General features: G+C 34.1%; 50 protein-coding genes. 9 read left to right on the plus strand and 41 right to left on the minus strand.

All coding sequences use genetic code 11. The features are described 5' to 3' along the window. Positions 1-292: 292 nt before the first annotated feature. The 4 genes from WBG07_RS07430 to WBG07_RS07445 all read right to left on the minus strand — a co-directional run bounded on the left by WBG07_RS07430 (position 293) and on the right by WBG07_RS07445 (position 5,214). Positions 293-1,543 carry a serine hydrolase domain-containing protein gene (locus WBG07_RS07430; RefSeq protein WP_340199996.1) on the minus strand — a complete coding sequence of 417 codons (1,251 nt, stop codon included), beginning with the start codon at positions 1,541-1,543 and terminating at the stop codon, positions 293-295. 30 nt (positions 1,544-1,573) lie between these two features. Then, positions 1,574-1,834 carry a hypothetical protein gene (locus tag WBG07_RS07435; protein ID WP_340199998.1) on the minus strand — a complete coding sequence of 87 codons (261 nt, stop codon included), beginning with the start codon at positions 1,832-1,834 and terminating at the stop codon, positions 1,574-1,576. Between the two features lie 235 nt (positions 1,835-2,069). Continuing rightward, complete coding sequence (locus WBG07_RS07440; protein WP_340200000.1) at positions 2,070-4,943, minus strand: type 2 lanthipeptide synthetase LanM family protein; 2,874 nt, start codon at positions 4,941-4,943, stop codon at positions 2,070-2,072. Between the two features lie 73 nt (positions 4,944-5,016). Next, positions 5,017-5,214, minus strand: a complete 198-nt coding sequence (locus WBG07_RS07445) for a hypothetical protein (RefSeq protein WP_340200002.1) — start codon at positions 5,212-5,214, stop codon at positions 5,017-5,019. 806 nt (positions 5,215-6,020) lie between these two features. On the opposite strand from WBG07_RS07445, the gene WBG07_RS07450 reads away from it, so the two are divergent. After that, positions 6,021-6,602 (plus strand): hypothetical protein, encoded by a 582-nt coding sequence (locus tag WBG07_RS07450; RefSeq protein ID WP_340200004.1) that lies wholly within the window; start codon positions 6,021-6,023, stop codon positions 6,600-6,602. A 304-nt stretch (positions 6,603-6,906) separates the two neighbouring features. On the opposite strand, the gene WBG07_RS07455 is transcribed toward WBG07_RS07450, so the two are convergent. From WBG07_RS07455 to WBG07_RS07585, 27 genes are all read right to left on the minus strand, one after another. Beyond that, entirely contained in the window at positions 6,907-8,571 is a 1,665-nt protein-coding gene (locus tag WBG07_RS07455; protein ID WP_340200006.1) for an alpha/beta fold hydrolase, read from the minus strand. A 277-nt stretch (positions 8,572-8,848) separates the two neighbouring features. Beyond that, entirely contained in the window at positions 8,849-10,597 is a 1,749-nt protein-coding gene (locus WBG07_RS07460; protein WP_340200008.1) for a tetratricopeptide repeat protein, read from the minus strand. Positions 10,598-10,774: 177 nt separating this feature from the next. Then, a complete protein-coding gene (locus tag WBG07_RS07465; protein WP_340200009.1) occupies positions 10,775-11,320 on the minus strand; it encodes a hypothetical protein in 546 nt (181 codons plus the stop codon). Between the two features lie 34 nt (positions 11,321-11,354). Next, the gene (locus WBG07_RS07470) at positions 11,355-11,741 is read right to left on the minus strand and encodes a hypothetical protein (RefSeq protein WP_340200010.1); all 387 of its coding nucleotides are present in this window, start codon (positions 11,739-11,741) and stop codon (positions 11,355-11,357) included. 165 nt (positions 11,742-11,906) lie between these two features. Next, the gene (locus WBG07_RS07475) at positions 11,907-12,491 is read right to left on the minus strand and encodes a hypothetical protein (protein ID WP_340200012.1); all 585 of its coding nucleotides are present in this window, start codon (positions 12,489-12,491) and stop codon (positions 11,907-11,909) included. Between the two features lie 7 nt (positions 12,492-12,498). Then, positions 12,499-13,170 carry a hypothetical protein gene (locus WBG07_RS07480; RefSeq protein ID WP_340200013.1) on the minus strand — a complete coding sequence of 224 codons (672 nt, stop codon included), beginning with the start codon at positions 13,168-13,170 and terminating at the stop codon, positions 12,499-12,501. Between the two features lie 133 nt (positions 13,171-13,303). Next, the gene (locus tag WBG07_RS07485) at positions 13,304-14,074 is read right to left on the minus strand and encodes an N-acetylmuramoyl-L-alanine amidase (protein ID WP_340200014.1); all 771 of its coding nucleotides are present in this window, start codon (positions 14,072-14,074) and stop codon (positions 13,304-13,306) included. 412 nt (positions 14,075-14,486) lie between these two features. Beyond that, entirely contained in the window at positions 14,487-16,397 is a 1,911-nt protein-coding gene (locus tag WBG07_RS07490; RefSeq protein WP_340200016.1) for a hypothetical protein, read from the minus strand. 152 nt (positions 16,398-16,549) lie between these two features. Next, complete coding sequence (locus WBG07_RS07495; protein ID WP_340200018.1) at positions 16,550-18,325, minus strand: eCIS core domain-containing protein; 1,776 nt, start codon at positions 18,323-18,325, stop codon at positions 16,550-16,552. Positions 18,326-18,343: 18 nt separating this feature from the next. Next, positions 18,344-19,711: an ATP-binding protein gene (locus tag WBG07_RS07500; protein ID WP_340200019.1), complete on the minus strand. Its 1,368-nt coding sequence runs from the start codon at positions 19,709-19,711 to the stop codon at positions 18,344-18,346. Beyond that, positions 19,702-21,312: a contractile injection system tape measure protein gene (locus WBG07_RS07505; RefSeq protein ID WP_340200021.1), complete on the minus strand. Its 1,611-nt coding sequence runs from the start codon at positions 21,310-21,312 to the stop codon at positions 19,702-19,704. The genes WBG07_RS07500 and WBG07_RS07505 overlap by 10 nt, the downstream gene beginning before the upstream one ends. Before the next feature lie 9 nt (positions 21,313-21,321). After that, positions 21,322-23,793 carry a hypothetical protein gene (locus WBG07_RS07510; RefSeq protein ID WP_340200023.1) on the minus strand — a complete coding sequence of 824 codons (2,472 nt, stop codon included), beginning with the start codon at positions 23,791-23,793 and terminating at the stop codon, positions 21,322-21,324. A 38-nt stretch (positions 23,794-23,831) separates the two neighbouring features. Beyond that, positions 23,832-24,110: a hypothetical protein gene (locus tag WBG07_RS07515; RefSeq protein ID WP_340200024.1), complete on the minus strand. Its 279-nt coding sequence runs from the start codon at positions 24,108-24,110 to the stop codon at positions 23,832-23,834. 23 nt (positions 24,111-24,133) lie between these two features. Continuing rightward, positions 24,134-25,198, minus strand: coding sequence for a phage baseplate protein (locus WBG07_RS07520; RefSeq protein ID WP_340200026.1), 1,065 nt, complete (start codon positions 25,196-25,198; stop codon positions 24,134-24,136). Between the two features lie 29 nt (positions 25,199-25,227). Next, entirely contained in the window at positions 25,228-29,412 is a 4,185-nt protein-coding gene (locus WBG07_RS07525; protein ID WP_340200027.1) for a baseplate J/gp47 family protein, read from the minus strand. Positions 29,413-29,433: 21 nt separating this feature from the next. Beyond that, complete coding sequence (locus WBG07_RS07530) at positions 29,434-29,862, minus strand: hypothetical protein (RefSeq protein ID WP_340200028.1); 429 nt, start codon at positions 29,860-29,862, stop codon at positions 29,434-29,436. Between the two features lie 31 nt (positions 29,863-29,893). Further along, complete coding sequence (locus tag WBG07_RS07535; RefSeq protein WP_340200029.1) at positions 29,894-30,295, minus strand: GPW/gp25 family protein; 402 nt, start codon at positions 30,293-30,295, stop codon at positions 29,894-29,896. Further along, positions 30,285-30,491, minus strand: a complete 207-nt coding sequence (locus WBG07_RS07540; RefSeq protein ID WP_340200030.1) for a hypothetical protein — start codon at positions 30,489-30,491, stop codon at positions 30,285-30,287. The genes WBG07_RS07535 and WBG07_RS07540 overlap by 11 nt, the downstream gene beginning before the upstream one ends. A gap of 9 nt (positions 30,492-30,500) precedes the next feature. Then, on the minus strand, positions 30,501-32,165 hold the full coding sequence (vgrG, locus tag WBG07_RS07545) for a type VI secretion system tip protein VgrG (protein ID WP_340200031.1): 1,665 nt from the start codon (positions 32,163-32,165) through the stop codon (positions 30,501-30,503). Positions 32,166-32,168: 3 nt separating this feature from the next. Then, positions 32,169-32,864 carry a CIS tube protein gene (locus tag WBG07_RS07550; protein ID WP_340200033.1) on the minus strand — a complete coding sequence of 232 codons (696 nt, stop codon included), beginning with the start codon at positions 32,862-32,864 and terminating at the stop codon, positions 32,169-32,171. 1 nt (position 32,865) lies between these two features. After that, positions 32,866-33,024 (minus strand): DUF5908 family protein, encoded by a 159-nt coding sequence (locus WBG07_RS07555; protein ID WP_340200034.1) that lies wholly within the window; start codon positions 33,022-33,024, stop codon positions 32,866-32,868. Between the two features lies 1 nt (position 33,025). Next, positions 33,026-33,514 (minus strand): phage tail protein, encoded by a 489-nt coding sequence (locus WBG07_RS07560; protein WP_340200035.1) that lies wholly within the window; start codon positions 33,512-33,514, stop codon positions 33,026-33,028. 7 nt (positions 33,515-33,521) lie between these two features. Next, a complete protein-coding gene (locus WBG07_RS07565) occupies positions 33,522-33,968 on the minus strand; it encodes a phage tail protein (RefSeq protein ID WP_340200036.1) in 447 nt (148 codons plus the stop codon). A gap of 49 nt (positions 33,969-34,017) precedes the next feature. Further along, entirely contained in the window at positions 34,018-34,494 is a 477-nt protein-coding gene (locus WBG07_RS07570) for a phage tail protein (protein WP_340200037.1), read from the minus strand. Between the two features lie 128 nt (positions 34,495-34,622). Further along, positions 34,623-36,278, minus strand: a complete 1,656-nt coding sequence (locus WBG07_RS07575; RefSeq protein WP_340200038.1) for a phage tail sheath family protein — start codon at positions 36,276-36,278, stop codon at positions 34,623-34,625. 30 nt (positions 36,279-36,308) lie between these two features. Then, positions 36,309-37,085, minus strand: coding sequence for a hypothetical protein (locus tag WBG07_RS07580; RefSeq protein WP_340200039.1), 777 nt, complete (start codon positions 37,083-37,085; stop codon positions 36,309-36,311). Beyond that, positions 37,082-37,666 carry a Pvc16 family protein gene (locus WBG07_RS07585; protein WP_340200040.1) on the minus strand — a complete coding sequence of 195 codons (585 nt, stop codon included), beginning with the start codon at positions 37,664-37,666 and terminating at the stop codon, positions 37,082-37,084. The genes WBG07_RS07580 and WBG07_RS07585 overlap by 4 nt, the downstream gene beginning before the upstream one ends. 477 nt (positions 37,667-38,143) lie before the next feature. On the opposite strand from WBG07_RS07585, the gene WBG07_RS07590 reads away from it, so the two are divergent. Together WBG07_RS07590 and WBG07_RS07595 are read left to right on the plus strand one after the other, a co-directional pair. Beyond that, positions 38,144-38,401 carry a type II toxin-antitoxin system ParD family antitoxin gene (locus tag WBG07_RS07590; RefSeq protein WP_340200041.1) on the plus strand — a complete coding sequence of 86 codons (258 nt, stop codon included), beginning with the start codon at positions 38,144-38,146 and terminating at the stop codon, positions 38,399-38,401. After that, positions 38,388-38,678, plus strand: coding sequence for a type II toxin-antitoxin system RelE/ParE family toxin (locus WBG07_RS07595; RefSeq protein WP_340200042.1), 291 nt, complete (start codon positions 38,388-38,390; stop codon positions 38,676-38,678). The genes WBG07_RS07590 and WBG07_RS07595 overlap by 14 nt, the downstream gene beginning before the upstream one ends. A 407-nt stretch (positions 38,679-39,085) precedes the next feature. Here the strand turns inward: WBG07_RS07595 and WBG07_RS07600 are convergent, their stop codons facing one another. Then, positions 39,086-39,280: a hypothetical protein gene (locus tag WBG07_RS07600; RefSeq protein ID WP_340200043.1), complete on the minus strand. Its 195-nt coding sequence runs from the start codon at positions 39,278-39,280 to the stop codon at positions 39,086-39,088. 140 nt (positions 39,281-39,420) lie between these two features. Here WBG07_RS07600 and WBG07_RS07605 point away from each other — a divergent pair, with 140 nt between their 5' ends. The 5 genes from WBG07_RS07605 (at position 39,421) to WBG07_RS07625 (ending at position 43,197) form a co-directional block, all read left to right on the plus strand. Continuing rightward, positions 39,421-39,642, plus strand: coding sequence for a helix-turn-helix domain-containing protein (locus WBG07_RS07605; protein WP_340200044.1), 222 nt, complete (start codon positions 39,421-39,423; stop codon positions 39,640-39,642). Beyond that, positions 39,642-40,388 carry a BglII/BstYI family type II restriction endonuclease gene (locus tag WBG07_RS07610; RefSeq protein ID WP_340200045.1) on the plus strand — a complete coding sequence of 249 codons (747 nt, stop codon included), beginning with the start codon at positions 39,642-39,644 and terminating at the stop codon, positions 40,386-40,388. Before WBG07_RS07605 ends, WBG07_RS07610 begins: the two co-directional genes overlap by 1 nt. An 11-nt stretch (positions 40,389-40,399) precedes the next feature. Further along, on the plus strand, positions 40,400-41,149 hold the full coding sequence (locus WBG07_RS07615; protein WP_340200047.1) for a BglII/BstYI family type II restriction endonuclease: 750 nt from the start codon (positions 40,400-40,402) through the stop codon (positions 41,147-41,149). Between the two features lie 73 nt (positions 41,150-41,222). Further along, a complete protein-coding gene (locus WBG07_RS07620; protein WP_340200048.1) occupies positions 41,223-41,570 on the plus strand; it encodes a helix-turn-helix domain-containing protein in 348 nt (115 codons plus the stop codon). Then, on the plus strand, positions 41,557-43,197 hold the full coding sequence (locus WBG07_RS07625) for a DNA cytosine methyltransferase (RefSeq protein WP_340200050.1): 1,641 nt from the start codon (positions 41,557-41,559) through the stop codon (positions 43,195-43,197). The genes WBG07_RS07620 and WBG07_RS07625 overlap by 14 nt, the downstream gene beginning before the upstream one ends. 524 nt (positions 43,198-43,721) lie before the next feature. Here the strand turns inward: WBG07_RS07625 and WBG07_RS07630 are convergent. The 9 genes from WBG07_RS07630 to WBG07_RS07670 form a co-directional block, all read right to left on the minus strand. Beyond that, a complete protein-coding gene (locus tag WBG07_RS07630) occupies positions 43,722-44,621 on the minus strand; it encodes a DUF5777 family beta-barrel protein (protein ID WP_340200052.1) in 900 nt (299 codons plus the stop codon). Continuing rightward, complete coding sequence (locus WBG07_RS07635) at positions 44,611-45,156, minus strand: YceI family protein (RefSeq protein ID WP_340200054.1); 546 nt, start codon at positions 45,154-45,156, stop codon at positions 44,611-44,613. Before WBG07_RS07635 ends, WBG07_RS07630 begins: the two co-directional genes overlap by 11 nt. Beyond that, entirely contained in the window at positions 45,156-45,581 is a 426-nt protein-coding gene (locus tag WBG07_RS07640) for an OB-fold protein (RefSeq protein WP_340200056.1), read from the minus strand. Before WBG07_RS07640 ends, WBG07_RS07635 begins: the two co-directional genes overlap by 1 nt. Positions 45,582-45,705: 124 nt before the next feature. After that, positions 45,706-47,220, minus strand: a complete 1,515-nt coding sequence (locus WBG07_RS07645; protein ID WP_340200058.1) for a hypothetical protein — start codon at positions 47,218-47,220, stop codon at positions 45,706-45,708. 144 nt (positions 47,221-47,364) lie between these two features. Then, entirely contained in the window at positions 47,365-47,619 is a 255-nt protein-coding gene (locus tag WBG07_RS07650) for a hypothetical protein (protein ID WP_340200060.1), read from the minus strand. A 17-nt stretch (positions 47,620-47,636) separates the two neighbouring features. After that, entirely contained in the window at positions 47,637-48,482 is an 846-nt protein-coding gene (locus WBG07_RS07655; protein ID WP_340200062.1) for a DUF5777 family beta-barrel protein, read from the minus strand. Positions 48,483-48,488: 6 nt separating this feature from the next. Beyond that, positions 48,489-48,884 (minus strand): OB-fold protein, encoded by a 396-nt coding sequence (locus tag WBG07_RS07660; RefSeq protein WP_340200064.1) that lies wholly within the window; start codon positions 48,882-48,884, stop codon positions 48,489-48,491. Next, a complete protein-coding gene (locus tag WBG07_RS07665) occupies positions 48,881-49,438 on the minus strand; it encodes a YceI family protein (RefSeq protein WP_340200066.1) in 558 nt (185 codons plus the stop codon). Before WBG07_RS07665 ends, WBG07_RS07660 begins: the two co-directional genes overlap by 4 nt. A gap of 63 nt (positions 49,439-49,501) precedes the next feature. Then, a complete protein-coding gene (locus WBG07_RS07670) occupies positions 49,502-49,879 on the minus strand; it encodes a hypothetical protein (RefSeq protein ID WP_340200067.1) in 378 nt (125 codons plus the stop codon). Positions 49,880-50,229: 350 nt separating this feature from the next. Here WBG07_RS07670 and WBG07_RS07675 point away from each other — a divergent pair, with 350 nt between their 5' ends. After that, on the plus strand, positions 50,230-51,339 hold the full coding sequence (locus tag WBG07_RS07675; RefSeq protein WP_340200068.1) for a LytR/AlgR family response regulator transcription factor: 1,110 nt from the start codon (positions 50,230-50,232) through the stop codon (positions 51,337-51,339). The last annotated feature ends 467 nt before the right edge of the window (positions 51,340-51,806 follow it).

The following is a 51,806-nucleotide window of genomic DNA, read 5'->3' on the forward strand; positions in this document are numbered from 1 at the left end:
CCATAGAATACGGGGCTTCGAAAATTCTTAACGAAAAACCTTGTTATACTGCGCAAAAAGACAATTTCGAACTCGATTTTAATTCTTATTTACGTTGAACTGACGTTGATTAATAAACAGAACTCGATTTTCTGTTAGGACTTAAAGAAATCAATTTATTTCTTTTTTAACTACCCAAAGCGACTTTTATAAAGAAAATGCCAACCTATAAGGCTGGTTGTTTCCAATTTTCTTTGAATTGTAGACCATTGCTCAATAATTTTATGCTTTGCGTGATAATTTGGTAGTTTTATCAGAATCTTTCTTGATACGCTCCTAAGGTATCCCAAACAGCGTAAAATTCGTCAACACCTTCCTTATTGTTTAAATCCGTATTAATAATTAGAATTCTTCCTATTTTCTTTTCAGCATCAAAAAACATAAATGAGGAGACCCCTGGGTCACCTCCTGTATGACCAATGTAGCCCTTGGCAGAAAAACCAATAAATATCCCAAAGTCATATTCATCATTATAAGGATTCTCTTCATCACGTTCCGTAAATTGATCAGGACTCATTTGCTTTTTAAATAGCTCGTGGTAACTTTCTTTTTTTAAAAGAGTTCCATTACCTGAATATCCTTTGATTAATTCAGTAAGATATAATCCTAAGTCATGACTTGATGTGATCAATCCACCATCAGGATAAGTGATAAGTGAGTATAGTGGAAATTCCTTTTCAGGAGTTGCATACAGCTTTGAATGCTGAGCAAGATCAAGATCTATGGCATCAAAAGACCAACCAGATGATTTCATTTTTAATGGTTGAAGTATATGCTTTGATGTAAATGTATGATAACTTTCTCCTGTAGCTCCTTCCAGTACAAGCGCAGCAAGGGTAGCACCAACATTAGAATATTCAAATAGAGCTCCTGGTTTCTTTTTTAGAAAACTTTCTTTGGTATACCATTTTCCATCTTCACTAAGTACATTTTTAAGAAAGTCCTCAATAGAGATTTTATTCTCTGGCGGATTAAAATTTTCTGAAACTTCTTTCAACAAACCAGAGGTACTATCTTGTTTTGTATTTAAGACATAAGATTTTTCATTGTAAACATTAGCGTCTTTTATGGAAGAAGTGTGTGTAGCTAATTGTTTGATGGTAATTTCTTCTAACGGATAATATGGATTTTTAACTTTAAAGGGAAGGTGTTTTTCAATAGGATCATCTAAGGATAGTTTACCCATTTCCTGCGCTTTTAAAAGAGCAATTCCAATAAGTGTTTTTGAAATGGACGCGATGTTTTGTACCGTATTTTTGGTATAGGCTATTTTGTTTTCAGTATCTGCATACCCTATTCCATTTTCATATAGCGTACTATCTTGAGTTACAATCGCCACCGAAAAACCATTGATAAATCCTTTTTTATGAATTTCCATCAATACTTCTGTTAATGAATCTTTTATGATCTTATCGTCATTTGCTGGTTCGATTATTTTTTTTGTCTGCTGATGGCAAGATGATAGCAGTAACATCAAAAAAATAGACAGGATAGATTTCTTCATTTAAAATAAGTTTTTGATGGATATTCAAATTTACAATTTATAGTGTTTTCTTTTTCTTAAACCAAAAATTAATCCTACTAAACCTATTATCATGCAGCCTAAAAACCAAAATCCTAAGTGATATTTGTCTACTAAAACTCTATAAAACACCGTAAAAAGGAATAGTAAGATTCCAGTAATTTCCCATACAACACGCTTTTCAAGTTTTTTTTCCAATGCTGCAGTTAAATTAAAGATAATTTTTAGCTCATCCCAATCCCAAAAAATCAATACTAAATTAGAAAATAGCATTAATCTGGTTAGTACAGGTGTGTAGGCAAAATAATACGATAAGGTAATAATAAAAATATTCAGAATTATTGGCAAATTAATCAATGCTCCTAATTTTGTAAATCGAGTTCCTTTAATCAAATGATACAAGAAAAAACAAACGCTTCACCAATTAAATATCTGATATAAATAACTATTATTTGAAGCCAAACTTTTTCTTTAAATTTATTCATAAAAAATTCAAAGTTGAAAATGGTTAATCCCCATTTAAGATTGATGGAACTATGGTCGGGTAAGCTATTCTTAAAAACTGATAACCAATACCTGTAATTCCGGTCATTACACCCATAGAGTAAATACTTTTAGAACCAATGTGCCAGCCTTTTTCATCAATTGATTCTATTAATAATCGTAAAATGGTATCTAATTTTTTTCGTATTTCCTTATCGTCGAAGTATAGATAGTATTCGTGTAATAACTCAAGATTTCCAAAATCACCAAAACTTAACGATTGATTTCCTCCAAAACCCTGTTTTACGGTAGTCTCAATTGCTATTTCTATCTCTTTCTTTAAGTTGGGAATAGACAAATTAGATTTTAGTAAAGATAATCTAGCAATCCCAATTCCTGGAGCTCCATGAGACCATGCAGTGCAACATATGGTTTCATTAGGATAACTTAAGGTAATAGCATCTCTGCAGTCTTGCCAATTATTCTGATCTTTAATATAAAGTCTTTTCTCATAGTTTAAAATACTCTGTAAAACCGTTATATGATTTTCATCTTTAGTAATAGTATATAGTTTTGAAAATGCCAATGCAAAACCTGAAGATCCGTGTGCAAGTCCGCTAAGAGGAACCTTACTTACTATCTTCCATGCAATAAAGTCAGATTTATAAATAGCTTTACTCAACAAATAGTCTCCTGCTTTTTTAGCAAAAAATGCTGCTTTATTTGATTTGCTGTGTTCATAATAGTTTGCGCAAGCTATTATGAAACCTGCATTCCCTTTTAAGATTGAATAATCTTTATCTTTCTGAATTAAGTCTTCAAAATTAATAGTATTGAAATATACTTCTATTTTTTTAAAATATATTTCTTTGCCCCATAAGAGACCTATTTTTGTATATAGATTTATAATACTTCCCCATCCCGCATATAAGCCTAAAACCTTAATAGAGTTTTGGGCTTCAGAAATTTTTTTATCTAAATAGCGCAATGCCCTTAATGCAATATTTTTATATTCTTCTTTTCTTGTAACTTCATGTAGGTAGGCAAAAAATAAGATTTCACCTGGCATACCTGTAAACAAATCGTAAGAGGCCTCGGCAATTCTATATTTTTTACCTTCCAAGTCAGTTGCTTTGAAAACAAGCCAATTACATATTTCTTCGTTGCAATTAATTGAGTCAATAATATAATCTGCTACTTTAATACTTTGTGCTAACAACTCTTCATTGTCTGGGATATTGAGATTTAAATTTGGATTTAATCGCTTATAATGTTTTGTATTCTGATTAGGAGATTTTGAAATTGAAAATGAAGCGTCAATAATCCACAATTGTCTTTTTAAATCTTGAATAGAAAGCGTATCTATTTTCTGAAAAACAGTATTTTCTCCAGTGTTTTCAAAAAAATTCTCTAAATATTGATCATCTTCATACCAAAGATGCTTTGAGTTTACCTTGGTGGTAAATAATGGTATTTCTCGTTTTAAAAGGCTTGCCTCCTCATGAGGTGTAAATATTTTGGCTAACTGATACGTCTTTATTCTTTCACGCAGTACTTGAAAATGTTTTTTTGCTTCTTCTTCACTCTCTAGAACATTAGGATGTGTACTTTCTTCTAAAAGGTGAACATAGGCTACTGTATTTCTAAATAAAACACGTACTTCATCATCAGCAAAATAGCTTAATTGGGATTTAATATATTCTTTATTATTATATAAGAATAAATATACCTTTTTGAACCCTTCTTTGAAATGCGGTAGGTGTTCACTACCAATAGGTGCTTTTTTACCATTTAATAGAGCAATATTTTTACCTCCTTTTAATATACCTTTATCTCTAACATATTCTAGGTTTCCATCATTAATTTGCAGAACCATGTTTGATAGGATGCTCTCTTTATTCTCAACATCGGTTAAACCACTTATATCAATTTCATCATCATCAGCTGAGATGGTACTTGGTAAAATACCTGTTCTAAGTACAGAGTTGCTAATAGCTTGATTGGTCTCTGTACCTAGCATAGGGAAATAAGGATGAAAAAAGGACTCAAGGTCAATTAATACTGGGTACTCCCCATGTGATATGATATTTTCATAATGAAAATCGGTAGCTTCTAATGCATATAAAATAGCTAAATAAGCTCCTTTTCTAAAATAATAGTTATTTATTTCTTTTTTAGTAGTACACGATGTATTCTCAATAAACTCAACCCATCCATAAGATTCATGGCGTATGGTTTTTGGAGTTTTGAATCCAATACCTAATTGCTCGTCTAGTTTTAGTAAAAATTCAGAAAAATGATAATCAATAGAGAGGTTTCGAGGCTTATAAATTAGTTTTTTATTTGATTCAAATTCGATAAGAGCAACTGTTTTACCTCCTCTATGTCTATCGCCTAAACCAAAGGTAATTCGTTCAATAAAACCTAGTTCATCACCCTCAAAAAATTCATTTCTAATAGAGTTGATATCCTTTTCAAGCCTAACTGCCAACGTCTGTGTTTGCATAAGCCATACTTGTGCCTCATTAACTAACCATTTTTCCAGAAGGGGATATTGTTCTAACAAATAATTCCTAATTTCTGGTTCTTTTAAATGATTGTTAAAGGACTCCAATTGCTCTAATTCTGTTTCCTCTGTAAAAACACCTTCCTTTTTTAATATTTTATAATTAGCGATTAATGTTTTAAGGGATAAAAAAAGAAGGTTTTCTAATAAATTATGAATAACTACTTTATGAGATTTTACAAAAAGGTCAGTAAAACATGTTTTTTGAGTAGCGTTTAATTTTTGGATTGTTTTGTTAATTAGAGGAAGGCAGAAGTTTAAAAGCCCGGTTTGAAAGTGATGTGTTTGAAAATCTATAAAAAGATGATCCTTCTTTTCAACGGTTTTTTTCATTTTAGCTTATTATAAAAAAACGACTTCAAGAAAGAAGTCGTTTTTTAGAGTTATTTCAAAACGAATTTCAGTTCTAAAACCAATCCTTAGGATTACATGATATGTATGGCCAAACTTCTCCACTTACGGTACATATATAACCCGCAGAATCAATAGCTTCTCTTCCTCCTTTAACAATCTCTTTGTCAACTTCTGGAGAACCTATTAAGTTTGTTATTTCTCCTCTGTTCTTTTGGCTTTTCCAAACTTTAATAATTTCATTTTTTTTCATAATAAAAATTTAAACTGATTTACCTACTCTTGCTTTGTTTATTTTAATTTTTGACTTTTCGGTTTACGACAAAAAATAATTACTTTAAATATAATGTAAATCTTACATAAAAACAAGGTTTATAACTTAGCAAAGGTAAATTAAAACTGTAATTAATTAAATTAGGGGTAAAGTAGTGCTAATTATATTTAGTGTACAATAAGTTCTGTTTTTATAGAATAATTACAGATGAAGTTATCATTTACATTCAAACCACATCTGTAAGAATCTTTTAAGACGAACTGTCATAAGTTTTTTTATGCTTCTTTTTAAACAAGCAAGTTGGAATTTTGTACAAATTGTATTTATACATAACCAAAACAAAATTCCTGATTTACAATATGATAAAAGGTATAACGTTTATTTAATTGTTGAAAAATTGCCTTGACCCCAAACAAATGAAAAATCACCAGTACATTTTATTTGTATTAACTTTCTTAATTCGTTATTGTAGGGATTCATACATACAAATTGACAATAGTATTATTTTTTTCAATTCTACTGCTGTTTTCACGGAAAAAACCAAATCAAAAAATATGATCCTATCAAATTAATTGTAATGAAACATTGCCGAAGTATGGTACGATGCAAGTGGAGGAAATAGAAACATAACAGTTGTTGTAAAAGATGCAAATAATCTTAATACATCTAAAATTGAAGGGTACTACCAACTGGATGGCACCGCTCATGCTGCAGGTTATTTGTCACCTATTCCTGCGGAATGGCAAACACAATTTAATTCAGAGTATTTAACAGCTTGGTCATCTGTGAATTCAATTATTTCGCGCTACAGTTACGGACCTTCTTTATTTACATTTAACCACAAAGACCTGTTATTAAATGCGGCAGAAAGTGCTGGAGCTATCAAAACAACACCATTTATGAATTTTAGTTTTGGAGATGAAAACTATATTACACCTCGATCTGACGATTCTGGGCAGGATCTCTGGAATTATTTATCCAAAGGTATCTATGGCTTTATTATTCTAGGCACAAAAACTTTCGCTGTTTTTGGTTCAACTGGTGGTATTACCAGTGGTATTGGTTATAAGACTACACAGGATAATGGAAATCTCCGCGGAGGATATTGTTCCTATCAGGCATCTGATAACTATAACTACTATTGGTTTTTTGACGTAGAGGAAATACTAAGTGCAGAAAATGTATATGATCCACGTCCGTATGCCTATGGTGAGTTTCTAATCTCTTTTGATGATTTCGGTGCTAATAGAATCATAGGAGGAACATTTGACCACAAATCAAATATGCTTTATTTGGCCTTAAAAAGTGCAGGTAGGGTTGGCCAGTATGATCGTCCACCCCTTATTGTAGGATACAGAGTTCCTTGATTCCAAAAATGTTATAATAATTAGTTGGTATTTTTTATACAAATCCAGCAACAAATTTACAGATAGTAAATCAAACGGAGTAGGAATTAGTTTTCAACGACATCCAAATCTAGCAAGGGTAGAGAAAATCATATTAAAATCCATTTTGAACCTTCAATAGCACAAAAGACATTATAACTTACTGAGTGATATGAAAAAACAAGACGAGTAGGGTTTAAAAGTTTTAATACCATTACCAGAACAATGTGCATACAGTATAAAAATATCTTTAACTACTATTTGGGGGAATAAAAAGATTTTTCTATCAATTTATGAGATCAGATGGACATACTGCAAATTCTTTTTTGAAGCATTTAGAAAAGTAAGAAGGATTAGAAAACCCGGCTTGAAAAGCAATTTCAGCAATCGTATTTTGTTGGCTGAGTAATAGTTCTTTGGCACGATGCAAACGTACCGAGCAGATTAATTTATTAGGAGACTTATTAGTAATAGCTTTAAGTTTACGCTGCAACTGCCGTTCGCTGACACCTATTTCCTTACAAAGCATTTCTACCCCAAAATGCTCATTGCTTAGATGATTATTGATGTTTTGAAGTACTTTTTTCAGAAAAGAATCATTTTGTGGAAGTTTATTTTTGTCAAAAGCATTGAATTGTATGTTCTCTTTAAATTTATCGGCAACAGTAAACAATAAAAGTGATTCACATGATTCAGTTTTAAAAATTGCATTATCTAGTGAAAAGCTAATGTCAGATCCTACTAATAGATTTTTTACAGTTTGAGTTAATACTATTTCATTAGGTGTGGGTCTGCCAAATATTAATTCGGCAAAGTCTTCTATTTCTTGGCTAATGCAACTCTTTACAAAACATTCTTTAATATGAACACCTAGAGATAACTCCGTATTTATATCTTTCATAGCATTTACCAAATCAATACTGCAATGAACCGCTTTACTTGGGCCTTCAAAAGTAGCGGTAAATGATTGTGTACTATATTTAACAATACTTCCTTTATATTGTGTTATATGTTGCGTAATAAGCTCTTGAAGTTTGAGGTTATTATTGTTTTCTTCTAAAGATGTTATGCATCCTACAAGAATAGTAAAGAGCTGTTTTTCATACACTGGTTTTGGCTTTACATTTAAAATAAAAGCCTTCATCTCCGCTAAGATTTCATCAGTGTTACCGGTCCAAAATAGATGATCACTACCTTCAAACTCAACGAATTTCGCATCTTGAATCCGTTCTGCAATAAAACGTCCTTCTTCAATTTTCACATCAATGTCATGGGTGCGCTGCAGTATTAAGGCAGGAACCTTTATAGATCCGAGGATATCAATAATGTCTACTTGTGTATTCATTTTTGTGAGTGTCATGGCGGCACTTGGACTAGCACCTGAACGAAAATAATTAGCCAACCAATCCATAAAAACACGATCATTCGCTTTAGATGGGGCGAGTGATTCAAGACCCATCTCTCCACTTCCCCAGCTATTTTCAATCATGTCATAAACAATCTGGCGCTCTTCATTGGTGGGTGCCCAGGGATAATCAGGAGCAAATATTCGCTTAGCAAAAATCCCAAAAGCAATGAGAGAAATAGTCCGGTTTGGGTACGTAGCGGCAAATAGGGCAGAGGCAGAGCCTCCTTCAGAATGCCCAAATAAAACTGCTTTTTGAGAACCTACTGCATCCATCACGGCTCTAATATCATCCATCCTTTCTTCTAAGGTAGAAAAACCCGTTGCAACACGATCAGAAAGCCCTGTCCCCCGTTTATCAAATAAAATAACTCTGGCTACTTTCCCTAATTCTTGCAAAAAATGGACTAACTCTGGACAAGACCACATCCAATCAATATTAGAAACCCATCCAGGAATGTAAACCATATCAATAGAACCTGAACCAAAAACTTGATATGCAATATTAATCTGACCACTTTTGGTATATTTAGTAATAGGTTTCATAAGTACTATTTTTGTAAATTAAAATGTTTATTGATTCCTAAAAAAGATAAAATTTCACTTATTTTATTTGATAAATAGTACCATTATTAATGGTATTATCTGACAAAACAAAAATAAAGGAGTCTGAAGTATATTGAATAAAACTGATGTATACGATATGTAGACTTAGAGAGGTGAATTGTTAAAAAAAGGGGTACAATGGGTAGACATGGTAAATTAAAGTATTGATAATCAGCTATTCTTAATTTAATTAAAGTCAAAAGTTTTAGGAATACTCTTATCCCTCTTCTAGATGTATCAAATAGGTGAGAATTTCTTGCTGAGGCTCTAATCCTAATTTTTTACGAAGGCGGTATCGTGCAGTTTTTACACTTTCCGGTGATATCCCAATAATACTGGCTGTTTCTTTAATATTTAGGTTTAAGCGAATCAAAGAGCAAATTTTTAGATCATTTGTGCTTAGATCTTTGTGTGCTGATTTTAACTTGGAGTAGAACCCTTGATGCGCATCTTCAAAGAATCTGCTGAAATCCTCCCAATCTCTATCAATACTTAAGTTTTTTTGTATTACTTTATGGATATCTGCAATCAATTTTTCTTTTTCAATAGTGGAAGATTTTTTTATCTCATGTATCATACTTTTTAGTTCTTGTACGATTTCATTCTTTTTTATAAAATTAAGCGCATAGGAGGTAAGTTCTTTATTCTTAAAATCTAATTGTCGTTTTAATTCTCGTTGCCTTAATTCTGAGTTTTCTAAATTTTTCTGACTCAGTGCATAAACAGATTCCAAAAGTTCTTGACTTTTGGTTGATAATTGTTTACTCTTTCTAGCACGCTGTTTTGTTACAACATAAATAATGTACCCAAATATGGATATAATAACCACTCCCAAAAATAAAATCATTTTGATAAGGTTATCTTTTTTTTCCTGTGCTTTAAGTGCTAACAGCTCTTTATCCTTTATCTCTAGCTGGTTCTCAAACTCTAAATAAGCAATTTGCTTAGATTTTTCTGAATTAAAAAGAGAATCTTTCAGGGTAATGTAGTTGTCATAAAATACAAAAGCCTCCTCTGGTATAGACTGCTGTTTTTTAAGTTCTTTCAACTCCTGGTATGCAAATAATTCATATTTTTTTAAATTATTTTCTTTGGCGAGCTCTAAACCTTTGTTTAATTTAATTTCAGCTTCATCAAGATTATTAGACAACCGTAAGATTTTGCCGTAAATAATAAGGTTATTGGTCAATCCATCAATATCACTCACCTTACTACCCAATTCTATTGACTTTTTAATATGATAGGAGGATTGCTCAATTTCATTTTCATGAAGATATAATATTCCCAGTCTGTTATGTGCTTCGGCTATTCCGTAAGTAAAGTTATTGGAGGTGTGCATTTGTAGTGCATCTGTTAGATATTGCAATGCCTCAGAATTCTTATGTTGCGCTATGAGAATAGTACCTATTTTGGTAAATGTAGTTGCTATTCTACCTTTTAATTCTAATGCAGTGAATTCATTGATTGCTTGCTCATAGTAATGAAGGGCTTTTTCATATTCTTTAAGATCTGCATATACCATACCTATGTTGAGTCTTGTATTGGCCAACCCTGTTTTATCCTTTATGGTTTTGTAAAGTTTGTGAGAGGTGTTTAAATATTCTAAAGCCTTGTTTTGATTGCCCTGTGCCCAATAAGCAACTCCTACAATACGATTTGCCTTTGCCAGACCTTTAGTATACTTTAAAGTTTCTGATAATTGTAATGCTTCTTTACCAAAAACAATAGACTCATTAGCATCTACAATCCAATATTCAAAACCAATGGTATTAAGTAAATCTACCTTTATTGTATTTTCTTCTTTAAGGGAACTCAATTGATGTAGCAGACTATCAATTTTTTGAGGATTCGCTAATAACTGTGAGAAATAGAGAGAAAAAAGAACTCCAAACACAATACAAATAGCTAATTTTCTTACATAAATATATCGTTTTACTTTGTACAGAGAAGCTTTAAAAAAAATCATGAATAATAGTGATTACAGCTAGAATAGGATTTAAATTCTTTCAAATCACTGTAAAATTACTCATCATTTTTTTAATCGAATCAATAACAAATGTTAAAACATGAGATATATGATCTTCTTTTGGGGTACGTTGCTACGTAATTTAGCAAAAGCTACGTGGTTTTTATGTAGCTAAAATTATAAAGAAATCCCAACTAAAACTCCAGCCCCAAATCCTGCAAGGCCAATAAGTATTTTTTCAAAAACTGTTTTTTTTCTTTGTTGCCTGTTTACCCTTTCAATAAGTTCAAGGCTATTAGTTGCTTTTTCAAGACTGTTTACGGTATAATCCAGTGCTTTTTGTGCATTCACCAAAGTTGTTTGGGTTTTTTGATAAACTATTTTATCTAGACTATCACTTTTAGTAAAATTGATAGTTAATCTCCGCTCTAAATCGATATTTCTACGGAGTGTTTGTGTATATTTTTCTATGATCTCCTTCGTCATCTTATCTTGGTCTAGCGTACTTTGATACACATTTTTGAATGCCAAAAAAGACTTCTTATTTACTAAGTATATATCTGGTGTTCTAAATATGTAAAGGCTGTCTTTTTTTACGGAAAGGGGTTCTCCAATACGATTGCTATAGGACTCTGGAATTTCAATTACTTTTAGAGAATCAACTTCTTGACAGAAAGTTTTAAAAACCGTTAATATAAAAAGAATGAATACTAGTTTTTGCATGATTATTTAATTTACCATAGGGGGAGCCCGAGATTTATTGATCCAAACCAAAGAGACCTTCTAATATAGAACGATCTTTGACTAATCTATTATTAATGAGTTGTATAGAATCTTTAATACGCTGTAAGTCTGTCCAATCTTTAGCATTTTTTCTTTTGAATGTTAATATCAAAGAGTCTCGTCTGTGAATAATTAGATCCTTTTGGGCTTTCATTTGTTTAAATTCTTTTTTAGAGCTTTCTAATTGGGACTTGGCTAGGATAGTGGCATCTTTTGAAATTCTCAGCTCTTCTTTCGCCTTGTTTAATTCTGATGTTACAATTTGCCAGTTTGTACTAGAATTAAAGATTAAATAACCAATGATGATTAAAAATAGTAAAGCGATAACCTGGAGAATAAGACTAATATGAGTGTTTTGCATTTAGTAATGGGATATTATATTGAAGGATGCTATAATTTAATCCTTAATTTTTTTAGTAAGTGTCTATAGTTGAGGTTCAGAAGAAATTCTTAGATAAAGAACTTATACTTTTGGATTCATGAGCAGTGTTTACTTCGCGATCCCAAAAATGGACTTAAAACCCACTTATTTTTTTTCAATTTTGATTGTATATTTTTCTTTGTACAAAATCACCAGATTACAAAAGGAAATGATAAATCCTGCTGAAAACAGATAGCAAAGGAATAAAAGCGCTATTAATTGTATTCTATTAGACATAATACTTTTTTTGGTCCACGCTTTTTCGGGATCACCCAAAACAATCATCATCTGTTCATTTCTATTAGGTAAAAACCCATGTGATTCTTTAAAAGCCTCGAATGGATCATTAGCTATCATTTCATCCCCAATAACAATATCTTTATCGAGATAAGGTAATGTTTTGGCTTCTCTAGCAAAATTATAGGTAGCGTAAACACCTATAAAGAGAAGGATAAATTCAATAGACAGACGCATCCAGGTTCCAATAACTTTATTTTTAAGCGAATACAAAATGAGAAACCCGGCAAGCGCTGTGGCTATAAACACCACAAATTTCATTAAAAAAGAAGTGTTTTCATCAGCAGAGTACCAAGCGGGTAAAGGGATAATAAAAGCACCTGCTACCGAGGCAATCCAAATACTAAGCAAAGTTATCTCTTTCCAAATGTCTTTTAATCTAGAAACAAGCATGTAAGTACTATTTAGGAGTTTTTAAAACTAATTTTTTCTCTTCTTCTGCACCACTATTCATGATAAGGTGCAATTCTGGTTCCCCTACACGATCTTCTTTTTCTAGCCAAAATAAATAGTAACCAGGAACGAAATCTTGGGTAGCACTATTGGTAGGTTTATTAAAGCGAAACCGCTTAATATCCAATGTTTTTTCGTAAGATAATTTTCCAAAAACAAAGAACCCCTCTTCTTTATTAGAATCCACAATCACTTTGATCTTAGTATTAGCATTTTTTTCAGTACTACTATTAATAGTTATTAATTTAGCATCAAAATCTTGATAGATAGCATCTAAAATGAATGTTTTATCGGGTATATTATTAAAGTTTTTGTCTACACGCTTTATTGTTTTTTGTGCTTCTTGTAATGTTGCGATATACTCTTTGGTAAGCGCATATTTTTTATTACAGTCTTTTAGTGTAGGAAATAATTCTTTACTCTTTTTTTCTAATCTATGAAACGTTTTTATAAGGTGATCATCCGTTGAGGCAGATATTTTTTCTTGCAAATTGGTGATAGCTTGTTGCGTACTTGATAAGGTTGCAGAAAGTTTATTATCTTTTGCAGTATAGCTTGCACAGCCATATATAAAACCTAAAATGTAAAATGTTAATGTAAACTTGGAGAAATACTTCATAGATGGTAATTTTTATTATTAGGTTTTAATGTGCACTTTAGGCTTAACAAAACTACACCCCAAGAGAGTTATTCTACTATAGCAAATCCGACAAATGAAAGTAATTTACCGACTTAATGAAAACTTAAGATTTCTATCTAAGTTCATCAATTATCTTCTCCCACTCAAAAGCTGGGCCTATATCCCATTTGCCAGACGATCTGTAATTTACGTGAGATACGATCCCATTAAAATTTACTAACTCCTCTTTTACTCCTGTTATGTACCGCCTGTCTTCTGGTAAAAATGCTCTTTGTATGTTATAGGTCACAGTTAGGTAACGAAGCAGTGTAAGTAGGCTATCGTATTGTAGTCTTGTAAACCTGGCATAGTATAATTCTCCTCGATAAGGTGACTCAAGTTTTGTATAAAATTGTTTTTCGTTTATATCACAATATACATCGGTATCACTATATACGGTCACTAATTTATTCCCTATCCTTTTTAAAAAACCAATATTAGAGATCTCAATACCAATGGTTTGTTTGCTACCTCGTGTATTACCTCCTATAGCGCCTGATCCTAGATGGTATGACCAATAGGCAGAAGACCATAAGTTGAGTATCTTACCGTTTCGCGCAATAATAAATGGTGTAGATACTTCTCTGGTAGGCTTAGACAAAGCCGCCACATCACCTTTTAAATAACCAGCAGTATAGTGTAATACAATTTGTGTTTTTGTGTGTTGCTCTTGATAATAAAATGAAGTATCCCCGTTTTTGGGTCTGCAATTTATATATGGCATCACTTGGTCAGTTCCTTTTATAGGAACTGTCATTTCTGTTAAGACAAATTCTTTTCCGTCTGAGTCTCTACCTGTTTCAAAAAAGGTCTTCTCGTGGTTAGGAATACTAGTTGCTTTCATACTTAATTGGGTTTATCTAAAATTTTCAAATTTACAGGCCTAACAGGCTTATAGACTACTACAAACCCGTCAAATCAAGGTGATTTTGCGACATCTTGTTTTAACGTGTATTTTTAAAATAATAAAAAAATTATCCTAATAGTTAGGGTATTTTCGTACCCTATTCACTCCAAGTATTGTTCGTTTCCGCAACAGTACACGTATAATTACACCGTTTTAATAGTTTCTGGAATCCATTTATACCTTTCTTCGGAATAATTAGGCATTATACTCATTCTGGAGGTTGGTTTTGCGCTGCACAGAGAAAGATTGACGGGTGAAAGTTAATTTTATACCCTCTAGATGTTTTCTTTTCGCAATACCTCTTATATAACCAAGGTTTTTTATACCTCTTCTCTCTTGAGTAGCTAGATTAGTTATCACGTTGTACGGCTCTTCGCATCTTAGCAGCAGCATGATGCTCAAAAAGTCTTGCAATGTCTATACCCGTTGCGCGCTCCGCACGACCTACTCCTGCCGTGGTGATCACATCTCTATTAGTCCCAGGAATTGCTGGATCAAAAACCTCTAAAGTACGTCTTAAAGCACCCGGGTCTCTTAGCCTGAGAAAATACGCCAAAATCTGATTTATAACCATATTAGGAACAGGAAGGTAATAACTCCTCAAACCAAGTCCAATTTGATTGATTACATCATCTAAGGTTACATTCCAATTGTTGACTGGTACATTAACTGCAAATTGTATGTTTAGTGAGACATACTTTAATGTCATTGCGATATTAGCTTGTACATTCCCGTTCCCATTTTGGTCAACGTTAGATTGTAGTTGGTTTATAATCAACAACCTGAAAGGACCTTTATCATGTAAGGTAATAGAATTTTGATTTTGATTGTCAAACGTTATATTATTTATATTAAAGTTATCAGCGTTTTGATGTATGGTGAGGCTAATATCTTGCATATCAAATCTATTACGTTTATTTTTAGGCCGATTTACCTGTCTACCGTTTTTGATCAATTTTCGCTTGTTTTGATCAAAGTTTAGTGCTCCAATAGTGGCGGTAGTTACAAATTCTCCTCTACCAGCTCGTGGCATTTCGTCTACGTGTAAATTCAAATCTCTGACATTTATAGTGCTTTCCTCTTGACTTTGCGTCTGTACTTGGTCTGCTTCTCCCGTGTAACCACCTCTTCCTGTTCTAGTACTTATAGAGCCACGTAAGATTTCTATCTCTAATGCTTGAATGGTAACTTCGGAATCGGCACCAAGCATGCTAATCATATATTCTGCTTGAGGAACTGCACGCCTCTCTGGTCTAATCCGCCTAGGTAACCAACTTAGAATCCATCTAAAAAGCTTATTTTTTAAAAAAGCTCCCAAATTGCGAATTTTGTTTACTAAGAATGCATTGATATCTAGATTATCAACGGCTACACGAAATAGCTTAGTACCAGCAGCAATATTGTTTCCGGTAATATTATCTATGTGAAGATTTACGGATTGAGCCATATCCCCGTCTAGCAATCTTCCTACGACCCCGAATCTCATATTTGTGAAATTCATATTACCATGTTGCATCTGTCGTATGGTAAGTCTAGCTTGATTTCCTTCACCGTCTACATTCACATCATTATCATTAAATGTGAAGCCTCCATTCCTCAACTTTGGTATCAATTTACGTAGACCGAATAATGGGGCTCGTTGAATTAATTGATTAGATTCTGACACTTTCTCTGACTCTGCTTTTTGATAAGGAGTATTCATATTAGATCCAGAACCTTGTCTACCAAAGACTTTTTTGTTGCTAGTGAGTTGGGTAGATGTATTAGTATCACTGGCCATACGATCTACTGTTTTTTCTCGGGTAGTATCAATGCGCCTTCCGTTAACAGTTTGATTACCTTTTGGGGTACCATTTAAGGTGTTGTCTATAGAATGAGCCACTTCATGTCTAATGGTATGGTCTGTGTCCATACCAGGAGCAAAGTGAATATTATTTCCTTGTATGGTAGCTGCTGCCTCTAATTTAGCAGGAAAAGAAGAATTATGTGTAGCGACAAGTTTGGAAGTATTCACCCCATATTTTTCACCCATATTTGCAGCTATTTGTTGAAAACGGGAAGAACCTTTTGAGGATTTTCTTTGTATTGGAAGCGTATTATCTACACATTGATCATTCATTGTTTGCTGCAACTTACGTTGGTAAACAGTTGAAGATCGGTTATCTACCAATTGTGCCGTACCTCCCTTACTAGGCTCACTAGTAACTGTTGGGGGAATTGAGCTTTGAGATTCTTGTGTTTTATCTGTTTGTGTTTTCATAACTCTAATTATATTTTGTTTGCCTAGGTAAACCAACTATACAGTAGCACTTTAGCCTAAGTTAATCGCACAGATGACAAACCTGCACAATCATGCATGCACGATCTGATTATCAATTACCTAGTTTCCATTCTAAACCTATTTTTTCGGGATTACAGCATGGGATTGTTATTCTGCACAGCTCGTAATATTTTTAAGGAATTCTCAGTTGAAATTACTTTAAGAATGGTTTCTCTATCTTCACTTCCTATATAATTTTTCCAGATGGCAATTAGTCTATTTTTATGTGTTTTTTGAATTAATTCATTTATGGTAATAACATGAAAATCAGTGTTTTCATGATCCTTTGCCAGTTCTACCATAAGATTTGCTAAAACTCTCCAATTATTTTCAAGAAAAACAAATACTTCATTTTTGTAGTCAGTACCTATATACATTAGTCTAGCCGCTATATTTTTTGAATTTGATCTTCGCTTTGTTACGTGAAGACTTTCTAAATAATCTATGATCTCTGCATCATCTATCGCATCCATAGGACGCAGATCTTGTATTCCTTTTACCTCAGAACCTTGTGTAGGAAAGAAACGTCCTCTTACAGCCTTTATACGAGCATTTTTTGCTCTTTCTCTTATCTTTATACCTTCTGGGTTTTCATTATCAAATACATCATCATATTTTTTATTAAAAGTTTCAGCCCACAATTTTATTTTATCTTTAATGGATCGGGATAATTTACTTCTATTGTTTGCTTTTACAGTTTGAATTATTTTAAGGTTTTCTAAGGTTAGTTTTTCATTATAAGGATTATCTCCTTCTAAAAAGCTAGATAACATTTGTATTCTATACCCATTCCATGCATCTATAACTGTTGTTTCATCCTCTTTAAAGTTAGACGCCTCACCGTCTTTTGGAACCGTAACTTTTTCTTCTGTTCTTAGCACTAATCCATGATCCATATTACTTCCATTACTTTGCCCCACCATCATTGCCCGGTATATATATTGATTTTCTGTATTCTGTACCAAGTGAGAAAACACAGCATCAGCAAATTCTCCACAATTACCCACAGCTAAATATTTTAATGCCTCCGCCGCAATAAAGATTCTTAACCTTTTAACTTTATTATCCGGATTCCCTTTAAATCTTTTATTAGCTGCATATTCCTGTTTGATGATATCTTCTAGTTCCTTATATTCTCCACGAAAACCAGGATAATTTAGATCCTGATTTACTCCTTCGTCCAAAAGTTTTTTAGATCCTACTTTTGCTGTGCTCTTACCTTGTGTAGCGATTACAGATTTACGTCTATTACCTCTTCTGACTCCGTTATTTCTGGTACTCATTATAGCAGCTCTCTCTCCTTTTTTCTGAATTATTCCAGATGTTTTTCTTTGTGTTAGCGTTCTGTTTTTCGCTGACTTTGGATTAGACAAAGTTGCCCTAGCACCCATCACATCTGCCTCTTTTTCCAAGCCGGCATCATCATTAATACTCACTTTACTTTTGAGCTGTTTGGTTGGTTTTACGCGCCCTTGCTTTTGTTGTACTACGTGCCAAGCCTCGTGAGGGAGGTGTTTTTCTTGACCTGAGGCCAAATGAATATCAGTTCCCTGTGCATAAGCATGCGCTTGTAGTTGAGCAGGCTTACTAGAGTTGTAGTGTACTTTTACATCATCCATACTGTAGCCAGAGAGGTTTTCTATACCAGACTTTAAGCTGTCTGGTAGACCGGTGTTGTTAGCCTTTCTTTGTATTGGATTTGCACTATTATTCTTAGAAACATGCATCGTTTCCTGAAGTTTTCGCTGATTCATAGTAGCCGCACGGTTATCAACTAGTTGTGCCGTACCTGCTTCACTAGGCTCATTAGAAATCTTCGGAGTAATGGAGTTTTGAAATTCCTGAGTTTGATCTGATAACGTTTTCATGTGCCTGATGTTTTTATATCAATTTAAAATAATCCCTTCTTTTTGCAATTCTTGATGGATGGCTAATTCCAGTTCTTTTTGAGAAATTATTTTTTGTTGGCTAATCACTGCCCGTAGGGTAGCTTTGCGAATCACATTGATCATCACGCCACCAGACAACTCATACTTTTCTGCGATATCCCATAGATCAATCTTTGGATCTAATGGCAGCTTGGTAGAAAAAGATTGTTCCCAAAGGGTATAGCGTTCTTCTACACCGGGCATGCTAAATGCTACCATGGATTGAAAACGACGTGTAAATGCTTCATCTATATTATCCTTAAGGTTGGATGCCAAAATCACCACTCCAGGAAAATCTTCGATGCGCTGCAACAAATACCCGATTTCCTGATTTCCGTACCTGTCATTGGCACTATTCATTTGGGTACGCTTTCCAAAAAGGGAGTCTGCCTCGTCAAAGAACAAAATCCAATCGCGTTTTGCTGCCTGATCAAATACTTTGCCTAAGTTTTTCTCGGTTTCTCCAATGTACTTAGAGACCACCATGCTAAGATCTATTTTATAGACTTGCTTGTTTGTACTTTTCCCTAGCAAAGCAGCGGTCATCGTTTTTCCGGTACCCGGAGGCCCGTAAAACAGGCTTTTATAACCGGGTTTTAGTATTTTACTTAGCCCAAGATCATCCATCAATACATGGCCTTGTGCTATCCAATCTCTGATCTCTTGTAGATATTCGGCGGTATTTCTACTCAACACAATATCTTCCCAGTCTAATTGTGTAGTGATCAATTGCGCAGGAAAATCAGGGCTATAAGTGGGATGGTAGGGTTTACCACTAATTAAAGATCCTATATGTTCATCTGCTACCATCCAGGTACTACTCAACCATGGTCCTGCTTTTTTCTGGCGTGTTCCCTTAATTACCTGCTCAGTAGCAAATACATGATCTTCCGCAAAGATATATTGATAGCTCAATCGCCTAGCCAGATCATCACCTGCCAATATAAACATGGCTGTTTCTGCTGTAGGAATTAATCCTAGATGTCCGTCTAAAAGCAATCCCCCAAACTCACTATATCTACGGTCATAATCTTTATTTTTGGTGAGAAGAATGTCTAGTACTTCTGGCTTGATATGAGGCACAAGTCCCAATATCAAAACTATCCGTTCTGGGGTGTTTAGATTTGTCTTTTGAATAAACGTCGCATAAGAGCCTTGCTTGCCTATTATATTTGGAGGAAGCAATTCATCAATTGATCTATAAGGGGTTTCTTGTCCAAAATATAGCTCCAGCCTTGTCTGAATAACTAAACTTAGCCATGACAGCTCATTGGTTAATACCTGAGCATTCTGTTGTACTTTTGTATGTATTTCTATCAATTCCATTCTACCAATATAATTTTATTCATCCACGGTAACTTTATGGTGTTTATACTCCAAGGCAATTTTTCTAAAGTAATATCATAGGTTTCTTTTTGCACCTGCAGCAGCCAATGCCCATCACGAGTGCGTAAAGAACCTTGTCTGCATAAATAAGAAGTACGAAACCCATCTAGTGAAAGGTTTTTCCAATGGGGACCCCGTTCTATAACAGCATGCAACAGACTCTCTGCCATTTCTTTTTCGGCTACTGAAAGAGAGATTAGAGGTATGGTATCTTCTAGGGATATACCACAGAGTACTTTGGTAAGGGGGAGCATCCCTTCAAAAAATTCTGTTTCTGATGTATCGCATAGGTACTGCAACGCACACACCGCTTTGTTTCTTGCTATTTCATTGCAAAACGCTTTATTCTCAATCACCTCCAGATTTTCAAAAAATCGTTGTAAAAACGGCCATAAGAGCACTAATCCCGCATTTTGCACGGATATAAATTCTGTTTCCTCAAAATTAGATTGCAACTGTTCTATTACATTAGGTTTGGAATCTGGTTGTAGCGGCTTTAACATGGCTTCTAATACCTGAAGTTGCCGCACAATTGGTTGCAGTTTAGTTTCAGTTACTGTTTCTGATTTATGGTGCTCTAGACGCAATGCTTCTAATAAGTTTTTTAATTCTTTGAGGATATGATCTGGTATCTGATAAAAAGAAGGATGGTGTACTACCCCAATCAAATGTTCAAAAAAGTGTTGCCATATGGTATCATTAGGATATTGTTTTTTATGATTTTCTACTAACGAGCGTATGGTAGGCAGATGCATGCTTCCCTTTTCTTTTTTTACTGCATCAACACCTAATTCTTGGCGTAATTGTTCCTTACAGCTGGCTATTAAATTTTTGTAATCAATAGCTTTAGGCACTTGATTAAATGCAACTTTCCAAAAGGTTTTTGCTATTTTTTCAGCTGTATATGCTGAGGCTTTGTGACTAGCCCGTTTAACCATATTATCCACCAACTCTTTTTGAACAACCGGTATCCCTTTAATAGAAATATCAGTCAATATCTGAAGGCATAAAAGGATTTGATTTTCTGTAAACGTATATAAAAAGCGATCCAGGTAGCTATGATTATAGGGTAGTTGACTTAAAAGTTTTGTAAACGTAGCATCTGGCGTTTTAATGAGTTGATCTAGCTGTTCCAACAAATAGGTCTTAGAGGTTTTACTAGACCACCAAGGAAGCCTCCCTGTTTTTAGGTAATAGGATACCACTTGTAAAGGTGTTTTTTCGGGTAACTCTGGTTTTTTTTCTATAGGTTCTTCATGCCTTGAATCTTCAATGGAAATTAATGCATCATTAAATTTCTCTGTAAAAATGTCCGCTATATCCTCCATCTTTACATTTCCAAGGTCAACAATTAATTGATCTATCTGATACCGTTTCTTTTCATCTCTGCCATAGCGATCACACAATAGTTTATCTATAATAGGCGTAAATTTTTCATTGTAGAGCTTCCCTAACGTTTGCTGTATGCCAAATGCATCTGCTTGTTTTGGGAGCTCTATCTCAATAATTTGCTTATTTATAATGTGTTTATGTGTTGCCATGTGTTGCTGTTACGGTCTATTGATTTCTTCTAAAAATCTGTGAAAAGCCTTGTCAAAAACTTGCATGGTTGACCTGTCTAACCATTCAATATATGCGGTGATGTGAGCAGGTGTTTCTGCTTGTATGGTATTCTCAACAAATTTTTTTAAAGCCTCATTTTGATACCGCTCCACCCAATTAGGAAGTACAAAAGTTAACTGAAGTGAATAGGGGTCTAACGGCATTGCGGTGGGCATCCATCGGCCATTAGTTTGTTCTTCTACAAAAGGTGTTGAGATTTCAAAACCTTTTTCGGTAACAGAGATCACCTCATGCTCACCATCATAATGTGCTGTTCCTGTAAGTTCAATATGATCTCCTTCTTGTAAATTATGTCCTCTTACAGTACAGAACGTATGTTTTTCCTTTGATTTAGAAGCTGAAAAGGAAACTACGGGTGCTGTTCTAATAAAATACCTCACATCTGGCGTACGTTGCCAAAAACCACCAAGAGTAGATTCCTGAAAAGAAACTTCTATATCAAAGGAATCTTCTGTTGCTGCCAGTATCTTATATATTCCATCGCAATGTTCGCTGCCATGAATGTGTATTTGCTCACCTTCTTTTAGGTGATGATTACTAGAAACACATCGTGTATGATTGGAATTTTCTATAGCTTCAAATTGGTTGATTTCGCTTGAACCGTACGTTACATTAAAAGAGTATGGATATTTAGAATGCGGGCGTAAAAGAATATGCTCCACCATATGAAAGCCTTCGGTTTCAGCGTCTCCCAGATTTCTGCGAGTATACTCTTCTATCCCTAATTTTCTTGCAATTCGCTTTTCAAGCCCAGAGATATTGTTGCTTTGCCAATATTCCTGTGTATAATCATACCCCTTGCCACGTCCTGCACTTACTAATGGATAGTCTTTAAGAAAATTGGACTTATCTGTAATGAGTTTTTTGTCTGTAGCATAAGGAACGCCAGAATCCTTCAATAACATCCCATAGCCTGTAAATCTCTCACTGAAACGAGCTAACAAATGATTAAGAAATTTGTTTTTACGCTTCAATCTTGCTACTGAATCTGATGTACTTTCTTTAAGATACTTTTCATAACTCTCTTTACTTTCTAAAACTTCTTCCAAGCCAGGAATACTATTCAATAGAGATTGACTAAAATAAGTACGAGTATCTTCATCATCAAAACTCATTAATTTTTTGAAATTGGCAACCTGAGAAAAATAATTTGCCAGTAACTGCTCAAAAAACACTAAATAGGAAGTTAACTGTTTTGATTGTGCTTTTCTTCTTTCTGGAGCAGATTCGGATACTTTTGATGCGCCAATACCATAATTTGCAGGAAATTGATTCTGAAGAGAATAATAGTTTTCTACACGCCTATCTTTGGTTTCTGGTATTATCACGTCCCGCTCTTGCAAAGATAACACCCGTGGCAAGCCTTGTATACTCTTTTGATTGTATAACTCCTTTACCCGCTCAGGATGTATAGTCACCTTAAGACCTTGTGATGTAAAGGAGACTTTCTTTAGTGTATCCTCAAAATTCAATACAGGAGTTTTGGTGGGGTCAAGCGGTAGTACCCAACTTTTAACGGTGTCAGACCCTGTAGCGATTAAAAAGTTATCTATGGTCAAGACCTCCGTTTCATCCATTATTTCTCGAATAATATCAGAAGCTTGAATTTCCTGTTTTCTCGTATGGCGTAGCAACTCATCTTCATCCATAAAACCATGAATAAGTTTTGGCCCCTCAAAGATTTCATCGGTTCTTTTTCCTTTTTTTAAGAGCTCTTGTAAGGTATAAAAAGGAATACGAGGCGAAAGGTGAGAAGCTACTCTATACAGTATATTGGCTACTAGTTGATTGATATCATCTACGGTATTGGCAATTTCTATAGTTCCTTGCAGGTTTATGGACTGCGTAGTTAAGATTTTAATCTCTTCAAAATCTTCGCACACCCCTCTACATGCTTGCAATCTGGACTTCACATGAGCTACTAGTTTGGCACCTGCTATTTCAACAGATTCATCTTTCTCTAGGAGCACATTATAAAGACCTTTGGGCACATTCTCCCTTTCATGATCCCCAATACGAGTAGTTCCCAAATTGTCTTGAGTTACTTTTTCAACCCAAGCATTTTTTACTCCAGTGACATCCATTACAATTTTACGTAGATCAAGCAAAGTGACTGGATTTACGGTTAATATGGTAGCAGGGCTATACAAATCAATGAATGAACTAGTAGTATCATTACCCAATAAATCTTTAATATCATAGTCAATACGATAAGCCAAATCTGTAATGGCGTAACACACTTGCTCTAAGATGGTAATCCCTGGGTCATGCGTATTGTGGTCTGTCCAAGAATCTCCACTCATTTGTTGTATGAGTTTAATGCCTTCTTCACGAAGAAAATCATAACTCAATGCTGAATCTGTTGGCAATGTTTTAGGTATAGTAATTGGCTTTGTCATGTTTTACTTTATTCTTTTCAGTTGAATCTATGCAATAATTACGTTAGGGCTTGAAGCAACATTCCTTCAAAACCCGATGAATAGTTATCAGAAACTCCTTTAGTTTGATGTATATGAACTTTGTCACCAACTTCCTGTGTTCCTGTCTCACCTCCTTCTGCTTGTATCGCCAAAGGGCTGCCCTCCTCTTTAACAATGCAATCTTCAGCCTGATTAATACTGGCATCCATAAAATCTGCAAATTGTTTTTCTGTAGGTTTATCATTTGCCTTGAAATACGCTTTGAGTTCTGTTCGGTTTTTTTGAAGGAGATCCATATTTTTTCTTTCTGTTTTCTAGATTAAAGCTTCATGATATAAGCTAAAACATAGTAAGGAGGTCTGTTTTCGTGTGACTTGTTACCTCCTGTTTTGTTTGTTACGAAAGAATGGGTATGAACACCTGCGAATGCTGTATTTCTAGTGAGTGAGCCATAATAATCATTGGAGCTTCCTGTTCCGGTTCCATCTCCTTTTTTTGTCGCACCTGTAAAACTGTGTCTATGATTACCCGAGTCATTAGTAGTTCCCGTGTGATGGTGTGAAGGGAGTTGCTCTGTGGTTAGGGTTACTTTTTCTAACCCTCCTGTTTTTTTTATTTCATTGTAGTCCTTATTTTTCTTATCAAGTCCTACAATAAATCTTCCGGATAAATTTGGAGTTCTATTAGTTCCATCACATAAAGCCCATCCTTTGGGAATATCTATTCCAGACCACAGAGAGATCAATCCTTTAGGAAGCCGAGTATCTATATAGGTTTTTACAGCTTTTTGTGAGGGTACTTTTTCATCGCTTGCTGCTTCATTGCCCAAATCTTGATTGGCTGCAACAGCCTTTATGTTTTTTGAGGTAAAGTCTCCGTCAACATTTAATGATCCCTTTATAGAGACGCCTTCTTTTTGAGTGACTTCAAGAATTTTGGTGTGCTGACGAGTGGTATCAATTACCGAAAATAAAGAGGAATCGTTATTACCCCGTACAGTTAGTTTAGATTCTGGATCTATGGTACCCACACCTACACTGCCGTCTCCTGATTTAATAAACAACCGGCTCTCTCCTGTGGCATCCTTAATGTTCAACCCAGATTGATTGCTATTTGGATCCTCTGATTTTATCCTCGGGTTAAGATTAAATGACCAGTTTGGGCTTTTATTTCCAAAACTTGTGTATAAATCTAAAATTTCCTGCGTCCCTACATCTCCTCCTTCAGCTTGTATTGCCAAAGGGCTGCCTTGTTCTTTGATAATGCTATCTTCGGCCTGATTGATACCCGCATCTATAAAATCTGCAAATTCTTTTTCTGTAGGTTTATCATTAACCTTGAAATACGCTTTGAGTTCTGTTCTATTTTTTTTGTTGATTTCCATATTTTTTTACTTTCGTTTTTCTACATTTTTTATAATTCGCTTAAGGATTGTGTTAAGTCTTTTGCCACTTCAAAATCCAGTTGAATCTGCATGTAATTGATACCTTCGAAGCTATTTTCATCATAGCCGTTCTCATCAACAATATCAATGAAATGTGTTGCTCCTGAGACCATTACTGTATCTGGGCGAGATGGCACTACAATGGATTTACCATTATTAATGCTTCTAACATCTGTAAAGGTTTTTCCATCTTCACTTTGAAATAATTTTAAATTGGCTACATAATCTATATACGGTCTTTCTGCAATAAAGTTTATAAGTACACTGGCATGAAGATTACCACCTATCCTAATATCGCTATCTTGATTATATGCCCATGGAGATAAAAATTGTTTGATTTCATCAATCAATTTTTCTTTGTAAAAATGGGTATCGTATTCTGGATTAAATTGTACAGTGCATCTTGTTAAGATCTGTAAATATGACGGATTATGTACTGCTATTTCTGCAGATGCCGGAGAATGGTTATCTAGAAATTTTCTAATTTGAAAAAGTGTATCTGAGGCTACTTTTGGTGCAAATGGATTAAAAGGCAAATTTTTTCTAATATCTGGTACAACAACAATAGCTACTTTTCCTAACTGATCTGTTGAAGCAAGGCATTTTACCTTATATACCTGAGGGAATTTGTCCAGTACCATATGCTCATAGTCCCATGTAGTAATTGCTCTGTTTTTATGTCTGAGACGTTCACTTAGGCGTTTGTAAAATATAGCCCCCTGTTCTGCTGGTTTCCCTTTACTAGAGGTATAGGGTTGGGTTATGTTTTTTATTTCTGGGATAGGCGCCAAGGTTTCTGAAATAGTGTTGGGAGCCAAGGGATTTTTAAAATGAGAAGGACTTACCACCTCGCTAGCAAGCGTTGCACTAATGACTTGAGCGCTTATCGCTATGGTGTCTGATATTCCCGTTATATTAGCAGAAGCACTTACTTTAAGCCAATGTAACGCATCTGATAATAGCGTGCCACCAGTTGTTGCATCTCCAGGAATCCTGATCTGCATAATCCCCGTATTTACCAAACCATTGGTGGTATCAGATAAAATAGCTGCTGTTGCTAGGGGTATCCATTCATTGTTTCTCAGGTAGCACCATTGAATGGCTGGTTTTTCTACATCAGGATTTGCACTTCCTTCTGCCATTTGAAACAAAACAGAAAGCACCTGAGGTGTTGTGAGCTCAGCAATTCCCAAATAAAGAGTTCCCTCATCTTTATATACGGGTAATAAACTAGGTACTTCCCCCGATTTTAACTTCTCAAATCCAAACGGATGGAGATGGTACAATGTATGGTGGTTATTTGAATCTGTTGCTTCTGGCAAAATTAACGTCTGTGCGGTATAACCTAGTTGTATACGCTTTGCCTTGGGTTGATAAGGTGTATTTATTTTGAGTTTTTTTATAGCCTCATGTTCAGAAATTGCCTGCTGTACAAAAAGGGTATTGTAAAGGGAATGTTGAAAATCTAGCGGATCAAGCTCTAGCTTAAAATAGCGATCCCAGTCTGTGACATCATCTTTTCCTTCAGCGCTGATCTCAGGCATTTCTAGGTATTGATAATTACTCATTTGTAATAGCTCAGAAATCTTCTTATTAGATGTTTCTCCATCAGGTGAAAATAATTTTAAAGGTGAAATATGTTTTTCGGCATTGTTTTCACAGAGATATAGCTGGGCTACAAAATCATCATTCGTTTTAATTGTATAGGCATTTTCATCAAGGGTTGCATTATCTGCATCTACCAACCAATAATTTTTATAATACTCCTTGAAATTTTCTGGATGCTTTATCCATTTTAGATCAAGATTCAAAGTAGACAACTTCTTTTGGGAAATTTCCTCATTGGCGATATATAAATTGTTCCCTATTTCGGGTTCAAATCCAAACGGTTCAAAGGGTTTCTTAGCATCAATGGTATTTTGGTCATTTTGCAGAACAATATTTTTTAAACCATCAACCTCTACGTTTAAGAGCACTTTATGCAGTGCTAACTGCATTAGCTTTTGATAGCTACTTTGGTAATTTTTTCTGCCTTGTAAGCCTTTTAAATGATGACGCAATAGAAATACCAATGTGGGTTGCTTACTCTTTATAAAGCCATCAAGATTTGTATTACTAGCTGGTGTCATCACTGGCAGATCCTTCTCTAGGAGATCAATAACTACTTTAAGCGTATTTGGGGATACTTGACTAGCTGGGAATTTTTGAATCGTGTTTCCTATTTTACTGATACTGCCTATGCTATCTACGTCTAATTCATTTGCAGATCTAACCTTGGTAATTTGGTACAGGTGTCCATCATCTTTGCTACCATCATTATCTGGAAAGAAGAGGTATTTACCCAGATCTAATTCATCAAAGTCTTTTTGTTTTTTTGTAATGATCACCCGTGAGTTATCATTCTCTAAAGAAACGTTGTTAGCACCGTATTCGCTTTCAGGTTGCCCAGAAATATAGTTCCCAAACTTAAGGGACGTTTGCGCTGGTTGAAACCATTCCTCTTCACTGCTTAGGTACACATCAAATGTTTCTTCTCTATTGTTAAAAATAGATTCGAATGCATCAGACTCACTAATCGCTAGTCCAAAATCTAGCAAAGCAGTAATGGTTCTTTTACCTTCCTTAAGCAGTAAAGTAGGCGAACTGATGGCAAACCCCAGCTTTGCAGGGGGTAATTGCTGATGTATGTGGGGTTGTTTATTACCAAAGGTTCTGAAACGATTGCTTTCATCTTCATCTCCATATTGACTAAAAGCAGTGGTCTTTGCATCCTTATTAGCATAGACATCTAACGTTTTTTCTAAAATAGGTGCAGGAATGGATATACCACGTATTTGACGATTTATGAGTTCTAATAATCTATATACTTTATTCCAGTCTTCTTCTTTCGCCCTTGGATGAGTACTGGTTCGTATTATATGGATAAAATCCAGTTCTTTTAATTTAAGCTCTTCTTTGATATATTCTGAAGCTTCGTTACTGACATTTACATTAGAACTCTTAAAGTCTTCAAAAACATCGGTAAGTGAAGCTTGATTGCCTTTATACAAAGGCAGATCATCTCCAGGATTGGGATTTCCATATACCTGTTTCAATACCGTGTCAAAACCTTTTTTAGTATGGAGTTCTTTTAGTTGTAGCTGTCTTTTATGCTTGGTTTTATTTTTGTATCCTGAGTCCAAAATAGTATATACTTCTTCCCAATCTGTAGGGATGCCATCTTTTTCCTCTTGGTTTTTTTGAAGGATACGTTCGAATTCTTGAACCGAAAGAAATAAATGTGTTGTTACATAAGATAGTGCATTGGGATTGCGGCCTTTTATCAGTGGTTCTAGTTCAAAAATAGTAGCTACTCCCTCAGGTAAATCAGGGAGTGGATCTCCTGGGTTTGGATGCCCAAGCGCCATTTCCATCATTTTGATAACTCCGCGGTGAGGCGTATTCCTGTTATTAAGATGTACATCTTTAATAGTAAGCCGCTGTTTGTCTATAAAGACATTTTTTAATTGTGCTATTTTAGCCTTACTAACAACGGTATCTTTATCTGTTTTATAATGCAATTTATTGCCTTCTTCATCTACTCCTGCTAACAAAACGGTGTCTTTTTTTATTTCTAAACCATCTATGTTTTCTATGAGTTCAAATAAAATATTTACTACATCTGGAACTGCATTTTTGGGCGTAAGTCCCAATCGTTCTCTAAAGTAGAAGTCAAGATGTTTTTGTGTCAATCCATTAATTTGAGATTTGACATGATTGAGCAATTTTAAAAAGGTTAGAAAAAGAACCACATGTGGTTGTGATAATCTATGTTGTTTTTTCTCGTCATTTAAAAACCGATCTGGGTCTTCTACATAAGCTGCCAACTGATTTGCCCATTGTTCGCGCAGAATCTTCTGTTCAATGGGTTGTTTGGAAATGTAATCTACACCGTTTTCAACTAAAAATGAATCCCAATAGATGCCAGATTTGGACTTGTTAGTTTCATCAAAAAAGCGAAGTTCTTTTGCCAAGGCCTGTGCATCGGTAATTAGCTCCTTGATACTACGACCTTCTACCTGAATGTAGTCTGGATGTAGGGCTTCTACATCCCTATCTTGTTGACTGGTACCATCTCTAAAAAAGAGATGATGAGATTTTAGATTCTTGATCATTTTTTATGCAACTGATTTTGATTAGGTAGCTTTTATTTTAGAATTGCTAGGTATTAATTTTCCGGTACCTATGTGCATAGGCAAAGGGTCTGGTAAATTTGCAGGAGGTGGCTGTTTGGCTGGGGATTTAACTTCAAAAAGCGCTATGAATAATTTTCCTTTTAGGATAAGACTTTTGTTCCCGCTTTTGCTTTTTTGTGTTAACTGATTGGGCGCCAAATTATTTATTTTTAAGGTGCCAGAACCGGGTATTGTAAATGGCGGGATTATATAGGAACAATTGGCTATTTCTACTTTCTTTTCATCTCCTTCTACACAAACTTTTTTGCCATTGATGGTTGTCTCTCCAGACCCCTTTATAATTGTTGTGGGCATAGGAGGTAACAAGGTAATAGCACCTATGGTAGAAAATTGAACTGTATCACCATCCATAATTACAAGATCTGTCATGATTATTTGTTTTTTAGAGGAGTACGCCCCGTTAAATGGATGCTTCGTTTATATAAAATGGATATACCAAATTAGAGCGGGTATTGGTCATATGTACCGTATAGTCAATAGAAATGGTGATTAAACCATTTTCGGAATCTGAATTTTCAAGGGTAATAGCATCTACTAATATCCTTGGTTCATGATTTAGTATTGCATCTGATACGGTGTTGCGTATATCGTTGATCACTCCTTGACTTGTTTCCTCAAATAAAAACCTGTTGAGGTCACAACCAAATCCTGATTGCATAATGCGTTCTTGCAGTGTTGTTGATAAAAGAATTTGAAGACTCTGTTTAATATCATCAACTCCCTCTTTCATCTCTATTTCTGCTCCTTGAGCATAAAACTCTGGAGGAAAAGACCAGCCTCTGCCTAAAAATTTATTTTCCATCTTTTTTTGATCTTGTGTTTTCTAATTCTCTTTGATTTTCGATAGGATTTTCTGAGGCACTTGTTTTTAGCTGAGAAGCTCCTTGCTGTTGAATTTTTTGAACTAGATCTACTACTTTTATATAGGGTTGTTGACCTAAACCAGCTAGTATTGTATTGGTCTCATCTAGTGTCAATTCTAATTTTATAGTTTCCATGTTCTTTTTCTATATTAAATCTACTTTACTTCCTTTGATGCTAACATTTCCTTTTGCTTCAATATTCAAATTACCTTCACTTGTAATTTGACAGTCTTTGGCACTTATAATCATAACTCCATCTTTACTGAGTTCTACCTGATTGCCATTGGTATCAGATAGGTTTATAATTTTCTGCTTTTCATCAATACTAATCTGATTTTTCTCTGATGTAGACAGCGTAATTACTTCTTTGTCCTCATCAAAGAGTAATTGGTATTTTGATTTTGTAAAAATTCCTTTTTGACTATTTTTTTCATCGAAAGGGATGGGTGCTTTATTCACTGCGCTATGCATAGACCCTAGAATAATTGCTTGTCTGGGATCGTCATTCAAGAAACCAACAATTACCTCATCTCCTTTTTCTGGTTTAAAAAATATTCCGCTCTCAGCACCAGAACCTATACTAGCTAGGCGTGCCCATACAGTATCTTGATCTGCACCTAAAGCTGGAATCGTCACACGAACCTGAAATGGATGGTTGGGATCTTTTTTATGTGCCATAACAATCCCTATTTGTAATCCATTAATACCGGGAAGTAAGCCAGCAGCTTTGGTGTCTGTTACATTTGGTCTTGCAGAAAACCAACTAGAATCCATGCCAATTTGTAAATGGGTAATCCAACCTTTTGGAGTCACTTCGTGTCTAACTCCAGATATAATATTCTTTCCTGTAAAGGTCTTGCCTAGCCCCTCTATTAAAATAGTTTCTCCTACCTTGACCTTTGGAGTTCCTGGGATTTTGAACCAACCTCTAAAAAATGACAATCTGGATTTAACAATTTGTGAATCAGACCAAGCCTTAAGTTCTTCAGGGCTCATTGCCGCAGCATGAATTAATGTTATTTCTTCTGTTCCTGCTGCCGCTGCGATTTTAGAAATCTTATAATCTCCTTGCGCTAATTTATATTCATCTCCTTCAACTGGTTTTGTAAGTCTTTGTTTGTTGCTATCCCAAGCCACGGAGGTAACGGTAGGGTATTGGTTAGTGGCGTTTACTTTTAGGTCAAAATCATAAATTTCGTCGTTCCCTAACTCTAACTTAAATAAGGAATCTTTTTTTACCGTCTCTTTAAGTATGGGTTTAACAACAGAGATTACACCATCATTCGCACTCACCAATTGTCCATTAGCTTCTGCTCTTGACACCATAAAATCCCAATCTGTGGCAGCGTATTGAATCATCTGAGGGTGGGTTACTTTGGTAGCTGCCATTGTTCCCTCTAAACCATTTTGTTGTATTTGTGCTATTATAATATCACTATCTTTTTCATTTGTATATACCGCATTTTTACGAACATTGGTCATTCTAATAGCCTCATCACTCATGAGAATGGTTAGTGTGGTACCAAATTTGTTTAACTCCAAGGATTGATCCATAACCATTCCAATAAATATGGTGTCTTCATTTTCAGGTTCACCCTCATATTTCAAAGCGATTTCTATTTTTTTACCTGGTTCAAAAAAACCCTCATCCAGTATTTTGAATTCTTTTTTAGAAACATCTCCATCAATTAATCTCAACTCGGCTACTGGAATTTTATTAAATTCTTTGCTCACATCAATGGACAGAAGTTCATAATCACTTTCCATTTCTTTCCCCTCACTTTTAATAGTTGCTGTAACTACTGCCATGGTTTACTTTTCTATGGGGGGGAAATAAATTTCCTGCCCCGGTTTTAGGTTTCTAAAATCATTTAGGTGATTCGCTTTTGCTACGAATACGTAATATTGAGCAGCGCCATAAATTTTTTCGCACATTAAAGGCAATTGGTCATGCGCGCCTGCTACTCTATAGTGAGTGAGGTCTGGAGAACTTTTTCTTTCCTTTTTGAGTCGTTCTGATTTTTCCAGATCTCCAAAAAACTGCGTGTCTAATTCTGCACGTAATGGAATACCACTACTATTGAATAAAGAATAGTTTATACTTACAGAACCCAAACGGCACTTAAATAGGAGGTCTCCCCATTTTAATGTTAAATACCTAGGCTCATGAATTTTGCCGTCCATATCACTGGTGATTTCCAAAAAACGCTGCACCTGTTTGTATACATCATCATGCCCTCTACCAATAATATTGGTCAATCCAAAAGTGCTTACTCCGCTGCCATCCAAAATAATCTTAAGATTCAATTTTTCTGGTTTGCTCATCGCGTATCTGGCCGTTCGCCCACTGGTATTTATACCTTGTTTAGTATCGTATACATTTTGATAGGAGAGGGAATACGACTCTGGGTTAAACATGGCCACAAACTTTTCTCCTTTACCAGTTCTCTCTGCTTTTTCATAACTTACGATGGTAAGTTTTTCAAACTTTAAAAAATTAAATGCCATCTTACCTACGGTTTTTCTTATCTAAAATTTTTAATACTTGATGGACACATTCTTCCACTAAATTCTCTTTTTCAAACGTGGAACCTTCAGAAGATTTACCAGATGCCTCTTCGTCTGTCAATACAGCTCTAATTACGATTTCTTTAATCTCTACGGCCATTTTATATCCTTATTATTTGAAACCGAGTATAGGCGAGTTCCATGGTGTCTATTGCTACCGAATTTGACTGAGCATCTAGATCAGACATGGACCATTTTACAGGGTACGCTTTAAAAAAAAGCCATGCGCCTATAGGGTTGCCAGCCTCATTAAACTTGGTAACCAACACATTTGACGGATAGAATTTGAATCTAGAAAATGCCAGATTAAACTCAATGTTTAGAGGAGAAGGGATAAGGCTAGCGATATAGCCCCGCTCTAAAACCAAATTGCTATAGCTAACCCTGCTTGGTAGGCGATGCGCATGTAGGTTTTGTCCTCCTTCATTGATGGTTTCTAATTGCACTTCGGTACTAATTCCACTCACGCGTTGGAATCTAATATCTATAGGGTTGGGTATCAATCCTCCCGCGAAGAAAAAGACCCCAAACCTATGTGATAATTGGGGGGTTGCATCTGCAAAATTTATATTTTCTAAAAACTCTGACATCTAAAAATCATTCGTTATGTGTAATCCTTAAATCATGGGCAATCAAATCCAAACTCTCTACAGCAATATCATTGGTGTTAGCGCTAAATGATGGAGCATCCATTTTGAAGGGCAGTGCTCGGGATACATCCCAACTCACTGCCGCTGTACCAGTTTCATCACATAGCTCTATCCTGATGTCTTTCTTCTTACCGGCCTTTATCCATTCATAGAAATATTTTCTTTTTTTGACAAGACCTCGTTTTAGGGTAATATTGATAGGTTTACGCTGCCCCCTAATTAGGTGGTCACCTGTTATCCAACTGAATCCGTGCCTGTACAATACGTGCTCATGATCAATTTCCAGACCTGAAACATCTGAAAAAGACATGGTTTCATTTCCATCAATAATTACCCTGTAGTTGTACACCGGGAGCGGATAATTTTCAATAATATTTTGTTTATCTAGTGCCATAAAAGATTATTTTATAGGTAATGAATTATCGGGATAAGCAGAACCGGAATTATGCTGTTTCCTCCATAGTCACTCTAAGAGCCATAAGGTCCATAGATTCTATAGCTACCTCGTTAGAGTTGGCATCAAAGGATGGAGCCGATAGTTTTGTTGGAAATGCATCAATTACTTTCCAGTTTACAACGGTGTTTCCTGTCTCATCTAAAAGATGAACCACAATATCTTTTTTATCTACACGGTTCAGCTGGATATCATTGATCCAATTATAAAAAACCGGAATACTTTTTCCTTTTACAAATCCCTTTTTTAGAGTGATATTCACCGGTTGTATCTGTCCTGGCATATACATGATATTAGGCCCCACTTTACCGCCAGAAGTGAAACTTTCTTTGTAGGTAATAGATTCAAATGAAAGTTCAAGACCTGATACTTCTGAGAAACTGAATGATACGCCATCAATATCTATTCTATAATTATAAATGGGTAATGGATAATCTGTTTTGATTTGTTCTTTTGTTAAAGCCATCTTTTTATGTATTAATATTTTACAATTGAATTATTTAAATTAGGTTGCCCTTTTACACCTGAGGGAGTGCATTAGAAAATCTATTCTTGTTTAAATGAAAATGACGAAATTCTAATGCATCCACCAGATTATACTTCCTGTAGTTTATGAGAGAATTTCAGAATAATAAACTCTGCTGGACGCGTAGCGGCAATACCAATCTCTATAATCATTCGTCCTTCTAGAACATCTTGTTGTGTCATGGTTTTACCCAATCCTACATTTACAAAATAGGCCTGCTCTTCTGTAGTACCTACTAAACCGCCTTGTTGCCAAACGTTATACAAAAAGCTTTCTATCATTGCTTTTACTTTTAACCAAGTTGACGGATCATTGGGTTCAAAAACAGCAAAATAAGATGCTTTTTTAGTAGATTCTTCAATCATGTTGAATAATCTGCGTACCGAAATATACCTCCATTCATTGCTGTTTCCTTCAAGCGTACGTGCTCCCCATACCAAGGTGCCCTTTCCAACAAAACTACGGATGGCATTTATAGATTTTCCTGAAGTAGCATCTACATTGAGTCTTTCTTGGTCATTAGAGGTAATTTTCACCACGGGGGCTATGATTGCATTTAAGCTTATGTTGGCTGGAGCTTTCCACACACCTCTTTCTCGGTCTGTAGTAGCATAGGCTCCGGCAATAGCTGCACTGGGAGGTAAAATCATTTTTTCTTTTGCCAACTGATTGACGATTTTGTTGTACAAGGCAGACTGCCCTCCTTTATAGGACTCTAAACTTTCTGATTCTCCGTTTTTAATTAATTCTTGACCTGCGGTACCTGCGGTCTGATTAACGATACTGCTGTCATCCAATACTACCATATCAAAGCCCTTTTTATCAGTAAAAGCTTCCCAAGCTTCAACAATACTGCTAACAGCTAAACCAGCATCAGGTACATTTTTTATACTCAACAGATTGCTCCCTGATACGGAAAATTCAAGGGTTGTTCCACTTCCTCCGTTTATTCTAAACTTTGGGGTTTCAGAATCACTACCAGAATAGGTGATTTTAATTCCTTGATACTCAACTTCAAATCCGCTATCTTCTGTAGATGTTAACTGTTTCACTGTTACATCTGCGTCCTCATAATTATAGGTAAGCGAGGTTTGTAGATACGGAGTATAAGCCGCTCCATATTTCAAGTTGTTGTTACCAATTCCATCTCTAAAATTAGTTCCACCAAGGTCGTCTTTCTTGATATCAAAAATGCAAAACCTGTCTTTTAGTTCGTTACACTGCATCAAGGCTTGTGTGCAAATTTCATGATAATCATCTGCGGGTAATTTTGTAGCTTCTCCTAGCATTATCAGGGTGGGCTCATCTTCTTTACTTAATGCTTCAAGACCTTTTAGGAATGCATCCTTCGCTTTTGCTTCAGAATAATCTACATAGGAACCGATAGAAATAACATAACAATCGCCTCCTCCATTTTTGAAATAGAGGTCTAATGCATGGTATAGGGTGCTTTGAGGGGGTGTTACTTTTACTCCTGTAATAGCGTCTTTGTTTTCTACCTCTACTACAAAAGAAGCTGATTGCGCTTTTCCGAATATTTCCTTGTACTCTAGTAAAGTAGAAATTCTTACAGGTCTTAAAGACGCATCGTCTTCTTCTTTATTTTTTGGAGCTTTTTCGGTATACCCAATAAAAGCGGGAACCGCGGTAGATACACCTGCTACGGATGGCGGTAAAAGAGGGATTTCCTCTGTATACACATCTGGTGTTAAATAATTAGACATATTAGATAGTTTTTAATGTTTAAACTTTATTTAATTGATTTTAATAATTTGAATACCCTTATTCCTTATGTCAGGATTGGACAGATGTTTAATAATGATATGGTCATTTTTGAGCAATTGAATATTTTTTAAAATTTTATTGCTATAGTTAATTGCTATAGTTGACTCAAAAACAAATACTTGTTTCTTAGGAAAATTTAGCATCAATGAATTTGCTATTTTATCAGATGCCTCCTCTTGATTTTTTAACTCAGTAAAGGTGAGCTGTTCACTACGATCTTTGATTTCTAGTTTTGTAGTTTCTGTATTTGATAGAATGTAATATTTCCATTTTACCAATTTTGGTTTGAATACTACCTGATAGAGCGGAGGCTGCTTATCAAGGTCAAAATTCACCTTATGGAGCCCTATTTTTATTTTTGCAATAGCGGCATACCCATTCAAAATTTGATCTCCGGTGATTTCAGACACTGTCAATTTCTCACTATCATTTTCAAGTTGCTCATTGGTGAAAAGTAAAATGTTACCAGAATCAGCCATAGATGTATCTGTAACTTCACCAAAACTGCCAGTGGTAGGAAATACATCAAAACTAAGTGCATCGCCTAATTTTAAAACTGGTAATCTATCTCCTTCTGAATCTACTGGCACCAAGATTTTTAGTCCTTTTGCCGTATTCTTCACCACAAATTGTTGTTTCCTTAAGAACTTTAAGGTGGATGCCTCTGGGATAACCACCAGCTCCATCTGGTTATCAGAAAAATAGGGATGATTAATTGCTATTTGAAAGAATTCTTTGTAATTCATTTGTTGGCCTTTTCAATAGTATTAAGACTAATTTCAGAAGTACTTTCCCCAATAAATTCAACACTAAGATCATCTATAAAAGATAACAGGCGTATTCTATACAAAACAGACGGTAAGTAGGATGTGTTTAAAGAATGCCATACTTGATTTTGCTCTTCCAGAGGAAGCGAGATCAATTCAACCGTTAATTTCTCTATGTTTTCTTCAGAAAGTTGAGGTGCGTTTAAAGGGGTTAAAGCCCGGTTTACCTGAAAAAATTTAATTACATGAGAAAGAAACTTAAGCGCTTGATTGTAATCACTAAACTTTGATACAAATAGCACCTGTAATTCAATTCTAATTTCGGGATTAATCTGAGTTCTAATGCCGTTCTGAATGATGCCTGCATACTGATCAGCATTTCTAAACTTTCTATCTTCTGAAATATTAATCAGAAAAGGGGTAACCTTATCATTCGTAAAAGATACCGGATCATTATTATTCGTATTAATAAACTCAACAACATTTAATTCTGTGGTTCCTAGATTTTTAAGATATTCATTGAGTTTATCTTTTAAAACATTTAATACTACATTAATCATTATATCTACGCTATTAACTTTTGAAAGTTCAAAGGTAGCGGGCAATGTTATCTCAAGGCTAGAACGGGTTCGCCAAATCTGTAAAGATTTCCGACAATAGTGGTGTGCAAAATCGACATGCTATCACATTTCCGACATTAGGACGTTTATTGTGAGAATTGTGATGCTATTTGCTAAGAAGACAAAGGCAAGAAAGAGCTACGGTAGCAGTCCTTGAAAAATGCAGCCTTATTTAAATTGTGCATTAATTAAGAATCAATCTTTTTTTCAAAATCGGTTGGTTTTATCATAGAAATCACGTTACTATAATTATAAAATGCTAAACTAATAGCGTAGTCCAATGGATAGGAGATGAGCAAAATATGTGTGGAATGGTAACATTCACGTTAGGACATGAAATAAACTGCTATAGTTTTGTTATATCCAATCTAACATATTAAATTGCGTAGATAGTATGATTATCTAAACATTAAAAATATGGCTACAATTAGAAAAACAATAACATTTACTGAAAAACAAGATAAATGGATAAAATCACGAATTACGATTGGAGAATATACTAATGATAGTGAATACCTTCGTGACTTAGTAAGGCGTGACCAGGCAAAAAATGAAAAATTTTCAGCTCTTAAGATAGCTATAACGGAAGGTATGGAAAGTGGTATTAGTGATAAATCTGTTCCAGATATTATGAAAGAAGTTGAAAAACGTATGAAAGCAGATGGGCGTTTATAAAGTGTTTGTAAAGGCTGAAAGTGATCTTATTAACATGTATGAATATGGAATTGAAACATTTGGATTAAAACAAGCACAAGCATATTTATTTGGAATACACGATATCTTTCAAGTTCTATCAGATAATATCAACCTTGGATGTGATGCCTCTGAATTTATTTTGTCTTTAAAAAGGTTTTCTTATAAATCACATACTATTTTTTATTTGGCTACAGATATTGATATTTTGATTGTACGTGTGTTAAATCAAAGTATGGATTATGAAAATAATTTATAGCTACAGATTTTTATTTACATGATGACCATAAAACTCATAGGTTGTAATGTTACAAAGACATTTTAGATAACGTTTGATTATCATTCTTTTTTGAATAGTAATGCCTTGCGTGGCGCCTGTCCTGAGCTTTTTAGCGTAGGGTAACTTTGCTTTATTCACAGAGATTTCTATTTTGTTTATTTGAGTTCATGAATCTCGCCGTCTCGATTTGGTTAAAAGCAGGGCAGAGCGTTAAAAAATAGTCCTGTGGACTATTTTAGCGAATGAGCCAGCTGGCGCTTTGGCTTATTACAGTTTATTGAAAAAAATTATTCTAAGATGTTAATGGAACACTCTTTGCCCGAAGCTAGCCTGTCCTGAACGTAGACGAAGGGATAGGAGCGTAGTGGAATGTGTGTGGAATGGTTTTATTTCTTACCTGTTGAATAATTAACTCTCTTTTTAAAATCAATAATCTCATCTTTCAATTTCTTATTAGCACTTTCAATTAGCTCATTTTGAAGCTTCGTAACTCTAAGTAAATCGTGAATTGCATTCAAATTGTCAAGTTGAGTATATACTACTCGTTCTAAATCTGCTTTTGTATATCTTGAATTACCCATAAATTATATGTTTTTAAGATTAAATGTTTCGTTTTTCGGAACAAATAAATACTTATTCGGACAATTTTCAAAATACAAGTTTAGATTTTCGGATAAAAAATACTGAATAAGTAAATTTATTTTCTTAAAAACGGATAATAATGACTGAATTAGGATTATATCTTGCTAAAAAATCTGTAAATCGTTCTGATGTTTCTAGAAAAACTGGAATTAGTAAAACTAGGTTGAGTGAATTGTCTAATAATAAAAGAACAAAACTTAGGGCGAGTGAGTTATACCTGATAGCACTGGCTATTGATGTAGAACCTTGTGAAGTTCTTAATGTGGTTTGTGAAAATTTAGAACTTAAAAAAATTGATTAATGCAGGATAATTACTACCACAACACAGAAGTACTTAATGTAAATGGATATGAGATTTATTATACAAGGTTTTCAGATTCTATTATAAAAGACCATTTCTCTGAAGCTGTAGATGACTTACAAAATATATTAGAAGCTTTTGAAATTAAAGAAGAACAAATAATAGCAGGAGGTGGTGGCTTAAGTTCCATTACACAAAGTTTAAGAGATAAACTTTATGAAAGAGGTTGGGGAAAAATTAATATAACAAGTGAACATAAAGTTAGAGATAAAGTTCTTACTTCCGAAAGTCACGAAATAGATCATTATAAGGAATTCGATAAAGGAAATATTGGTTTAGAGATTGAATGGAATAATAAAGACCCTTTTTTTGATCGCGATCTGGAAAACTTTAGGAAATTACATCAATTAGGAGAACTTACTCTTGGAATAATAATAACAAGGGGAGCAACATTACAAGAAGAACTTTTGAATGTTTTCCATAGATTTTTAATTAAAATATACCCTTTTGATATAGATGGATTACTAGAGTATATTAGTCTATCACGGAAAGATCAAGCTATAATCAAGAAGTTATTAGAACTACCCCAAAAAGAGGCTTTAGAAAAAATTGCTAAGAAGATTTATACTTCTAAATATGGAAGTACAACTACACATATGGGTAAATTATTATTAAGAATAAATAGAGGAGTAGGAAATCCGTGTCCTTTTTTATTAATAGGCATAGGAAAAGAAAGTTTGATTTAACAAATTACTGAATGAAAATAAAACTTCTAAATTGGAGTAATGCATTGGAAATATTAGAGCATAAAAGCTCTATGAAATTATTAGATTTTGTTAAAGAAACTGTAAAAGATGCACCTCATTTTTTATTTAAAGGTAAATCCGAATCCAATTCTGCCAGTAATAAAATAGATACTTGTCAAGAACACTTAAACTGCTATTTCGATTATAAATTATATGAAAATGGATGGGATATTCAACCATTTATAGGTATTGGCGAAAATAATGATGATAAAGAGCCAATAAAGTTAAAAGCTGATTTTAGAAAAACTATTAACAATCGTTTTTTCCAAATAGAGGTTCAATGTGGTAATAATTCAAGATTTTATGCAGATTTAGTTAAATTTCAAATGGCGTGGTTACAAAAGTTGACAGATGTTGCTATTCTAATAGTTCCAATGAATAATTATGCACTTAGAATAGGGGAAAATATTTGCAATTATGAAAGGTTAGAGAGAGAATTACCTTATTTGAGAAATGTTTTACAGTTACCTATTTTAGTTATTGGCTTTGAGCCAGATAAGACTAATACCGAATATGATCTTAAAAAAATGGGATATTCTATTTTGTCTGATAAGAATAAAAAGGACAAGGATAAATATGCTTATATAAAGAAAAAGATCAACAGAGATAGAAATATTCAAGCAATATTTACAGGTATTCCCTTAAAAAATATTAATGATAATACCCCCGTAGATAAATCAATAATCCCTAAGAGAAAATAATCAACCGAGTTTATTTGATAAAAACAGACTTGATTTTTTTTGTCAAGTTTATATTTATCAATATGTTTGTATTATGAAAACACTTGGCGAACTCATTAAGGAATTAAGAGAACGTGAAAATCTTACTCAAAGAAAACTTGCTTATGAGTTAGATATTGATGTAGCTGTTCTTAGCAGAATTGAGAATGAAAATAAATTTCCAAAAAAAAGAATTGACGAAATAATTTCTACTCTTTCTCAATTATTCGACATTTCAAAAGAAGAATTAAAGAAAATTTATTTAAGTGATGAAATTACTTCAATTCTAGCTTATGAGGAAAATTATGAGAACATATTGAAAGTCTGTGAAGAAAAAATAAGTTATACAAGAAATAAGAATTTAATCCAAACTGAAATAAAATTTAACGATGGCAGCAATTGATTTATATAGTGGAATAGGAGGTTGGACACTTGGTTTTAAAATGGCAGGGATAGAAGTTGCTTCATCTTATGAGTGGTGGAAAGATGCCAATAATACACATAATAAAAACTTTGGATCGACACATAATGAAAGGGATATTAGAAAATTGAGATTGGAAGATTTACCAAATCCAGACAGTATTGAATTTGTCATTGGCAGCCCTCCTTGTACTCAATTTTCATATGCGAATAGAGGAGGAAATGGCGATATAGCAGATGGGTTAATTGATATTCATAAATTCCTTGAAGTGGTTGAATATTTAAATCCTAGATATTGGGCAATGGAGAATGTACCTAGAGTAGCAAATATTTTGAAAAGGGAAATTCAAGAAGATGGTTCTTTATATAGGTTTACTCATCTTTTTGCTAACGATGGAATCAGAGTTTATGATTCTTCTGATTTTGGAGTTCCCCAAAAAAGAAAAAGGATGATTGCAGGTAATCTACCTTTTGATTTACTAGAATCTTATAAAAATTTCACTCCAATTTTAACTATGGGTGATATTTTAGAGGCATTAAATGGAGACACAATTACTGATCCAATATATGGAACTGTTCTAAATAGAGAGGAATTAACTGATCACATCAAAGAAATCCCTTTAAGTGCTGAAGAAGCTAGAATTAATGGCGATGCCAAATCATATCATACAGTTTACAATAAAATGAGCTTTCCTGATAGATGGGAAAAGCCTTCAAGAACAATTACTGCTTTATGTACCAGAGTGTCTAGAGAAAGTATTATTATAGAAGATGAAGAAGGTGATTTAAGAAGGTTAACTGTAAGGGAAAGAGGTTGTTTACAATCATTCCCTATAAATTATCAATATTATAGTAACAGTTATGGAGGAAAATTAAAAATGATTGGAAATGCAGTTCCTCCGGTTTTGACCTTTTATATAGCTCAAAGTATGTTAGAAACTGATGTTGAAAATTTAATTTTACCTAACCAAGCTAATAATCCAATTGTTATTCCAGACGAACTACCAATAATTCATACTCCCGATAATCGTGGAGCAAAATACTCTTGGAGTAGATCATTTTGGTTAGCTATACCTGGACTTAGGTTTGGTAGTGGTGTTAGATTTGAATTAAGAAATTATCACGATAAAAGAGATAAAAGTTCATCTTGGAGAATGAATTTTTTCTATGGTAATTCAAAGAATATTAAAAAGAAAGAGTTAGGCTTATCTTTATTTGAACGTGGCTCAACCATTATTAATGAATTAAATGATAACTCTTTAAATACTTTAATTCAAGAATTTATTATGTTTTGCAAAGCTATAGACATCATCGGACTTCAACAGAATTGGACAAATAAGGATCGAGAAAGAAATAATCCAATTGATTTAATTGATAGAATAGGGGAGTTTTCAAGTAGTTTTAAGAATATTTTAGAAAAAGAGAATATTAGTCAAACAACTTTGCTGAATTTTATTGAAGGTGAATTAAAAAATGAAGAAGGAAAGATTGATAATAAGAAATTATCAGATGAGCCTATCAAAGTTTTTATAGGTTTAATCCTTGGAAGTTGTTTTAATGCAATAATGGAAGGTAAAAGAGTTCAATTAGAATTTCCATTAGCTGTTTAATATTATGTAAAATAGACTCTGTGTTTTTACACGGATGAAGCGATGGCAAAACGGTCTCATAAAACTTTGGCTAAAACACGAGATATAACGATTGCTCCAGTGGAGGAATTATTATAGCTGCGAGATGATGTGGCTGGAAAATGAGCGTGTATATTTTAGAAGTTTATAAACATTCTTGTCATCGTGCCAACTCACTCAAAATTGAAAAGATTAAGAATCTTTTCAATTTATGCCGTCTAGAATATAACGATTGAGCTATACATTGTTTCCAAAGTTTTGTGTAGTCTTGTCCATAGAATACGTGAGTTAATTATAGATACATAATGTTTTAAAAAACGCTGCGAAGCAAACCGCTTAATAGTTTAATGAACCAAGTTCCAATTATTATAATGAAAACGAATGCTTCTGGTAGATCTAAATTTACATACCAAATTTTACCCTTAGAAAAAGCCAAAATGTTGTACCTAAGAAATTAAAAAAAGCCTCAAGTTACCTTGAAGCTTTCTTAGTAGCGGGAACTGCAATTAATTCTTTAGTTTATTATTAAAATGAATGACATAGGTTACATTAAAACCAAAATTAAGATTAGGGTTCTTAAAATTAAAATTATTTGGTGTTTGAGTAATAAAAGTATCTTCAACCATATTTCTGGCATTAGTAAGCATAAATTGTAATAAAATATCTCCAAGTTCCCAATTTACTCCTAGTGCAAAAGGATCATATGTTTCAATTGATTGAATAGGATTTAAGGTATGATAGTATTCTGATACTATGGAGAGATGAGGGCCTATTTTATAACGAGCACCAAAACCCATTGCAAAAAAGTTCGCATCATCTTCATCTGAAAAACGGAGCCCTTTATGTATAAATGTTGGGGATATTTGAAATGAAAAATCTGAGCTGATTTTTCTTGAAATCAATACTTGAGATGTAAAAGAAAATCGGTTTGCAAAATTATCTCTATTAATAGAACTAGTTATTCCAGAACTATTATAACTAGATCCTTGAAATAGCGTTATGCTAAAAGGTGTCGCTTTGGCTCCTTTTCTTTGTGTAATTAATTTATACTTAAGAAACCCATCAAAAAGGCCATCAAATGTTGTCGCCCCAATACCAAAAGACAGCTTATCAGACACACCGTATTCTAGGGCAAACCTAGAACTCATTTTGTCTGCTACAAAACTTTGAGAACGCGGTGTTGGCAGGTTCCAAAACCTATTCGTAATAAATATTTCTAATATTTGTTTGCTTCTTACCTCTGTTGAATGTCCTAATGCTATTCTGGTCATTTTAAAACTAGGTGTAATATATCCTAAAGTATCTTTCTGTTCATTTTCCAGAATCCCTAAAAGATTTTGTGACTTACAAAGGTTAATGTACCCTATCAAAAATATACAGATGAGTATTATATTTTTAATCTTCATATGACTGATATTCGAATTTAAAATTTACCTCAATGCGCTTTGCAATATTTCCTGCCAGTAATGGTGGGATATTTATGTTATAGTCACTAACCAAGGTTTCAAAAGTGCCTGATAGCCTATATTTATCATTAATTTTTTCAATTTTCGTTTTTATTTCAAGTTCTTTTGAAACACCATGCATGGTAAAAATACCTTTTACAATTCTTGTTTGTGTGCCCTCAATACTTGAATCAAATTCTACTATTCTCCCTTCAAAAGTTGCTTTAGGATATACATCAGATTCTATATAACTTTCATTGAAATGTTCTTTCATTAACGCTTTTTCAAAAACAAAGGTATTCATGAGAATGCTAATAGCAATATCACCTTTTTCAAGATCTATGATACTAAGAACCTGATTGTTCTGAGCTTTAATATTCTCTACTGATGTATAGGAGAAAAACGAAACCTGTCCCTGTCTGGTAATGATTTTATCTCCCTTATCAATAATAAAAATATTGCTAATAAATAATAGCGCTAAAAGAAATTTATTCATTAGTTAATATGATTAGAGATGACGCAATGTAAAATAATGACATCCTTTAAGGAGCCCTTTAAAATTCCTTTTATTGTAGTTGTATCACCTAATTTTAGACTATGAATAAGCGAATCTTGACCTTTTTGCATATCACATATTAGTAAGGTCTTGCTTTGTTCTTCACCCCTTAGAATAATAGTATTCCGGTTATTTAATGTATTGATATCTGAAATAACTCCTCTTACAACCACCACCTTATCTCTATAATTAGAAGTATTTAAGTGGAGTGTTTCAATAAGCTCATCCACTTCAAAATTCTTTGAGGGTTGTGCTTCAATTACGAGTTTACCAGAATTATCTGCGCAACTATTTAGTAATAGTAAAAGCACAAGCGCAATTATCAGTAACCCTATCCTAATAGTTTGTTCTCGTATTTTTAACATGTTTGGCATGGTTAACAAAGTTAATTACTCTTTTCTTTTGTTTGATGATTTACACAAAAAATAATCCCCAAGATGTTTGACCTTCTTAGGGAATTATCAACTAGAATTAAAACTCCCCCAAGTTTTAGTCAATTATTGTTATAGTACCCGTCATTGAGTTATGAAACTCGCAATTATAAAATAATGTATTTGGAGCATTTTCAGGCACGGTAAATGTTATCGTACCTTCAGATATTCCATTGTTAGTGACACCGTTATCAAAAGCATTTGTTGTTCCTGTACCTTGTACCGATTTAATAATAAAAGGATGGCCTGGTGTAGACACACTAAAGGTATAGGTTTGCCCCCTCCTAAAAGTGAAATTTGTATTGGCAACATCGCTAAATCCGTTGCCACTAAATGTATAAGATGTTGCTCCATTATTGCTTACTTGAAAAGCGCTAGTAGCATCTTGATCAACAATTCTTATTCTACCATTCATTGAAGCATGGAATTCGCAATTGTAAAATAAAATATTTGGTGCATCACTTGGTACTGTAAAAATAATGGTTCCATCTGCTGTTCCGTTATTGGTAATACCGTCATTAAATGTATTATCTGTACCTGTACTATTCACTGATTTTATAAGGAATGGATGGCCTGGGCTATTAATAATAAACTCATACGTGTTACCTCTAGTTAATTCTAATTCCGGGTTTTGCACATCGGTAAACCCAAATACATAGGCAGATGCTCCCACATTACCAACCTCAAATACTTGATCTGTGCTATTTGTAGGTTCAGGGGCTAATTCTGTATCAAGATTTAAAATGGGCCAAATACCCGCCTGTGGGAAGCCTACTCCAAAATTATCACCTCTACTGTCATCACCTCCAAAATTATATAGTGGCCAGCCTTTATAGGTAAGTTGTGGTGCTCCAAAGACATCTATTTCACCAAATTCATCAATGTTTAGTGCACTTGGTACGTTTTGTATGTTTGTATGAAATATAGGCCATACGCTATTATTAGAAAAATCATCTGCCGTAAAATTGTTTCCACCATTTTCATCATTTGAAAAATGGTAAAGCGTATTTCCACGATCATCAGTAATATAGAAGGTGTCTTCATCACCTAGTTCAAAAGCACTATTTAAGTTGGTCTCATTACCATCAACATCTCTACCTATTAATTGAGAACGCACCAACATTACTGAATAATCTGGCTTACCAACAAACCAAACACCACTATTGCCATCACCATTAATTTGCCCTGATTGTGTGTCATTTGCAAACGTATACAGTGGCCAACCTTTGTAAGTAGTCTGGCTTAGACCATCGCCTCGGGTAATAGTACCAAAATCTGAGGTACTCAAACCATCATCTAAGGTTAAATTATCAGTAAAAAAAGCAGGCCAAGCATCAGCACAATTAGCAAGACAATTAGCATCGCCCTTTGCATCGGGAGCAAAAAAATAAAGTGTAAATCCTTCCGCATTAGTAAGTACATTTCCAAAGGTAGCATCAGAACGCAGTCTTACAGAATTTTGGGTGTCAGGCTGAGTATCTGGATTGCTAGATCCGTCATCGTCACTACTACAGCCCATTATAAATAGACCAAGTGTTAAAAAAAAGAAAATCTTTGTTGTTAATTTTTTCATTATTATTTGTTTTAAATAGTTTATGGTACAAATGACGAATTACTTAACGCCATCTACCGTATAAATCTTGCTGAAGCCGAAAATTTAGCTTTAAAAGGGATTGTTTTTTATCAAAATATTGCAGACTATTAGTTATAACACCTTTTAGCATCTACAAGCAGATTTTAAAAACTGTGGGATGTTGATACGTTCGCCTTTTTCAGGGTATCCAATCTCAGATAATACATTTAAAGCAATAGAAAGTTTATTTGCTTTAATGAAATTGAAGGTGATGAGCGACTCTTTTGGGTATAATTGCACATTTTTAATATCTTCAATCACCTGTAGTTTCTTTTTAATACTTATGGAACAATTATCGCAAAAGCGTTGTCCTACTTCTATTCTCGCTGTTGATGTCATAGTTTTTTATTTTAAGATTAAAATACTCTGGACAAATTAAATCCAAAGAAAATATCACCTTTCCCCCAATCGCCTGTTCCTTGCCCTAAAAATCCATTGGTATTCATAGGCTGCGCATTCGTAAAGTGAAGCTGAAATACGTGGCCTCCGGTCTCTAAATCAAATCCTATTGATAGTGGATTCTTAAATGGTGACGTAGCTGCTCTGTTTAAGTGCAATCCGTAATCAAAATTAATGGACCAGCGTTTCGTTAGTTTTTGTCTCCCACCAAAACCAATTACATATTGAGAATTATCTTGTGCATCAATATCTACATAGTTATCATGAAAAAATGTAGGCATTAATTGCAATGAAAAATTTTGATTGAACTTTTTTGAAATTAATAATTGGGTAGTATATCCCAATCTGTTTTTAAATTCTAAGCCTGGTAATATGGCTTTATCCAAAGAGGTGTTAATTAATAGATTACTGGAGCTTACAACGGTAAATGGAGCTCCCCCCTTTTTTTCACGAACTAGCCTTATTTTTAAGGAGGATTCATAAATTTTTCTAAATGAGCTCCTTGAGATACCAATATTGATAGCATCAGTAAGACCGTAAATAAGGTTTAGTCTAGTCACAGCTTGATCCAGACCAAAGAAATCTTTAAGCCCAGTTTCTAAAGATCCGAATCTATGTGATACCACAAAATAAAGCTCTTTCTTGGATACCATTTTTGTGGATTCAAAATTCACTATTTTCAGTCCTTTAAACGCGGCACCTTTATAGTCTTCTTGAGGTTCAGTATCTATTTCAGACAATAAATCGTCTTGTGAAAATATGAGTGTAGGTATAAATAAAAGTAGTATGTATAAATATTTCATTTGTGGTTATTTTAGTATGGTTGCTTGATCAATTTTCACCATTTCGAGAAGCTCATCATAGCCTACACAACGTCCTTTTATTGTTAGGGTCTCTCCTTTTTGTAATTTTATATTTTCGGGAGCGCTAAAACCTACCTGTATGCGGTAGTTTAAGACAATATCTGTGTCTTCAACGGAGGTTATTTTACCTTTTAACTCAATTACCTTGTCTAAATAATTAGTGGTAGCTAAGGTTTCATTCTCTTTAAAATGTATGTAAAATGTTTCTGCAGATAGGTTAACTGCAGTTTTTTCGTTAGCGATGTCTCGGTGCTTAGCGTTAAAGACATAATTATATCCTAAACCACCAACCGTTATAGTGATAAGAAACAGCACCGAAATTATTATTTTCTTTTTCATCATTTTTGAATGAGTTTAAAATCTAAGGACACTATGATATCTTTTGCAATTTTGTTTCTTACGATTTTTGGAATTTCAATGTCAAAATCAGCAGGAGCTACCTTGAATGCCCCTTGCATGATTATTGAATTGCCAGATTTTTTAATAGCAAGTGTCGTACGGATTTCCTTTTCTTTTCCTCGTATTTGTATTTTTCCATCAATAGTCGTACTCGTACTATTTTCAGATACATCCAAAATATTAAAACCTAATAATCTCCCTTTGAAAGTTGCTTTTGGATAGCTTTCTGATTCAATATAATTTTCATTAAAATGCTCTTCCATTAGAGAGTTTTTGAACCTAAAACTTTTCATAAGTGCCAAAGATGCCACCTCGTTTGTTTCTGCATTAAATAGTACCGTAACAGATTCGTTGGTAGCCTTTACGGGTTCAAAAGTTTTTTCAGAAGCTTCAAAAGTTATCTTGCCTTTTTTGTCTATATACTTTTGCGCTTGTATAGACGTATTTATAGCGCAAATAGCTATCATCAACAGTACTATTGGTTTGATTGTTTTCATAGATGTTGTTTTAATTAATTAAATTTTCGTTTTAGTAGTAACAAGAAGAGTATCGTTTGTATCTTAATTTTCTGGTTTTCCGTTAGCTATCCATTGTTCAATTAAGTCTATTGTGGTTTGCGGCAATCTGCCAGAAGGTGGCATAGCACTTGGTGTTCCACTTTGTCTGCTCATAGCATTTAAGATACCATTAGCTCTTTGACTTACCTTACTAAAATCATCTAAGGCAAAAGGTGCCCCATTCACTGGCGGATTGGCGTGGCAACTAACACAACTGCTTTGCATTATCGGGCGAATGTCATTGGTATAATTCACTAAGACATTGGGATTGTCATCATCTGATTCTTCAGTGATTTCAGTTAAGTCGTTTTCGCTATCATAGCTACAGTTGTACATACATAAGGTTAATAGAATTAAAATAATGAGCTTAGTTGTTTTCATTTTGATGATTTTTATGAATAATGAGGGCTTATTGACTTTTGAAAAAAAATTGTAGTAGTCTGCCAAAGGTTGTGCTATCAGTTCAAATGCTTGTATGTTTCCAGCATGCTACTCTGCAATACTACGTTCTAATGGCACCCTGTGAAAAAGAAACTTCCTCAAGACGAAAAAATGGGTTTGAAAATGAAAAAAACTGCTTGAATGATCTAACGATTTTCTTTAAATAGGAATGATATCCTATTTAAAGATTAAAATCTGTACTCATCTTTTTTGTAAAAAACATGATAGTACGTTTTGTAATAGCTTTAGCTTTCAAATTTTATATATTGCAAATAATTTTTATAAAAAGCATGCGTAAAGACAAACTTTATCTCCTAACCTTTTTATCACTCTCGCTATTTTTCTTAATGATATCGAGTGTTGCTATTAGGTATTTTGTAAATGCGGCAGTTGATAAAGTACTTGAAACTCAATTAGAATTTAGCAAACGGGAAGCAAAACAAGTAGCTATGTTAATTGGACATCAACTGGAGAACGGAATTTCTAAAGAGAATACTATTTTGGGTATACAGGAAAGTATTGAAAACTCTAATTTAGAAGCTGGTTTTGTGAGTGTTTTTGATTGGTCTGGTGTAATTATATGTCATCCTGATGTAAAACTGATAGGGCAAAAAATAAGCCCTGGAGCATCTTTTGTATCCTCTGTTTCTGATGATTTAACATCTGAGGATTTGTATGATCTGCTTCAAAAAACTGAAGCTATTGAAACACCGCCTGATTCTGGTAACGCTAACGCAAAGTCTGAAGTAGTAAACCTCTATCCCATTAAAAATTCAGATTGGATTGTAGCAGCTCATGCTAATACCTATAAAGTATCACAACAAATTAAAGCCATTAGGAATAATTTTCAGAATATTTTATTAGTCATGGGACTATTGTTTATTCTGTTTTCAGTGCTCATAATGAGATTAATTGGGAGTAAGTATGAACAGAAACTTGAAATAAAAAATGAACAGCTTTCTGATGAGCTAATTAACCTGTCTAAGTTAAATAGAGCCGTAGACACCTATCAACAAAAAGTGATTGATAGCCCTATAAACGATGATGATACCGATAACGCTGCAAAAAAGAGAATTCTAACCTACGTGAGAAATGAACTCTTAACGATACCTACACAAGACATTGCTTTTATTTATACCGATACTGGAATCACCTATGTGATGTGCCATGATGGCAAACGCTCTGTCTCAAACTCAAGTTTAGATGAGTTATTTACGAATTTAGATGACACTTATTTTTTTAGAGCAAACAGACAATTTATTATTACCATATCTGCAATCGATAAAATTGTACGATATGGTAATAGTCAACTAAAAATATTAATTAATCCAAAGTCGGAAGTTGATATTATAATTAGCAAAAATAAAGCTGCTGAATTTAAAAAATGGCTAAATCTCTAAGATGATAGATATTTTTGAGTATAGAAGGAGGTCAGAATAGTTTAAATAAATTAAATTTCAGCACGAAGTTGGGTGCATTTTCTAAGGTTTTCAGTTTGCATAAACGATGGTCTTAAAACCGAAACCACATGTAAGTACAAGGGTTTTCTTTGTAGCGGGAACTGCCCCGTATTCTATAGATAAAACAAATTTAATTTGATTTTTATGAGCCCGACGATCAATTATTTTTCATGCAGAAAACCAGGAAGTATTGGTAATAAAAAAGCCTCAAATTTCTCTGAAGCTTTCTAGTAGCGGGAACTGGACTCCCTTCGATTACACTCAGGATAAACTTCTCGTCCAGTTCATTTTTCTGTAAAATAAAAAAAGTCAAAACAATAATGCTTTGACTTTTCCTTAGTAGCGGGAACTGCCCCGACGCATCGGGGGAACCAGTGACCTTATTAAATCAAAAAAGCCTCAGATTT

This window comes from Ascidiimonas meishanensis, from assembly GCF_037782385.1.
Classification (GTDB): domain Bacteria; phylum Bacteroidota; class Bacteroidia; order Flavobacteriales; family Flavobacteriaceae; genus Ascidiimonas; species Ascidiimonas meishanensis.

Bases quoted from the DNA above. Each gene is read 5' to 3' on its own strand.
- WBG07_RS07430 (WP_340199996.1), bottom strand. From the start codon at position 1,543: ATGAAGAAATCTATCCTGTCTATTTTTTTGATGTTACTGCTATCATCT.
- WBG07_RS07435 (WP_340199998.1), bottom strand. From the start codon at position 1,834: ATGCTATTTTCTAATTTAGTATTGATTTTTTGGGATTGGGATGAGCTA.
- WBG07_RS07440 (WP_340200000.1), bottom strand. From the start codon at position 4,943: ATGAAAAAAACCGTTGAAAAGAAGGATCATCTTTTTATAGATTTTCAA.
- WBG07_RS07445 (WP_340200002.1), bottom strand. From the start codon at position 5,214: ATGAAAAAAAATGAAATTATTAAAGTTTGGAAAAGCCAAAAGAACAGA.
- WBG07_RS07455 (WP_340200006.1), bottom strand. From the start codon at position 8,571: ATGAAACCTATTACTAAATATACCAAAAGTGGTCAGATTAATATTGCA.
- WBG07_RS07460 (WP_340200008.1), bottom strand. From the start codon at position 10,597: ATGATTTTTTTTAAAGCTTCTCTGTACAAAGTAAAACGATATATTTAT.
- WBG07_RS07465 (WP_340200009.1), bottom strand. From the start codon at position 11,320: ATGCAAAAACTAGTATTCATTCTTTTTATATTAACGGTTTTTAAAACT.
- WBG07_RS07470 (WP_340200010.1), bottom strand. From the start codon at position 11,741: ATGCAAAACACTCATATTAGTCTTATTCTCCAGGTTATCGCTTTACTA.
- WBG07_RS07475 (WP_340200012.1), bottom strand. From the start codon at position 12,491: ATGCTTGTTTCTAGATTAAAAGACATTTGGAAAGAGATAACTTTGCTT.
- WBG07_RS07480 (WP_340200013.1), bottom strand. From the start codon at position 13,170: ATGAAGTATTTCTCCAAGTTTACATTAACATTTTACATTTTAGGTTTT.
- WBG07_RS07485 (WP_340200014.1), bottom strand. From the start codon at position 14,074: ATGAAAGCAACTAGTATTCCTAACCACGAGAAGACCTTTTTTGAAACA.
- WBG07_RS07490 (WP_340200016.1), bottom strand. From the start codon at position 16,397: ATGAAAACACAAACAGATAAAACACAAGAATCTCAAAGCTCAATTCCC.
- WBG07_RS07495 (WP_340200018.1), bottom strand. From the start codon at position 18,325: ATGAAAACGTTATCAGATCAAACTCAGGAATTTCAAAACTCCATTACT.
- WBG07_RS07500 (WP_340200019.1), bottom strand. From the start codon at position 19,711: ATGGAATTGATAGAAATACATACAAAAGTACAACAGAATGCTCAGGTA.
- WBG07_RS07505 (WP_340200021.1), bottom strand. From the start codon at position 21,312: ATGGCAACACATAAACACATTATAAATAAGCAAATTATTGAGATAGAG.
- WBG07_RS07510 (WP_340200023.1), bottom strand. From the start codon at position 23,793: ATGACAAAGCCAATTACTATACCTAAAACATTGCCAACAGATTCAGCA.
- WBG07_RS07515 (WP_340200024.1), bottom strand. From the start codon at position 24,110: ATGGATCTCCTTCAAAAAAACCGAACAGAACTCAAAGCGTATTTCAAG.
- WBG07_RS07520 (WP_340200026.1), bottom strand. From the start codon at position 25,198: ATGGAAATCAACAAAAAAAATAGAACAGAACTCAAAGCGTATTTCAAG.
- WBG07_RS07525 (WP_340200027.1), bottom strand. From the start codon at position 29,412: ATGATCAAGAATCTAAAATCTCATCATCTCTTTTTTAGAGATGGTACC.
- WBG07_RS07530 (WP_340200028.1), bottom strand. From the start codon at position 29,862: ATGACAGATCTTGTAATTATGGATGGTGATACAGTTCAATTTTCTACC.
- WBG07_RS07535 (WP_340200029.1), bottom strand. From the start codon at position 30,295: ATGGAAAATAAATTTTTAGGCAGAGGCTGGTCTTTTCCTCCAGAGTTT.
- WBG07_RS07540 (WP_340200030.1), bottom strand. From the start codon at position 30,491: ATGGAAACTATAAAATTAGAATTGACACTAGATGAGACCAATACAATA.
- vgrG (WP_340200031.1), bottom strand. From the start codon at position 32,165: ATGGCAGTAGTTACAGCAACTATTAAAAGTGAGGGGAAAGAAATGGAA.
- WBG07_RS07550 (WP_340200033.1), bottom strand. From the start codon at position 32,864: ATGGCATTTAATTTTTTAAAGTTTGAAAAACTTACCATCGTAAGTTAT.
- WBG07_RS07555 (WP_340200034.1), bottom strand. From the start codon at position 33,024: ATGGCCGTAGAGATTAAAGAAATCGTAATTAGAGCTGTATTGACAGAC.
- WBG07_RS07560 (WP_340200035.1), bottom strand. From the start codon at position 33,514: ATGTCAGAGTTTTTAGAAAATATAAATTTTGCAGATGCAACCCCCCAA.
- WBG07_RS07565 (WP_340200036.1), bottom strand. From the start codon at position 33,968: ATGGCACTAGATAAACAAAATATTATTGAAAATTATCCGCTCCCGGTG.
- WBG07_RS07570 (WP_340200037.1), bottom strand. From the start codon at position 34,494: ATGGCTTTAACAAAAGAACAAATCAAAACAGATTATCCATTACCCATT.
- WBG07_RS07575 (WP_340200038.1), bottom strand. From the start codon at position 36,278: ATGTCTAATTATTTAACACCAGATGTGTATACAGAGGAAATCCCTCTT.
- WBG07_RS07580 (WP_340200039.1), bottom strand. From the start codon at position 37,085: ATGAATTACAAAGAATTCTTTCAAATAGCAATTAATCATCCCTATTTT.
- WBG07_RS07585 (WP_340200040.1), bottom strand. From the start codon at position 37,666: ATGATTAATGTAGTATTAAATGTTTTAAAAGATAAACTCAATGAATAT.
- WBG07_RS07590 (WP_340200041.1), top strand. From the start codon at position 38,144: ATGGCTACAATTAGAAAAACAATAACATTTACTGAAAAACAAGATAAA.
- WBG07_RS07595 (WP_340200042.1), top strand. From the start codon at position 38,388: ATGGGCGTTTATAAAGTGTTTGTAAAGGCTGAAAGTGATCTTATTAAC.
- WBG07_RS07600 (WP_340200043.1), bottom strand. From the start codon at position 39,280: ATGGGTAATTCAAGATATACAAAAGCAGATTTAGAACGAGTAGTATAT.
- WBG07_RS07605 (WP_340200044.1), top strand. From the start codon at position 39,421: ATGACTGAATTAGGATTATATCTTGCTAAAAAATCTGTAAATCGTTCT.
- WBG07_RS07610 (WP_340200045.1), top strand. From the start codon at position 39,642: ATGCAGGATAATTACTACCACAACACAGAAGTACTTAATGTAAATGGA.
- WBG07_RS07615 (WP_340200047.1), top strand. From the start codon at position 40,400: ATGAAAATAAAACTTCTAAATTGGAGTAATGCATTGGAAATATTAGAG.
- WBG07_RS07620 (WP_340200048.1), top strand. From the start codon at position 41,223: ATGAAAACACTTGGCGAACTCATTAAGGAATTAAGAGAACGTGAAAAT.
- WBG07_RS07625 (WP_340200050.1), top strand. From the start codon at position 41,557: ATGGCAGCAATTGATTTATATAGTGGAATAGGAGGTTGGACACTTGGT.
- WBG07_RS07630 (WP_340200052.1), bottom strand. From the start codon at position 44,621: ATGAAGATTAAAAATATAATACTCATCTGTATATTTTTGATAGGGTAC.
- WBG07_RS07635 (WP_340200054.1), bottom strand. From the start codon at position 45,156: ATGAATAAATTTCTTTTAGCGCTATTATTTATTAGCAATATTTTTATT.
- WBG07_RS07640 (WP_340200056.1), bottom strand. From the start codon at position 45,581: ATGTTAAAAATACGAGAACAAACTATTAGGATAGGGTTACTGATAATT.
- WBG07_RS07645 (WP_340200058.1), bottom strand. From the start codon at position 47,220: ATGAAAAAATTAACAACAAAGATTTTCTTTTTTTTAACACTTGGTCTA.
- WBG07_RS07650 (WP_340200060.1), bottom strand. From the start codon at position 47,619: ATGACATCAACAGCGAGAATAGAAGTAGGACAACGCTTTTGCGATAAT.
- WBG07_RS07655 (WP_340200062.1), bottom strand. From the start codon at position 48,482: ATGAAATATTTATACATACTACTTTTATTTATACCTACACTCATATTT.
- WBG07_RS07660 (WP_340200064.1), bottom strand. From the start codon at position 48,884: ATGATGAAAAAGAAAATAATAATTTCGGTGCTGTTTCTTATCACTATA.
- WBG07_RS07665 (WP_340200066.1), bottom strand. From the start codon at position 49,438: ATGAAAACAATCAAACCAATAGTACTGTTGATGATAGCTATTTGCGCT.
- WBG07_RS07670 (WP_340200067.1), bottom strand. From the start codon at position 49,879: ATGAAAACAACTAAGCTCATTATTTTAATTCTATTAACCTTATGTATG.
- WBG07_RS07675 (WP_340200068.1), top strand. From the start codon at position 50,230: ATGCGTAAAGACAAACTTTATCTCCTAACCTTTTTATCACTCTCGCTA.